This window comes from Dehalogenimonas sp. THU2 (assembly GCF_039749495.1).
Lineage (GTDB): Bacteria > Chloroflexota > Dehalococcoidia > Dehalococcoidales > Dehalococcoidaceae > Dehalogenimonas.
The window spans coordinates 57,672-114,050 of sequence record NZ_JBDLLU010000001.1 but is presented as its reverse complement, the minus strand read 5'-3'; the positions used below and the strand labels follow the sequence as shown (position 1 = coordinate 114,050).

Here is a 56,379-nt window from a genome sequence, read left to right as displayed (position 1 = left end):
GCCCGCCGGGCGGCTTCTATTTGTCTCGACGTGATCCAGGCGGTGGAGGTGGCCTGTAGGCCAAAATCCCCAAAGTCCACATTGTTGCCGGCCTGAGCCTCGCCGTGACGATGACCCTTATGGCTCTTTCGATATTTTACGCGTTTTGGTTGCTGCATGGTCTTCCTCTAATTAATAAGGCCGGAATGGTTAAGCGGCCTCTTCAGTTTTCTCTTCGGTCTTGCGGACGCGGCGCTTGGGTTTTGATTCCTCATCACCGCTGGCTTCGGTGGCGGACGCGGTTGCCGGTTCTTCGGTAACCGTCTTCTTGCGACTGCGCGGTTTGACTGCTTCCACAGGCGTCGTCCCCACCGCCGCTTCGTTTACCGTTTCAACAACTTCTTCTTCAACTCTGGCTTCCGCTTCGGCTTCAGCAGCGGCGGCTTGGGCTCCAGTGATGAAGTCCTCTTCCACTACGGCCTTGGCCTCCGGCAGAATGTCGCCCCGGTAGATCCACACTTTTACACCGATACGACCCAGTGCCGTCTTTGCTTCAGCGAAACCGTAATCGATATCAGCCCGGATGGTATGGAGCGGCACCCGTCCGTTATGCATCTCTTCACGCCGGGCGATTTCCACGCCGCCAAGACGGCCGGCGCACTTAATCTTGATGCCCTGGGCTCCGGACTGACGGGTGCGGAACATAGCCTGCTTCATGGCGCGCCGGTAGGCGATACGCCGTTCCATCTGATCGGCTACCGACCGGGCCACCAGGTAAGCATCCAGTTCCGGTTGACCGATTTCATGAATGTTAAGCTGAATCCGCTTGCCAGCTACGCCTTCGAGGAAGCGCCGCATCTCATCAACCCGTTGCCCACCCCGCCCGATGACGATACCTGGACGGGAAGTGGAAACAGTAACGGTTACCTTGGCGGCCTGCCGCTCTATCTCGACGTTGGAAATACCAGCGTCGCTATATTTTTCCCTGATGGACTGCCTCAGCTTCAGATCCTCCAGGAGGTTCTCTGAGAAGTTCTTGTCGGCATACCACTTTGAGTTCCAGCCCTTGGTGGTACCGATGCGGAAAGCGTACGGATGAACCTTGCGTCCCATTAACCCTCCTGGTCTGCCACGATGACGGTGATATGGCTTGAGCGTTTCAAGATGGGTGACACCCGGCCGCGAGATCGCGGCTTGTGGCGCTTCATCAAGGGCGCTCCGTCAGCGTAGATTTGAACTATTTTAAGATCGGCCGGCTCCATCTGGTAGTTGTTCTCAGCACTCGCAGCCGCCGACTTGACCGTCTTAGCCACCAATACCGCCGTCGGCGACGGCGCGAAGCGAAGAAGGGTTAGTGCCTCAGCCACACCTTTGCCGCGCACCAGATCGACATACAGCCGTACCTTTCTGGCTGAGACACCGGTATTTTTTGATATCGACTTAACTTGCATCTTTCAAAGACCCCTTATTTCTTGGCCTTGACCTCAGACTTACCGCCGTGCCCGCGGAAGGTCCGTGTCGGAGCGAATTCGCCCAGCTTATGACCGACCATGTTTTCAGTCACAAACACCGTCACGTGGCGCCGTCCGTCGTGCACACCGAAGTTGAGACCCACCATCTCCGGTAGAATGGTCGACCAGCGTGCCCAGGTCTTTATCAGGACCTTCTTACCGGCACGGTTGGCCTCTTCTACTTTTTTCATAAGCTTGGGGTGTACTGCCGGCCCCTTTTTAATTGAACGAGACATTTATCTGCTTACCTCCGCCGTTTGACAATGAGCTTATCCGAAGCCTTGGTCGGGCGCGTCTTGTAACCCAGTGCCGGTTTACCCCAGGGTGTCTTGGGTCCGGGCATACCGATGGGTGAGCGGCCCTCGCCGCCGCCGTGCGGATGGTCACGGGGGTTCATGGCCGAGCCTCTGACCTGAGGCCTCATACCCATGTGCCGCGCCCGGCCAGCCTTGCCGATAGAAATCGTCTGGTGCTCTTCGTTACCCACCTGGCCGACGGTGGCGTAGGCTTCAATGCGCACCCGCCGCATTTCCCCGGAGGGCAGGCGAATAAGGGCGTAGTCACCCTCTTTGGCCATGAGCTGTGCCGCGGCACCGGCCGAGCGTACCAGCTTACCACCGCGCCCCGGCTCAAGCTCGATATTATGAATCAATGTACCGCTGGGCATGGAACCTAAAGGCAGGGCGTTACCTACCTTGAGTTCGGCATCCGGCGCAGTCATGATGGCATCCCCGACCTTAAGTCCCTGGGGCGCCAAAATGTAGCGCTTTTCGCCATCGACGTAGAAAATGAGCGCGATACGGGCAGAGCGGTGGGGATCGTATTCGATAGCCGCCACTTTGCCGGGAACGCCCAGTTTATCACGTTTGAAGTCGATAATGCGAATAAGTTTTTTTGCCCCACCGCCCCGGTGACGCACCGTCATCCTGCCCTGGGAGTTGCGGCCGGCGTTGTTCTTGACGCTTTTTATCAGCGCTTTTTCCGGAGTGCTCTTGGTGATATCCGAAAAATCATACCCGGTCTGATGGCGGCGTCCCGCCGATGTAGGTTTATATGCTTTAACTGCCATGCTTAGACCCCTTCGAACAACTCAATCTTGTCGCCGGGCTTTAGAGTAACCAGCGCTTTTTTCCAGTCGGGAGTAAGGAACAGTCCCTTGCCCATGCGCCGCATCTTACCTTTGACCCGGATTATGTTGACCGCGGTCACCTTCACCTTGAAGGCCAATTCCACCGCTGCCTTGATCTGCGGTTTGGTGGCTCCATCGGAAACCTCGAAGACATACTTTCCGGTATCCTGCAGGCGGGCGGTTTTTTCGGTGATCAGCGGCCGGCGTAAAACTTCTAATAAATTCATATATGTCTCCTTAAGCGGTCTCGGAGCCCCAGAGTTTCTGGACAACTTCGAGGGCCTGCTCCGTCATGAGGAGCTTTTCGTATTTCAGCAGATCGACCACATTCAGCTGGTTGGCCGGAGTGGTTTTAACCTTGGGCAGGTTTCGGGCGGCCATGATCACCTTGGCATCGGCGCCGGCGGTGGCGATCATAGCTGAGGTGGTCATCTCTAAAGTGGTTAATATGGCCGCAATTTCCTTGGTGCGGGGAGTATCGAGTTCGATGGCTTCCACAACCTTCAGGCCGCCAGTATTAACTTTATCGGACAACATGCACCGGATGGCCAGCTGACGCATCTTCTTGGGCAACGCTTTGGAATAGTCGCGCGGCTTGGGGCCGAACATAACACCGCCGCCGGGACGCAGACCACTGTTCCTGGATCCGGCACGTGCTTCACCGGTACCTTTCTGGCGGAACAGCTTCCGGGTCGAGCCGGCAACCTCGGAACGCGTCTTGGTGCTGGAGGTGCCCTGCCGGCCATTAGCTTGCTGGGCAACCATCGCCTGGTGCACCACGGCGTCGTTCATCGGTACGCCGAAAACGTCGTCACGCACTGTGATATTCTTGACCACCTGGCCGCTGATGTTATAGACAGGAATTTCCATCTTACTTGTTCTTCTTCGATTTTTTAATCAATATGAGGCCGTTCTTGGATCCGGGAACCGCGCCTCTTACCAGTAGCAGGTTTTTTTCAAGATCCGTCTTCACTACTTTGAGTCCGCTGACGGTCACCTGCTCATTGCCCATGTGACCCGACATCCGCGTCCCCTTGAGCACCCGACCGGGGGTGGTGGTGGAACCGATGGAACCCGGCGCGCGGTGGCGGTCGCTTTGACCATGGGTCTTCGGACCACCGGCGAAACCATGCCGCTTGACCGTGCCGGCGAAACCTCGCCCTTTGCTGATGCCGGTAACATCGATCAGTTCGCCGTCGGCGAACAGACTGGCGTCAACCTTGGCGCCAACCTCCACATCGGACACGTCGTCGAGACGGAACTCGCGCAGGTGCCTGAAATCACCAAGATCCTTAAGGTGACCTTTTTCCGCTTTTGGCAGCTTCTTAGCCTGGCCAAAACCGAGTTGCGCGGCGGTATAGCCGTCATGCTCGGCCGTTTTGACCTGCACTACGGTGCAGGGCCCGACCTGTAGAACCGTTACCGGTTCCATCTTGCCACCGGCGGTATAAACCTGGGTCATGCCCAGCTTCTTGCCGATAATGCCGTTAATCATCTCGCGTCTTCCTAAAGCTTAATATCGATATCGACACCGGCCGGCATATTGAGGCTGGTGAGGGCGTCGATGGTCTTGGATGTCGTTTCCACTATGTCGATCAGGCGTTTGTGGGTGCGTATCTCGAACTGTTCCTGGGAATCCTTGTCAATGAATGACGACCGGATTACGCTGTACTTTTTGATATGGGTCGGCAGCGGTACCGGGCCGGAAATGATCGCGCCGGTGCGTTCCAGCGCTTCGACGATCTGCACGGCGGATTGGTCGAGCACTTTGTGATCGAATCCCTTGAGCTTGATGCGGATTTTTTGTTTGCCCATGTTTTTTCTACTTATCCCCTATTTCGTCACTGCCTCGGTCTCCATGACCGTCTTGGCGATATTAGCGGGCAGTTCCTGGTACTTGTGGAACTCCATGGAAGAGGTGGCGCGCCCCTTGGAGATGCTGCGAATGGTCGTGGCGTAGCCGAAGGTCTCGGCCAAAGGCACGAAGGCATGAATGACCGTGGTGTCGCCGCGTGGCTCGATGGACGAAATATGACCGCGGCGTGAATTGAGGTCGCCGATGATATCCCCCATGTACTCTTCCGGTGTGACCACTTCCATTTTCATGATGGGTTCCAGCAGCACCGGTTTGGCCTTAGCCACCGCCGCTTTGAGCGCCATGGAACCGGCCGTCTTGAAGGCCATTTCATTGGAATCAACATCATGGTAACTGCCGTCGTAGATACTCACCTTGATACCGACCATGGGATAACCAGCGTAGGCGCCGGTGGTGGCCGCGTCTTTGATACCATTGGCGGCTGCGTTCACAAAGTTCTTGGGTACGGTGCCGCCGCGGATATCGTCGGTTACTTCGATGGCTGTGGATTCGAGCAAGGGTTCCACTTTGATCTTGACGTGACCGTACTGACCGCGGCCGCCGGACTGCCGTACAAAGCGCCCTTCGGCGTCGGCCGGTGCGGTGATCGTTTCACGGTAGGCTACGCGGGGCTGCCCGACTTTAGCGGCTACTTTATATTCGGTCAGCATACGGCTGACGAGAACATCCAGGTGAAGTTCACCCATGCCGGCGATGATATTCTGGCCGGTCTCTTCATTATAAGAAACCTTAAAAGTGGGATCTTCGTCGGCTAATTTCTGCAGCGCGTCCACCATCTTGTCCTGGTCGGCGCGTGTTTTGGGTTCAATTGAAATGGAAACGACCGGTTCAGGAAACTGAATATTCTCCAGCAGCACCGGATGGCTCGGGTCGCACAGGGTATCGCCGGTAAAGGTGTTCTTTAGACCCAGGCTGGCAATAATGGAGCCGGTATCGGCTTTATCCACTTCTTCCCGGGCGTTGGCATGCATAACCAATAAGCGGCCGATGCGTTCCCGCCCGTCGCGGGTGCTGTTAAGCACGCCGGCGCTGGCGTTGATAGTGCCGGAATAAACCCGGAAATAAACCAGGCGGCCGACAAATGGGTCGGAAACCACCTTGAAAGCGATGGCAGCGAATGGTGCGTCATCGTTGACCGGGCAACTGACCTCTTCCTGTGTACGTGGATCAATGCCGACAACCGGCGGCGTATCGAGCGGCGAGGGTAGATAATTAATTACAGCGTCCAGTAATACTTTGACGCCTTTCTGCCGGAAAGAACTGCCGCACAGCACCGGTATGGCCTTGTTGCTAAGGGTAACGCGTCTCAATGCCTTGATGATCTGATCCGCCGTCAGCACTTGACCGTCAAGATAGGCGCACATGATCTCATCATCGGCCTCAGCCAATTTTTCAATCATACTGTGCCGGGCGGCCTCATAACGTTCCTTTTCGGTATCGGGGATGGGTATTTCGACCGACTCAGGAGTGGTTTGATCACCGTCCTGGCTATAGGCTGTGCCTTTTATAAGATCAATGATACCGCCAAAGCATTCCCCGCTGCCGATGGGGATGGCTACGGCGATATGATGCGCCTTGAGGCGATCCTCAATCATCTTGAGGCAGCGCCAGAAATCAGCGCCGGTGCGATCCATCTTATTGATAAAACAAATACGAGGCACACCGTAGCGGTTGGCCTGACGCCATACCGTTTCCGACTGCGCTTCCACGCCGGCCACGCCGTCGAAGACGACCACGCCGCCGTCGAGGACCCGAAGGGAACGTTCGACCTCAGCGGTGAAGTCCACGTGTCCGGGAGTGTCGATGATATTAATGCGATAATCCCGCCAGTGACAGGCGGTAGCCGCGGAAGTGATGGTGATGCCGCGTTCACGTTCTTGCTGCATCCAGTCCATCACCGTGTTGCCGTCATCGACGTTGCCGATCTTGTAGGTGCGTCCAGTGTAATAAAGGACGCGCTCGGTCGTTGTCGTCTTACCGGCATCAATATGGGCGATGATGCCGATATTGCGGATTTTATCTAATTGAAATGTTCTATCTTGGCTCATGTTGTTCGTTTCAATATTTCCGGGGAACCGAAAATCTCCTGTTAATTACCAGCGATAGTGAGCGAAGGCACGGTTGGCCTCGGCCATCTTATGTGTTTCTTCACGCTTCTTGACCGCTGATCCAAGCCCCTTGGCGGCATCAGTAAGTTCGGCTGACAGTTTTTCCGCCATGGACTTACCGGTGCGGGCCCGTGATGATTTGGCCAGCCACCGCAGCGCCAGGGAGAAGGCGCGCTCGGGGCGTACTTCCACCGGTACCTGGTAGTTGGCTCCGCCGACGCGGCGAGCCTTGACCTCGATCAGGGGGGTAACATTTTTGACCGCCTGTTCCACCAGGGTAACGGCGTCCTTGCCCTCCTGGGCACCCATTATATCCATGGCACCATACACCACCTGCTCCGCGGTGTTCTGTTTGCCGGAGTACATCAGGCGGTTGATAAGTTTGGCGACTATTACGCTGTTGTATTTCGCGTCAGGTGCCACAGGATTCCTTTTTATGCCGGAACTACGTCTTGCCATAATCCTCTATATGCCTCCCAGTTTGTCGGGGTTCTATTTCTTCTTGACCGGTCCGGCCTTGCCCGCTTTGGCCACTTTGGCGCCGTATTTGGAGCGCCCCTGTTTGCGGTTGGCCACCCCGGCTGTATCCAGAGTGCCGCGGACGATGTGGTAGCGGACACCCGGTAAATCCGGCACGCGGCCGCCGCGGATTAGCACTACTGAATGTTCCTGCAGGTTGTGGCCTTCGCCGGGAATATAAGCCGTGACTTCCATATGGTTGGACAAACGGACGCGGGCGATTTTCCGCAGCGCCGAATTCGGTTTCTTGGGGGTCGTGGTTTTCACCTGGAGACACACGCCGCGTTTTTGCGGAGAACCAGCGCCATAGACGTTGCGGTTCTTGAGCGCATTGAAATTATAATGCAGTGCGGGCGTCTTGGCTTTCTTGGTTAGTTTACGGCGCCCTTTTCTGATCAACTGGTTTACCGTCGGCATGTATGTGCTCCTTAATTATCTTCCGGACAAATATAAAGGATGAGACAAGCTCACCCTTCTACAGGCCCGCGGCAGACTGCTTATTTTACGCATCATCTGCCGTTTGCGTTGTCATACCACAAACAATCGGTTAGTGTATCACTTCCCGGAGGCAGTGTCAATACTTCAATCCTGTCCCCGGCAAACCGGCGACACGCAGGCGCGGTCTGTTGAACGAGAGGGGCGGATCTAAGTCGCGAGTTCAATTATCCTTGATCCATATGAGTATCTGAATGCCGCACGCTGAAAATCTGCCGCCGGATCGAATCAATCCGTTGGCTGTGGCAATTCGATAACGAAGGTGGCGCCCTCACCCGGCTGGCTGGAAACGCCGATACGCCCGCCGTATTGCTCGATAATGCCGTGACAGATAGTCAATCCCAGGCCGGTTCCCTTGCCCTCAGGTTTAGTCGTGAAAAAAGGATCGAAAACATGGTCCTGAATTTCCAACGGTATGCCGGGACCGGTATCGGAGAAGCTGATATTGACCATCCGTCCCACCCGTTCGGTTTTGATGGTGAGTTGACCGCCCCCGTTTTCCTTACTCATAAAGAACTCGGCATTAATTACCATATTAAGGAAGACCTGTTCCAGTTGAAAATAATCGGCCACCACCATCAAACTGTCGTCTGAATCGATTTTGGTGACGATATTATTGCCCCGGTGCTCATACTGCCTCAGCGCCAGCACTTTGTCGATGACTTCGCGCACCGCTACCGGCCGTACGTCCGGTTTATGCTTGCGGGAAATGCCCAGCAGACTCTGAACGATCCCGGCCGCCCGCTGCGCCTCTTCGTGTATCGTTTGAACGTCACGACGATGGTTCTCCGGTAACTCTTCCTGCAGCAACATCTCAGAAAACCCGATGATGCCGGTCAGGGGATTATTGATCTCATGGGCGATCCCTGCCGCCAATTCCCCCACGGAGGCCAAGCGGTCAGCCACCAGCAGTTTTTCCTGCATCCGCTTGCGCTCAGTTACATCCCGCAGGACCATAATGTGACCCTGCTCAAGCGGAATTTCCGATCTTATAGCCGCCACCGAAAGTTCCACCGCCGCGGTCCGGCCGCCGTCTATGTTTATCGAATATTCGCTGATGGAGGGCGCGCTCCCGTCTTTCAACGCCAGCGCCATCTGCCGTTCCAGTCCCGGCCGGTCCGCCTCTGCCAGCAGTTCCTTGGCCGGCCGGTTCCACAGATCCGCCTTACCGTTAGCGCCGATGAGAGTCACCAATGCGTTGTTTACGCTGACAATGGCGCCTCGGCTGTCGGTGGACACGATGCCTTCCTGGATAGAATCGAAGGCGAGGCGCAATTGCTCTCTTGTTTGCATCAGCCGCCGGTTCGCCTGGGACAACCGCTTCATCGGCCGGCGTACCAGTTCAAAAATGAGGAGGGTGGTCACCCCCACAAAAAGTATGCCTTTAGCGGTCTGCCATGACGCCGCTGAGTCCCCCGCCAGCAGTATCACCGCCCGATCGGAGAATATGATCCATAGCGTCGATATTGCCAGATATACCGCGGCGACACGTAACGGAACCCGATTCTCCGATTCATTCGGGAAAGTCATGGCATATAAATATTCTTCATCAATTAATTCGTAATCATATGCCTTTTGTCCATATTCGACAAGCGTCACCTGGTCCATCCTACCACTCTCGGACAATCTGGCTCTCGGAGCCCGGCGGGTTTTCTCCTATTTTCATCATCCTGACCTTTGATAAATGCGCCCTACCCGGTTCGACTATCCCCCCTCTCACCACCACCAACACTATTTGGAACCGGTGATATCTTTGGTAATATATAATTATTACTCTAATCAGGAGGTAACCATGAAAGGCGATCCCAAAGTTATAGAGGTTCTCAATTCCCTGCTGGCCGATGAACTCACCGCCATCAACCAGTACATGGTCCACTCGGAGATGTGCGCTAACTGGAATTATGAAAAGCTTCATAAGGCTATCGAGAAACGCGCCATCACGGAGATGATTCACGCCGAAAAACTCATCGGGCGCATCCTCTTCCTTGAAGGGATCCCCGTGGTCAGTGAATACCGTAAGATCTACATCGGTGCCGACGTGCCCAAGATGTTCGAGAACGACCGCCTCGCCGAGGCAGGCGCCATCAAGAGCTACAATTCAGCCATCGCTCTCTGCGGCGAAGCGGCGGACAACGCCACCCGGGACATGCTTCAGCACATCCTGGATGAAGAGGACTCCCACATCGACGAGATCGAGGGCGTTCAGGACCAGATCGGCCAGATGGGTCTCCAGATTTTCCTTTCCACTAAAACCGAGTAGCCGATTAACGGTCTTTCCGTAATTGTCCGGCATCGAAGGGTGCCCGCTCGGGCGGGCACCCTTTCACGGATTATCAGCGCTGCCCGGCAGTTCTTGACATCCCCCGGCGCTCGTGATAATCTTCTATCAATGATTGCTCATAGCTTCAATGCCTATTATTACTTTACCTGGTGCCTTAAAGGCACATCAGGGAGGTTCGGCGTTTTTGCGTAAGTGCACCTAAAACACATAAAGACCATCAGGCAGTGAATCCTCCCAACCGGGAGGATTTTTTAGTTTAAGGACAGGAAAGGAATCGGATCAGATGATCATCATGAAAAAGGACGCCACCCCGGAGCAGATTCAACACGTTATCGACGAAGTGGCCAGGGCAGGCCTGCGCACGGATGTCTCCCGCGGCCAGCATCTCACCGTGCTGGGCCTGGTCGGTGACGAACGCCGGGTGGATTTTGCCCACCTGGCGGCCCTTCCCGGAGTAAAGGAGGCTAGAATGATAGAGGCGCCCTATAAACTGATCAACAGGGAATACTCCAGCGCTTACGGCGAGACCAGCACGCATATAATCAAGATCGGCCCGGTCGAAATCGGTGGAGAAGAGCCGCTGTTCATCGCCGGCCCCTGCGCCGTGGAAAGCCGGGAAGCGTTGTTTCGCATCGCCGAACAGGTGAAGGCCGCCGGTGCCCATGTGCTCCGCGGCGGTGTCTTCAAGCCGCGCTCCAGCGTCCATTCCTTTCAGGGGCTGGGTTCGGCCGGTAATGACGAGGCCGTGGAAGCCCTGACCTGGCTCAAGGAAGCCGGTGAGGCTTTCGGCATGCCGGTGGTGACCGAGGTCCGCGGCGAGGCCCAGGTAGAGCTGGTCAGCCAGTTCGTCGATATCATCCAGATCGGCTCCCGCAATATGTACGACCAGGACCTGCTCCAGGCCGCCGCCCGTAAAAACCTCCCCGTCATGTTCAAGCGTCACTTCGGCGCCTCGGTGGAGGAGTTCTTGTGCTTCGCCGAGTACATCGCCGCCGAGGGCAACAAGGACATCATCCTGTGCGAGCGCGGCATCGTGCCGGTGGGCAAGGGCAAAAACTTCACCCGGTACCTCCTGGACCTGGCGGCGGTGCCGGTCGTCCAAAAGGAGACCTTTCTACCCATCATCGTCGACCCCAGCCACGCCACCGGCCGCCGGGATCTCATCCGTTCGATGAGCCTGGCTTCTATCGCCGCCGGCGCTTCCGGCCTGATGATAGAGGTCCACGACCGCCCGGAAGAAGCCTTGGTGGACGCCTCCCAGATGATCAGTCCCGCGGAACTTAAAGAGATCATCACCGTGGCAAGACAGTTGCGCCAAATTGCCGTAAAATAGGGCTATGACTTACCAGATAAACGTAAACCTTGGCGAACGCGGTTATCCCGTCTATATGGGTGAAGGCCTTCTGGGAAAATTACCCGAAATGCTGGAACACCACGGTCTGGGCCGGCGGTTCGTCGTCATCACCAACCGCACCGTCGCCCGCCTCTACGGCGCCGGCCTGGTAGAAGCCCTTAAAACGGCGGACCGCGATGTGGAGATGATCGCCATACCCGACGGCGAGGCTTACAAGTCGCTGACCGTCGCCGGCAAGCTTTATGAGAGTCTGTCCCGCCGGCGCGTCGAGCGGAACACCCCCATCCTGGCCCTCGGCGGCGGCGTCATCGGCGACCTGGCCGGCTTCGTGGCCGCCACCTATCAGCGCGGGTTGCCCTTCGTCCAGGTACCCACCACCCTGCTGGCCCAGGTGGACTCCAGCATCGGCGGCAAGGTCGCGGTGAACACCGGCAGGCTCAAGAACATGGCCGGAACCTTCTACCAACCGGTGATGGTAGTGAGCGACACCGCCGCCTTGGGCTCGTTGCCCCCCAAAGAGATCAAAAACGGGCTGGCCGAAGTCATCAAGTGCGCCGTCATCGAGGATACGGAGCTTTTCGCTTTCCTGGAAGAGAGCACGCCGGTACTGCTGGATAAAGACCCCGGGGCGTTGACCTACGCCGTGCACCGCGCTGCGGAGGTAAAAGCCCGTGTGGTTGAAAAAGACGAACGCGACCAGGGACTCCGCCACATCCTCAATTTCGGTCATACCTACGGCCATGCCATCGAGTGCGTCTCGGATTTCAGGATCCCCCACGGCACCGCGGTCGCCCTCGGTATGGCCATGGCCGCCCGGCTGGCCAACCGGCTTGAGCTGCTGAACGGCGCCGATATGGAACGCATTTTACGGCTCATCACCGCCGCCGGTCTGCCGGTGTCGATACCGGTCACCCGCCCCGCCGCCGTCATCGCCGCCATGCAGCATGATAAAAAAGTCACCGAAGGCCGAATGAAGTTCATCCTGCCCACCGGCATCGGCAGCGTCGTCACCAGAGCCGATATCGACCCTCAGATCGTCGCTGAAGTGCTGTCGGCATGAACCCTGCCATCTGCGCCGTCATAACCTCGTCCGATGAGGCGGCGATCGCCGCCGCCGCGCCGCTAGCCGATCTCTATGAGGTCAGGATCGACCTTATCGGCGAGTCCTGGGCCGGGTTGGCCCGGAAGCTGACCAAGCCATGGATGGCCTGCAACCGCCTCGCCACCGAGGGCGGGGCCTGGCGGGGAACGGAGGCCAAACGCAAGCAGGAACTGTTGAGAGCGCTCGACATGGGCGCCTCGATCATCGACCTGGAACTGGCCACCCCCAACCTGGAAAAGATGGTTGAACTGGTCAAAAAAAGAGCCCGCTGCCTGGTCTCTCACCATGATTTTACCGGCACCCCTGCTTCCGGGATGCTGATCGACATTATTAAAAAGGAACTGGCTGCCGGGGCCGATATATGCAAGTTGGTGACCACCGCCACCATATTCGACGACAATCTCCGGCTACTCCGCCTGTACGGGGAGTTCAGCGATCATAACCTTATTTGCTTCGGCATGGGCGAGACCGGACTATTGAGCCGGGTGATGGCGCCACTCGCCGGAGCGGCATTCACCTATGCCGCCCTGCAGACCGGCCGTCCGTCGGCCCCTGGGCAATTGACGGTGGCCCAAATGGCCGAACTCTACCGGATGATCGAACGATGATCACCGCCGATACCAGAGTCATTGCCCTCATCGGCGACCCGGTAGGACACTCGGTGTCCCCGGCGATGCACGACGCCGCGTTCAAGGCGCTGGGGCTGAATTACATTTACCTGGCCTTCCGGGTGCCGGTTGCCGGTCTAGCCCAGGCGATCGAAGGTATCAGAGGCTTGGGACTCGCTGGCGCCAACGTCACTATCCCGCATAAGACGGCGGTACTGCCTCTCCTCGACAGCGTCAATTCCCAGGCAAACCGCATCGGCGCCGTCAATACCATTATGAACCAGAACGGCCGGCTCATCGGCTACAACACCGATGCCTCGGGTTTTCTTGCCGCGCTGAAAGGCGGTTCTTTCGAACCGGAAGGCAAGAAGGCGGTCGTCCTCGGTGCCGGCGGGGTGGCCCGCGCGGCCGTATTCGCCCTGGGGGATGCCGGGGCTTCGGTAGCCATCGTCAATCGCACGGCGGCCGCCGCCCGGAAACTGGCCGGTGAAACCGGCTCCAGCGTATTTGAAATGACCGAAAACGGCTTCCACGCGGCGCTTGAGGGTGTCTCCCTGGTGGTCAACGCCACCAGCGTCGGCATGAGCCCTGACGATGGTTCGACGCCGCTGCCCGCCACCTTTTTGCGACCTGGCATGACAGTCATCGACACCGTTTACCGCCCCCGGCGGACCCGCCTCCTGGCGGAGGCCGAAGCGGCGGGCTGCACCGTCGTCGGCGGGCTGGAGATGCTAGTCGAGCAGGGCGCGCTGGCATTTGAGCTTTGGACCGGTATTCCCGCGCCGCGGCAGGTCATGCGGCAGGCGGCCGCCGAGGCGTTGCTCCCATGAAACGCAATATCGCTCTCATCGGCTTCATGGGCTCCGGCAAATCCAGCGCTGGTAAAAGAATGGCCCGGCGGCTGGGCTATGAATTTGTGGAAATCGACCGGCTTATCGAACAGCAGGCCGGTAAAAGTGTCGCTCAGATATTCGCCGAGCTGGGAGAACCGGGCTTCCGGGATTTGGAAGAGGAGATCATTAATAAGGTAAGCGTATCCGCCCGCGGCGCCGTCATCGCCTGCGGCGGCGGCGTAGTACAGAGGCCGGTCAACATCGACCGCCTGAGAAACTCGTCGCATATCGTTTACCTGGAAACCGATACCGCCAGCCTCCAGGACCGTCTCTCCAACAGCCGGAACCGGCCATTGCTGGAACATCCGGACCGTGACCGGATCATAGCGGATCTTCATACCGCGCGGAGGCCGCTTTACGAGGCGGCGGCGGATATCACGGTCAAGACCGGAGGGCGCCCCTTCGCCGCCGTTATCAATGAGATTATTGAAAAACTGGGGATAGATGAAAGCCAGCATCAGTAAAAGCGTCGTCAGCGGTGCCATCGCCGCCCCGCCCTCCAAGAGCTACACCATTCGCGCCCTTTTCGCTGCGGCATTGGCGGAGGGGGTGAGCCGCATATCCAACCCCCTGGTCGCCGACGACACCGAAGCCGCCGCGGAGGTTCTGGCGCAGCTCGGCGCCGTCATCGAGCGCCAGCCCGGCGTCTGGACCGTCTCCGGCGGGCATCTGAAACCGCCGCGCCAGAATTTGAACTGCCGCCAGTCGGCGGCCACGCTGCGTTTCCTGGCGCCGGTGTGCGCCATGCTGGATGGCGAGAGCCGCATCACCTTCGACCCCGGCCTGGCGCGGCGGCCGATGACCCCGATACTGGAGGTATTCAGTCAGTTAAGCGTAGAGTCGGAACTGACCGATACCTGCCTTGATATCCACGGCGGCGGCAGCCGGTTCCAGACCGGCGTGGTATCGTTGCCCGGCAACATCAGTTCGCAGTTCATTTCCGGCCTGTTGCTGGCCGCGCCCCTCGCCCCAGACGGGTTGAACGTTCGGCTGACCACCCCGGCGGAATCGAGGGACTACCTCCGGATGACGGTCTATTGTTTGCGACGTTTCGGGATCGTTGTCGAGACTGCCGGTAACCTCACCGAATTCCGGGTCCAGCACCAGGCTTACCAGGCTGCGGACTACACCGTCGAAGGTGACTGGTCCAGCGCCTCGTACTTCATCGGCCTGGGGGCCATCGCCGGCGGCTTGACGGTAACCGGGCTTAACGAGAACAGTTTTCAGGCCGACCGTTTCATGTTAAACTGCTTGCGCCGGATGGGCGCCGGAGTGAATATCGCCGGTGATTCGGTGACCGTCAGCCCCTCGCCGCTCCGGGCGGTAGAGATCGACCTCAATGAAGCCATCGATCTCCTCCCCACCGTGGCCTGCCTGGCCGCTGTGGCTGAGGGCGAGAGCGCCATCACTGGGTTGGAACGGGCCAGATTGAAAGAATCGGACCGTGTTTCGGCGGTAGCCGGCAACCTGAAGCGCATGGGTATAGAGGTCGTCGAGGAAGCTGGCCGGATGACCGTAACCGGCGGGACACCGCGCGGCGCGGTCATCGACAGCCATGACGACCACCGCATCGCCATGGCCTTCGCCATGCTGGCGGCAACCTGCGGCGACACAGTCATTGAAGGCGCCGGATGCGTCGCCAAAACCTATCCCGGCTTCTGGCAGGATTTTGAAACCGCCGGCGGAAAGGTGATCATAAGTGAATAACTCCCTGGGAGAGATTTTTCGTATTACCAGCTTCGGTGAGAGCCACGGCGACTGCGTCGGCATCGTTATCGACGGCTGCCCCGCCGGCCTGCCGCTCTTTGTCGAAGACATCCAGCGCGAAGCCGACAAGCGTAAGAGCGGCCGCAGCCGCCCCCTGGCTACCGCCCGTAAAGAGGAAGACCGCGTGGAGATTTTCTCCGGGGTCTTTAACGACCGCACCACCGGCGCGCCCATCTGCCTGGCTATCTGGAACCGCAATATCGACTCCTCGGAATACGAGAAGGTCAAGGACCTCATCCGGCCCGGCCACGCCGATTTCACCGCCTTTGAAAAATACGGCGGGTTTCACGACTGGCGCGGCTCCGGCCGGTTTTCCGGCCGCATCACCGCCGGCTTCGTCATGGCCGGCGCGGTCGCAAAAAAACTGCTTTCGACCATCGGCGTGGAAGTAGTGGCCCATACCGTCGAGATCGGCGGAGTGAAAAGCAATCCTCCCCCAAGCGTCGCCGATATCCGGGCAGCGATGGTTGAAAACGAGGTCTCCTGCGCCGACGCCTCGGCAGCCGCCAGGATGATAGAAGCCATTAAAGAGGCGGGTCGCGACGGGGATTCGGTGGGCGGCATTATCGAGGCGCGGGTGGAAGGCCTGCCGGTGGGTGTCGGCGAGCCGGTATTCGACACCCTGGAAGGCTGCCTCGCCAAGGCCTATTTCGCCATACCGGCCGTCAAGGGCGTGGATTTCGGCGCCGGATTCAACGCCGCCCGGATGAGAGGGTCGGAGGACAACGACGCTTACGATGTCATGGACGGCCGGATCGTCACCACCACCAACAACGCCGGCGGCATTTTAGGCGGCATCAGCAGCGGCATGCCGCTGGTCGCCCGACTGGCGGTGAAGCCGACGCCCTCCATCGCCAAATTACAGCGTAGCGTGGATTTATCCACTAACGAACCCACCACCATCGCCGTCGGCGGCCGGCACGATACCTGCATCGTGCCCCGCGCCGCCGCGGTGGCTGAATCGATGACCGCCGTCGTGCTGGCCGATCTGGCCATCCGCGCCGGTAAGATAGGAAGAGTGCTTAAATGAGCCTGGAAGAACTGCGCCGCCGCGTCGATGAACTCGACGATAACATCGTCGAACTCCTAGCCGAGCGCCTGTCGATCGCGGAAGCCATCGGCCGGGAAAAGGCGGCTGGGGAAGTGCCGCCGCAGGATCTTGGGCGTGAACGGTTGGTCATCGAGCACGTGACCGGCGCCGCCGCCGCCCGGGGCATGACCGCCGACGAGGTGACAGAGCTCTACCGCTCGATCATCAAACTCGCCCGCCAGCGCCAGGCGCGCAGCGTCGCCTTCCAGGGCGAGGCCGGCGCCTATTCGGAACAGGCCGCATTTCAATACTTCGGCTCCCGCGCCGCGGTGAAAGCCTGCGAGTCGCTGGAAGGCGTCTTTAAGGAAGTGGAGAGCGGCACCGTCCAGTTTGGCATCATCCCCATGGAGAACTCCATCGAGGGCAGCATCTCCCGTTCTTACGACCTGATGCTGGAGTCCAGCCTGATGGTCTCCGGAGAGCTGCATCTGCGGGTCAACCACTGCCTCATCGGCAACCCGGACGCCACCCTGGACAGCATCCGGCGCGTCTATTCCCACCCCCAGGCGCTGGGGCAATGCGGCCATTTCCTGCGCCAGATGGGCTTCGAACTCATCCCCACCTACGATACCGCCGGCTCGGTCAAACTCATTAAAGAAAAATGCATCATGGACGGCGCCGCCATCGCCTCGGAACGCGCCGCCGTCATCTACGGCATGAAAATCCTGGCTCGGGATATCCAGGACAACCCCAACAACTTCACCCGTTTCTTCGCCATCGGGCGAAAGGACGCCCCACCCTCCGGCGATGACAAGACCTCGCTGGTATTCGCGGTGAAGCACCGGCCCGGCGCGCTGTATGAATTCCTGCGCATCCTGGCCGAGCATAAGATCAACCTGACCAAGATCGAGAGCCGCCCCACCCGCAAGAAGGCCTGGGAGTACAACTTCTACCTCGATTTCGAGGGTCACCGGCAGGATGAGAATTTCCGGGCGGCGCTGCCTGCTCTGGAAGAGCATGTTTTGTTCATCAAGATCCTGGGCTCGTACCCGAAGGCGAAATAGATTGAAAAAGACAGCCATCATCGGCGGTTACGGCAAGATGGGCGCCTGGTTCGCCCGCCTCCTGAAAAAAGAAGGTCATCAGGTGACCGTCATCGGCCGCGACAAGGACAAGCTGGCCGCTGTCGCCACGGAACTCGGCGTGGCTGCCACCGACCGGCTGAGCAGTATCAGCGACGCCGATATCGTTATCATCTCGGTGCCGGTGGACAATTTCGAGACGGTCTGCCGCGACCTTGCCCCGTTCGTACAGCCTCATCACAAGATATTCGATCTGACCTCGGTCAAGGTGATGCCGGTGGCGGCGATGCACCGCCATTTCAAGGGAGCCCAAATCCTCGGCATCCATCCGGTCTTCGGCCCCGGTGCCGAGAGCCTCAAGGGTCAGAACGTGATCCTGACCCCGACCGATGACGCAGAGGCCGCGTTAGCCGCCAGGGTATCGGAGTGGCTCACCGCTCGCGGCTCCCGCGTCCGCATCACCTCGCCGGAGGAGCATGACCGGCTGATGTCCATCTCCCTGGGGCTGGCGCACTTCATCGCCATCGTCACCGCCGATGCCCTGGTCAGTCTCGACAAATTGACCGAAATGAGCGGCGCCGGCGGCATCACCTATAAGGCCCTCCTGACGCTGGTCGAGAGCGTGTTATCGGAAGACCCGTCGCTCTACGCGTCGCTGCAACTCAACCTGCCCTCTCTGCCGGAAACGGAAGCCCTCTTCAGCGACCGCGCGCGCGACTGGGCGGAGATGGTCAAAGAAGGCCGCCGGGAAGAGTTCGTCAGCCGTATGAGCGCCCTCAAATCCAAACTGGAAGCCGCCAACCCTGATTTCGGCGCCTCCTATCAGAAACTTTACCACCTCGCCAATCGCCGCCAGGAATAACGTTTAAAATGGGGCCCTGTAGACGTGTAGGGTGGGTGTAGTGCAACGAAACCCACGGTCATCCCTGACGTAGTTACGGGACGCACCAGCGTCGCCGGGCATCGGTTCCAAAACTTCCCCGATGCCGCCGAACAACTGAGATAATCTTGACGCTGCGAAAGATGGAGCGTAGACCCCGAACATGAGCAAACTTCCGATAATCGAGGAATGGCCAACCACCCTCACCCCCGCTGACATTTTCCATGCCCTGCGGGACGAGCCCGGTGTTTTCTTTCTCGACAGCGGCATGGCCGGAGGCAGATCAGCCGGTGTTTTCTTTCTCGACAGCGGCATGGCCGGAGGCAGATCAGGCCGGTACTCCTTCGCCGGCAGCCAGCCTTTTCTTACCTTCACCAGCCGCGGGCGGCGCATCACCATCACCCGCAGCGATGCCGTAGAGAACTGCTCCGACGATCCGTTTGACACGCTGGGACGTCTGCTCGATGAATACAAGCTCGACCGGAACGATGCACGAATGCCCTTCACCGGCGGCGCCGTCGGTTACATTTCCTACGACGCCGGACGCCACCTGGAGAAACTGCCCCGGAACGCGACGGATGACCTGAAGCTTTCCGAGTTCCGTTTCGGTTTTTACGATGTCATCTTCGCGTACGATCATCTTGAAAACCGCGGTTATATCGTCAGTACAGGGTTTCCCGCGCTTGATGAAACGGCCAGGATAGATCGCGCCGTCCACCGAATCGGGGAATTCAGGCAGCGGATGTCCGCGACCCGTCCAGTCGATTCTGCGATGGAGGTGCCGTCCGAGGTTGAAGCGCCGCCAGCCGTGAAAAGCAACTTCACCAGGAAATCATATATGGCGGCGGTGGAACGTGCCAGACAATACATCATCGCCGGGGATATCTTCGAGGTCAACCTGTCTCAGCGTTTCGAGGTGGAATTGAAATTCGCGCCGCCTGAACTGTACCAGCGCTTGCGACGCATCAATCCCGCCCCCTTCGCCGCCTTTCTCAATTGCGGGGAGTTTTCGATTATTTCCGCCTCCCCGGAGCGCTTTCTCAAGCTCGATGGCATCGCCGTCGAGACCCGGCCTATCAAGGGCACCCGTAAACGCGGCGGCACGCCGGAAGAAGACCACCGCCTTGCCGCCGAACTCATAGCCAGTGAAAAAGACCGCGCCGAGAACATGATGATCGTTGACCTTGAACGCAACGACCTCGGCCGGGTCTGCCGCTATGGTTCGGTGAAAGTGACCGAACTGGCCGCGCTGGAAACTTTCCCCACCGTTTTTCACCTGACCTCGACGGTCACCGGCGAACTGGCCGAAGGTAAAGACCGGATCGACCTGCTGAAAGCCGCCTTTCCCGGCGGTTCCATCACCGGCGCCCCCAAGGTGCGGTCGATGGAAATCATCGACGAACTGGAACCGGTGCGTCGCGGCATCTACACCGGGGCCATCGGTTGGCTCGGCTTCAACGGCGACCTCGACCTGAACATCGCCATCCGCACCATCGTCGCCAGGGGCAGGAAAACCTGGTTTCAAGTCGGCGGCGCCGTCACCTTCGACTCCGATCCGGAAGCGGAATACCAGGAAACCCTACACAAAGCGCGGGCGCTCTTCCAAGCTTTGGGGGGTGGAAAATTGGGTGTAGGGGCGACTCATGAGTCGCCCGCCCCTCCGTAAGGTCAGCATGAACGATAAACCGGTCATCATCATCGACAACTACGACTCCTTCGTCTACAACCTGGCGCAGTACGTCGGTGAAATGGGCTTTACCCCGCTGGTCTTCCGCAATGACCGGATCACCCTGAAACGCATCGCCGAAATCGCCCCCGGACACCTGATCATCTCCCCGGGTCCGGGGACACCGGACGACGCCGGTATCTCGAACGCCGTTATCCGCCGCTTCGCCGGCAAGATCCCCATCATGGGCGTCTGCCTGGGGCACCAGTGCATCGGCCAGGTCTTCGGCGGGCGCATCACTGCCGCGGCGCAGCCGACCCACGGCAAGAGTTCTCCGGTAAGCCATGACGGCCGGACCATCTTCGCCGGCCTGCACAGCCCCATAGAAGGCGGGCGCTACCACTCGCTGGTCATCGACCCGGACTCCCTGCCGGACTGCATTGAGGTCAGCGCCACCGCCGATGGTGTCATCATGGGGATCCGGCACCGGCGCTTCGTCATCGAGGGGGTGCAGTTCCACCCGGAGTCCATCATGACTGGCGCCGGACACGATATCATCCGCAATTTTCTGTCACTGCGAGAGGCGGTCCAATCTGAGGTCTTGTCTTGCTCGAACTAGCTTATGTCAACGGTATCATTACACCCTTGGTCGAGGCGAAAATCCATGTCGCGGACGCCGGTTTTCGCCTGGGTTACGGCGTGTTCGAGACTATGCGCGGTTACGACGACCGGTTGTTTCGCCTGGACCGGCACTTGGACCGCCTTTACGCCGGTGCGGCCTTCCTCGGTGTGTCGATCGACCGTGGCGAAGCCGAAGCTGCGGCTCTGCGGACGCTGACCGAAAGCCATCTGGCCGATGCCCGGGTTCGTCTTACCGTCACATCCGGTCAGGCGGGTGAATCTACCACGGTGATCACCGTGGAACATTATCGCCCACCGGCGGAAGAGGAATATCGCCTTGGTTTGGCCGCTATCACCTCAACCGTCAGGCGGCATACCGGTTCCCCACTTTGCCGTTACAAAACGCTCAATCAACTGGAGAATTCGCTGGCCCGTACTGAGGCGCAGCGGCAGGGCGTCGCCGAAGCCATCATCCTGAACGAACGGGGCGACGTTACAGAGACCAACCGCGCTAACCTGTTCACCGTTAAGGGTGGAATTTTAAAGACTCCCGGCCTCGACAGCGGCATCCTGCCGGGCATCACCCGAAGCGCGGTACTGGAACTGGCCGCCCGGCTCGGCATTGAGGTGATCGAGGGGCGGTTGTCGCCAGCCGAACTGCTTGAGGCCGATGAGGTTTTCATCTCTTCTAGTCTGATCGAGATCATGCCGCTCACGGTTATCGACGGGATGTCCGTCAGTGACAAAAACATCGGCCCGGTAACCACCCGTCTGCGTAGGGCCTACAGGAGCCTGGTTCGGGTGGAAACGGACGCCGGCGCCACGCCTGTTAGTTTGACTTAAGGGTCGCTTTCAACTGATAATTATTTTTAACGTAGATAATCGACAGGACTGGAGTTGCATGGGTTTTATTAGAGGTCTGGTGCTTGGGGTGGTCGGTATTCTACTTTTCCTGTCGCTCCTGCTCCTCGGTGTTGGGCTAAGTCTCAATTTCACCGTCCTCAACCCCGGCTTTATCAACGGTCAGATCGAACGGCTGGATGTGGCCGATGTCTTCCGGGAGGCAGTCATCGAAAGCGGCACCATTGACGATACACCGCGGGCTATCCGAGTCTTTCTCGATGAAGAACTGCCCGAGTTTTCCGATGAGATGAAAGCGGCGGTATCTGGCGCGGTCGACCGTTTTTACGATTACCTCCACGGCCGCACCGATACTCTTGACCTACAGGTCGCACTGGGTGAAACGGTTTTCGCCCCGGAACTGGTCTATTCGCTGGCCGACCGGATCGACTGGCCCGATCTGGCCGAGGAATTAATACAGGAAAACACAGGCCCAAATATCGATCCGATCTTCGCCTACCTGCTGGATTATATTGATAACGCGACCGTGAAAATGGAGGACTGGTACAAAGATGCCTTGAGAAAGCTATTCCCTCCCATGAAAGAATACCTCCTCGGCACAAGCCAGTCTCTGGATATTTTCATTCCTCTCGACCAGCCTTTGACTACCCTTTATATTACATTACTCGACGTATATAACCGTTACCCACCTCCCGAACTGTCCGGCTTGACCCTGGCTCAGAAACAGGCGGCATTCGATGATTTTTTCTTTTTCCAACTTGTGGCCGGCTGGCCTACCGCTATCGAGATCGATTCCAGCTTCTTCGCCGCGGCGCCGGAAAGCATCAACCAGGGGCTTGACGAACTGAAAGCCGACATCGAAGAACTCAAAAAGAACCTGGGCTATTACTGGTTTGGCTTTTACGGCCTATTCCTGCTCATCGCGCTTCTGATCGGCGCTGCCTACCTGATGCTCCGTGAGCGCCGCAAGCTGCTGCTTTACGCCGGCATCATCTTCTTCATCTTCGGCCTGATCGGTTTCGTCGGAGTCATGGTGACCAACGCCATCGTCGGTACCGGCACTGACTTCGGTGACGTGCCTTCCGCCGTCCAGGTCTGGCTGCCCGGCTTGGTCGAGAGCGCCCTCCGCCCCATCCTCTTCTTCAGCATCTTCGCCGGCGCCGTCGGCATCACCGGCGTCATCCTCTCCCATCTCCACCCCCACTCCCCAAATCCGAAATTCTAATATCTAAATTCTAAACAAATTCCAATACCCAAATACCAAAAGTTCAAAACCCAGCTTCTGTCATCCTACGCAACAGCGGAGGATCCATGACCCCCGTCCCCCTCATTGGACATTTGAATTGGTAGTATTGGTATTATTCACTCCCCCTCTTCCATCCCCCCTTCCCCCTCCGGTTGTGGTAGAATACTAAATCCGGTTTCCAGCGTTATACTCTATAGACACCGGACTAAACAGCAAAATGAGGTTGTAAATAAATGTTCAAATGGTTTGGCAACCTGGTTGATTCCAACGAAAAAGAGGTCAAAAAACTCGATCCCCTGGTCAAAACGGCTAACGACTTCGAACCGGAATTCCTGATACTCTCCGACGAGGAACTCAAGGCCAAAACCGCCGCCTTCCGGGCTAAAGTCACCGCAGATTACGCGGAACTGGCCGATGACATCGAGGGACTCAAGAACCGCCTCGCTGTTACCGTCGGCCCGGAGGAGCGCAACAAGCTCAAGGACAAGATCATCACCCTTCAGAATTCCTGCTTCGAGGAGATCCTGCCGGAAGCCTTCGCCGCGGTGCGGGAATCCGCCCGCCGCACCCTCGGCCTGCGCCACTACAACGTCCAGTTCATGGGCGGCGCCGTGCTGCACGAGGGCAAGATCGCCGAGATGAAGACCGGTGAAGGCAAAACGCTGGTGGCCACCCTGTCCCTCTACCTTAACTCACTCCTGGGCAAGGGCGCCCATCTCGTCACCCAGAACGACTACCTCGCCCGCCGCGACGCCTACTGGATGGGCCCGGTCTATCACGCCCTGGGCGTCACCGTCGCCTCCATCTACCCCATGCAGACGCCGGACGAATACCAGCCCTCGCGCCTGTACGACCCCACTTACGAATCCGGCAAGGACAACGACCCCTGGAAGCATTACCGGCCGGTTTCCCGTAAGGAAGCCTACGCCGCGGACATCACTTACGGCACCTCCGCCGAGTTCGGTTTCGACTACCTCCGCGACAACATGATCCTGGACCTGGACAAGGCCGTCCAGCGCCCCGGCGGTCCCTATTACGCCATCGTGGACGAGGTGGACAACCTCCTGATCGACGAGGCGCGCACCCCCCTCATCATCTCCGCCCCGGACGCTGAGGCTGGCAAGATGTACGCCTCCTTCGCCAAGCTGGTGCCGCGCCTGAAACCCGTCGATGACTACGAGGTCAAGATCAAGGAGCGCCAGGCGGAGCTGACTGAGGACGGCTGGATCAAGGTGGAAGGTCTGCTTAAACGGGAAGGCCTGCTCAAGTCGGACAACCTGTACGACCCTCAGAACTCCTCCCTCTTGCGCCACCTCAGGAACGCCCTCTCGGCCAAGGAGTTCTACCAGCGGGACCGCCAGTACGTCGTGGACCGGGATCCGGACGGGCAGACCGGCATCGTCATCGTCGATGAGTTCACCGGCCGCAAGATGATCGGCCGCCGCTACTCGGAAGGCCTGCACCAGGCCATCGAGGCCAAGGAAGGCGTCAAGATCCGTGAGGAAACCAAGACCTATGCCTCCATCACCATCCAGAACTACTTCCGCATGTACGACAAGCTCTCCGGCATGACCGGCACCGCCCTGACCGAGGCGGAGGAGTTCGCCCGCATCTACAAGCTGGAGGTGGTGGCCATCCCCACCAACCGTCCCAACGTCCGGCAGGACCACACCGATTACATCTACAAGGATGTTTCCTCCAAGTTCAAGGCCGTCATCCGTGAAGTGGATGAGATGCGCACCGCCGGCCGCCCGGTCCTCCTGGGTACCGTGTCCATCGAGAACTCCGATGTCATCTCGGAGATGCTGCGCAAGAAGGGCATCGCCCATGAGGTCTTGAACGCCAAGAAGCATGAGCGGGAAGCCGCCATCGTCGCCGAAGCGGGCAAACCCGGCGCCGTCACCGTCGCCACCAACATGGCCGGCCGAGGCGTGGACATCATCCTGGGCGGCCGGTTGGAAGGTTATGAGCCGCTGGGCGACCTGAAAACCCACCTGACGGCGGAACTGGCCGGTGCGCCGGTGGACCGGGACGCTTTATCCGAATTTGAAAAGGGCGTCGCCCGTGAGGAAGCGGAGATCGTCCGCCTCCAGGGCCGGGTCAACACCCTGCGCCTGGAATACATCCAGCAGATCAAGGAGAACCCGGACGCCTGGTCGGAGACGGCCATCGACGATCCCAACGCCATCCTGGCCGAGATCGCCGCGCTGGAGAAACAGATCAAGGCCCTGGGCGAGCATTACCTCTCGGCCTACGCCGGCTGGGTATCGGACATCGCCAAACAGTTGCCGGAAAGCCCCAAAAAGCTGGAATGCCGCATCGACACCGGCCGCTGCCAGCAGGTCGTAGATAAAGAGCGCAAGCGCTTCACCGCCTGGCTCCAGAATTACGTCACCGTGGTCAAGGCTGGCGGCCTGCACGTCATCGGCACGGAGCGCCACGAGGCCCGCCGCATCGACAACCAGCTCCGCGGCCGCGCCGGCCGCCAGGGCGATCCCGGTTCGTCGCGCTTCTTCGTCTCACTGGAAGACGACATCATGCGCCGTTTCGGCGGTGAGATGGTGCGCGGTCTCATGGACCGCTTCGGCTTCGACGAGAACACCCCCATCGAGAACTCGCTCATCTCCAAGTCGATAGAGAACGCCCAGAAGCGCGTCGAGGGCTACAACTTCGACATCCGCAAGAACCTGGTCGAGTACGACGACGTGGTCAACAAGCACCGGGAGATCATCTACGGCGAGCGCAAGAAGATCCTCTCCGGTGCCGACCTCAAATCCAACATCCTCGACATGATCCGCGGCACCATCGACGGCATCGTGGCAGACCGCCTCGCCGGCCTTGACTACCAGGACTGGGACATCGCCGGCCTGATCGGCGACCTCGGCGCCTTCATGCCCCAGCCGGAGGACTTTACCGCCGATGAAATCTCCCGCCTGTCCTCAGAAGAGGTGGCCGAGCGCCTGAAATGCGCCGCCGAAAACCTTTACGACAAGAAGGAACAGGAGATCACCGCCCCGGTGATGCGCCAGATAGAGCGCCACCTGATGCTCCGGGTCATGGACACCCTGTGGATAGAGCACCTGACCTTCGTCGAGCACCTGCGCCTGGAAGCCGGCTGGCAGACACTGCGGCAGGTCAAAGCCGTGGACGCCTACAAGAACGAGGGCTTCCGCGCCTTCGAGGACCTCCTCGATGGTATCAAGCACGACGTCGTCCACGCCATCTTCAAGGTCCAGGTGGTCAAGCAGACCCCCGGCGCCGCCCCGCAGCGGGTGCAGGCCCGCCAGGCGCCCCTTGCCGTAGCCGCCGCTGCCGCCGCGCCCAAGGCTGCCGCTACCTCGCCGATGCAGGCGGTGGCCGCCCCCGCCAACGTCACCCACGCCGCCAAGGACGCCGAAGGCCACAAGGTCGGCCGCAACGACCTCTGCCCCTGCGGCTCCGGCAAAAAATACAAAAAATGCTGCGGAACGTAACCCGTAGGGGCGAGGCATGCCTCGCCCGCGTAAACGTGATGCCGACAAATATGCTGATATCACAACATGATGACAAACCCGCAGAGGCGACCAGCCGGTCACCATCACCGGTAGCGGCACGGCATGCCGTGCCCGTGATCTCTGTCTCGAGGCATCAAAATGACTGAAAAACCCCCCACCACCGAACTAACCGAATCGTCCGCCCGCGCCATCCACCACCTGCGCGCCGCCATCGAGATGGGTCAGCACTGGTACCTGGCCCTCCTGGAAACCATCGGTATGTGGCAGGCGGACGAGGAATGCGTGGACGGCCGGGCCTACCGCTACCTCATCGATGGCGAAGCCTTCGATTTCCTGCTCCTGGCCGAACGCCTGACCGCCACCGTCCCCGACCTGATTCCGGAACCGGAACGCGTCGCCCTGCTGTTCGACTCCCGCCCGCCTGTCGACGTCTCCACCGACGAGATGCGCCACTTCATGGGCGAAACCCGCTACCAGCAGCACCTCAACTATTTCTATGGCATCACCGTGGAAGAGGCGCTCATCCTGGCGGTGCAGGACGAGGTCCGCAAAGAGGAACGCTCCCTGGTCATCAAGGAGTACGACACCATCGACGAGAGCTTCAAACGCATCTACGACCTGCCGCGCACCGATCTACTGAAACTCTTCCGCCGAGACCGCACCGAACGCGCGTCCCGCTCCCTGAAACTCGGAGAAATGCGGGAGTTCACCTACTGGCTCTTTAAATACCGCTTGAAACACACCGACAAAGCCCGCGTCGCCTCGGACACCAAGAAAGCCCTGACCCGCCTCAAAAAATTCCCCGGCAAAAGCGGCAGCCCTGGCCTGGAACGCCTGCTGGGAGCGTAACCAACAACGTTCGCCCTGAGCTTGTCGAAGGGTTCCTTCATCCACGTTCGCCTTGCCTGTCCCAAGTTGCGCTCGGGAGTTAGCAAAGGGTCTTCACTCTAAAAACACGTTCACCCTGAGCCTGTCGAAGGGTCATCCTTTTCCAATACACGTTCGCCCTGAGCTTGTCGAAGGGTCATCCTCCTCGCCAACGTTCGCCCTGAGCGAAGTCGAAGGGTTCATCCTGAGTTTACCGAAGGATTCACTCAGAGCCAACCAAAACACGTTCGCTCTGAGCCTGTCGAAGGGCTTATCAAGCAGCAATTCAATCTAAATTAAAAACACATTAATCCGACCCCGCCTCCACATTGTGACCACAGTCTAAGACTATGATTATAAACAGAGGGTCAAAGACCCCAAATATAAAAGGAGAATGAAAATGAAAAAGAAAATGAAGATGCTAATGGTTACCTTAGGTCTAGCTGCTATCATGGCTGGATCCTTCGCAACCGTGGCCATGGCCGCCGGGCCAGCCGGTTACGGTAGTGGAAATCAGGATTGTATTCAACAGGCAGATCGCCTCCAGACTTGTGATACCCTCACAGCTGATCAACTACAAGATCGTGTTCAGCTTAGAGACCGCTTGCAGGATTGTGATTCTGTAGTAGATGCAATCCAGGACAGAATTCAGCAAAGGGATCAGTTGAGAGACCCCACGCTCAAATAAGCCTTTCAAGTCGTATTAAGAAGGGGTATGAATCAGGTTCATACCCCTTCTTGTTGTCCTGCCTGTCCTGCTTGTCCCGCTTGTCCCGAGTCAGCACTCGGGGAGTTAGCACCAGGGGAACTTGTCAAAGGGTCATCCTCTCAGAACCACCCTTCCCTCCCCCCGCCACACGTACGCCCTGCTTGTCACGATGAAATCAACGTTCGCCCTGAGCCTGTCGAAGGGTCATCCTCTTCCCCCACGCTCGCCATGAGCCCGTCGAAGGGTCATCCTCTTCCCCCACGCTCGCCCTGAGCCCGTCGAAGGGTCATCCTCTTCCCGCCACATCATCCACCACCAGCCCCAAATAAACTATCCAAACAACTCTTGCATCGCCACCATGCCGGTATTATTATTTGTTTATTGAACCCCGTCCCCAGGACACACCCTCGACGGAAGATCGGAGGAAACCATTATGTCAAGTGGATGCGCAGATTGCGCCATGCGGAAAAAGGCGGAAGCCAATCCTAAATCATTCATGTCACGCCTATGGAAATGGCACACCACCTGGTGCCCCGGCTGGAAAGCCTATCAAAAGTCGCTCAAGGAGCACTCGTAGGGGTAGATCTCAGATGGGTCCTGGGCAACTGGAAAAGCGGCGCCCCGAATTGCGATAATACCTGTGATACCCCCCTTGGAGAAATCTGAAATGGATATTCGAGACTACAACCGGACCGCCTGGACCCGGGAGTCGGCTAAACAAAATATCTGGACCGTACCCGTCACCCCGGAAGCTATCCAGGCAGCGCGCGAAGGCGATTGGAGCATCGTCCTGACTCCGACCCTGCCGGTCCCCCGCGACTGGTTTCCGCCCCTTCAAGGGCTGAAAATCCTTTGTCTCGCCTCGGGTGGCGGACAGCAAGGCCCCATTCTGGCCGCTGCGGGCGCCGATGTAACCGTTTTCGACAATTGTCCCAGCCAGCTCGACGCCGACCGTATGGTCGCGGAGCGCGACGGCTTGAAGATCCAAACGGTCGAGGGTGACATGAAAGACCTGGGTTGCTTCTCCAATGGCGAATTCGACTTGATCGTCCATCCGGTTTCCAATGTCTTCGTCCCGGACGTGCTGCCGGTCTGGCGTGAGGCTTTCCGCGTCCTGCGCAAAGGCGGTTCGCTTCTGGCGGGATTTATGAACCCTGCCGTTTACCTGTTCGACTGGGAACTGGCAGAAAGCACCGGCGAACTGCGTGTCGCCTATTCTCTGCCGTACGCCGACACCACTCACCTGCCTGAATCGATACTGAACAAACGGATTGAGTGCTCGGAGCCCATGGAATTCAGTCATACCCTGGATGAGCAAATCGGCGGGCCATTAGCTGCCGGATTCTTCATCGCCGGCTTCTTCGAGGACCGTGAGCCGGCGGATGATATTAATCCTCTGCCCCGTTACATGGCCACCTGCATGGCCATCCGGGCGGTAAAACCCTGACTCCTGGTTGACCGTCCCTAAAAAATACCATCATCGTGATTGTCCCAAGAACTAACCCATTGACCAGCCCATATAACAGGATTATGATACTTGTGAATAACATCGAATAAACGAAGGGAGGTAAATCATGGCTGATTCAAATCAGGCTGACAAGCTGGAGTCTCCTGCATTAAAAGCAAAATCCCCGGTCCAACGTAATTCGATGGCCACTTGGGTGACATTGGCGGTTTGGCTCACTGTTTCCCTGATTCTCCAGGCTTTATTAATCGATTCTAATGAAAGGATGGATGCCGGAGCTATCTTCGTCGCTGGAGCGGCTCCGATTTTACTGATTTCTGCCATCCACCTCATGACTCTCTCTGGATATTCACGGGGTGTGGTCGTATTCCGCGGTGTAATGGTGATTGTCTGTGCTGCCTTGGCGCTGGGTGAACTAACCAATCTGGATAAGGATAAAACGTGGCAGGTCGCATTGCCTGTGATCGCTTTGATCATCGCGTTCTATTTCTTCCTTTGGCGACAGAGTACGACCAAACCATAGTATCGAGTGCATCTGATTACTTCTCAAAGAGGAAAGGGTTAACCCGCCCCGCTGGTTAACTTGCATGATCACGAGGCCACACCGCTTGTCCTGGTTCCAGTGAGTCACTACGAAGTGAGCCTGCGAAGGGAAGCAATCTTCGTTCGTTCCTACCACCTCTCCCTCGTTTTGTAGGGGCCGATCTGAGATCGGCCCTAGGCGCCGCATCCGCGTCGCCGGGGCGTTCCCCCTTGCCGCCCGCCGCATTTTCTCGAACCCCCGCCCAGGCAATCCCGGCACCCTCGTTCGGTCACCGCGTAGTCTTGACAGGATAAACGAACTATAATACAGTTGTTTAGATTCACCTGGGTTTCAGTCCGTCACAAAGGGAGAACCCCAGACACTATGCCCTTCTGCATTCATTGCGGGAAACATTTACGCTCCGAAACGCTGTACTGCGGGAATTGCGGCAAGGCAACCCAGCTTTGTATAGACACCTATTTGAGCCCGATTGTTGGAAAGCCGCCTGAGCCTTTAAACCCACCCCCCGCCGAACCCTCACCTCCCAAGCAGAAAAATTCCGGTTCCCAATCCTGGGTAGGCGTGATTGTCGGCATCGCCATCTTAGTTTGGGCTTACTGGCCGTCTCCCGGTCCAACTGTTACAGTTGACCCCCTGATCACAGCACCCGTCCCTCCCCCCGTCTCGGTTACAGTGCCCCCGGTCACCTCCGTCCCGTCATCGATAAGCATCAATTCGCCTGCCCCAACACAGGCATCCACCGGATTCGTGTCCCGCTCTTACAAGTGGAATTTCAAAGGTGCGGAATGGACGTGGGAATTCAGTGTGCCCCAGGCGCTGTATGACTACTACAAAAGCCTGCCGAGACCGCCGACAGAGAACTATTCCGTCTATGTCACTCACCCCTATGACGATCCGTATATCGAAGCATTGGTCGCAAAGATCAAGGAAGCCGCCAAAACAAAGGGCTATTCCGAATATGAAACTATAGAATTCGCGACAGCGTTCGTCCAATCGTTGCCCTACACCTCGGACAACGTTACCACCAAATTCGATGAATACCCCCGTTACCCCATCGAAACGCTGATCGACAACGGCGGTGATTGTGAGGATACCTCGATACTGATGGCTTCGTTTATCGACGTGATGAATTTTGGAGTCGTCCTGCTCGGTTTCGACGCGCCCGCCGGTTCCGATTCCGGGCACATGGCGGTGGGCATCAAGGGTGGAGAGAGTGTTTACGGCTCTTATTGGGAATACACGGGCAGCAAGTACTTTTACCTGGAAACCACCGGTGATAACTGGGGTATTGGCGATATTCCTGTCGAATACGAAAACCGCTCGGCGCATATCTATCCCATGGCGCCAGTTCCCATCCTGACTCATGAGTGGACCGGTTCGGGACGGGGCCAGTATGCAGATTTAACGATCTCCGTCTCTAACTTCGGGTCGGCGGAAGCAAAGGGCGTTTATGTCTTCACCGGGTTTGACGCTGGTAACGATATGGTGCGGAATTCCGAAAGATCACCGGTATTTGACCTCGGTATCGGGGAAACAGCCACCATTACCATCACCATCAGAGTGCCCGCCGGTGAGCACACCCGCATCCTCGTTCAGATCGTTTACGGGGGATACGCCGTGGACGAGAGCTTTTCGGATTGGGTTGATACTTAAAAACGGGGTTCGTTCTCTCATCCCCCTCGTTTTGTAGGGGCCGATCTCAGATCGGCCCTAGGCGGCGCATCCGCGTCGTCGGGCAGTTCCCCCCCATATAAACCGTCATCGTGAGCCTACGGCGAAACGATCTCAATACCGCCAAAAGGGCATGACGCATGGCTGAGAATACCCCAACCCTCGTCATTGCGAGCCTACGGCAAAGCAATCTCGGTTCCCTTCCACTCTTTCATCCCCTATAATACCCCCATGACCGCCAAACTGCCGGACGTCCTTGCCCCGGACCTCGCTATCGTCTTCTGTGGCACCGCCGCCGGTTCCAGGTCCGCCGAAATCGGCGCCTACTACGCCGGCCAAGGCAACCTCTTCTGGCAAACCCTCGCCGCCACCGGACTGACCCCCCGGAAACTTAACCCGGAAGAATTCCTCACCCTTCTTGACTACCGGCTCGGTTTGACCGACCTGGTGAAGACTCAATCCGGCTGTGACCGTGACCTGTCGCTTTCCGGTTTCGATATTCCCGGTTTCTGCGACCGGATCAACAGATTCAGGCCAAAAATCATCGCATTCAACGGCAAAGCCGCTGCCAAAGCCTTTTTCGGTCGTTCGGTGGCATACGGCGGGCCGTTATTCGATGACCGGATCGGCGATACCGCCATATTTGTCTTGCCTTCGACTTCGGGGGCGGCGCGACGGTGGTGGGGGGAGGAACGTTGGGAGGACTTGATAAAAATGGTGTCCCATCTCAGCCATGATGACTGGGGTTTATCTAAACGGGATGCGTATCATCGTCTGCGTCGGGGGAAAATAACTTGAGACATTTTTCTAGGGAGTAGGGAGAACTTCTCAAAGACCGAAGCTATTATAAGCCCAAATATCGATATTTGAAGCAGCCCATCAACAATATTCCCTTTCAATATTAAATGCAAGGCAGGCCATGCAGCTGGAACTATCGCAAAAACGATTGCGCCTCTGAAATAATCCCATACTTTCCCCAACATCTGATCTGCATATCTTGCTTCTCGGACACCAAAATAGTACAAGAAAGCACCAACACATCCGGTAATCATCAGGACCACAATTAAGGTGTCATCTCCCCATACCAATTTTATGGTTTGACTTAACAACATCACGATGACACCTATGATGACACGTCGGCGCCATGTTTCAGGAACGCGTACCCAAATGTCTTCGAGGAATGAAGCCATTTTACTCAACATGGCTGATTATACCATCTCATCTTAGGGAGAGTTGCTTTGATATACATGGAGCCATTTTTCACACAACACCTCACCCTTATGACAAACCTCCTTTCTTGTCTGAAATTTTACTATACTTTGCTGGGTATTTTTGATATCATGCTGGTAACGTTGGAGGTTGATAATGTCCACTGAGTCTATGCTGATACGAGGAGTCCCGGAGAACATAAAATTGTGGGTAGCGGAGGAAAGCAAAAAACGCTGCTTAAGCCAGCAGGACTTTCTTCTGTCGGTTGTATGTGAAGCTTATGACAACGGGCGCCAGCGCACTCTTTTCAATGATTCAGTGATCACAGACGATTCCGGCAACCGTTATGGAAGCTCCTTCAGTTTCATTGACTTGTTTGCTGGTATCGGTGGTCTGAGGCTCGGTCTTCAGGAAGCCGGGGGGTTCTGTCTTTTTTCCAGCGAATGGGATATCAACTGCCAAAAGACTTATCGCTCTTGGTTTGGAGAAACTCCTAGAGGGGACATAAACTCAATATGCCCCGCTGATATACCTGATCATGACGTCTTAGCAGCAGGATTCCCGTGCCAGCCATTCTCTATCGCTGGATAAAGGTATCGCGGGAAAACCTGATATTGTCTTCAAATCCCGGAATAAATTGATATTCGTTCATGGATGCTTTTGGCATTCTCATTCCTGCTCATCGGGCAGGGTCACACCCGCAACCAATACAGGTTTTTGGAAAGACAAAAGGGAACAGACTATTGCTCGTGATCTCCGCAACGAACAAATTCTGAAAAGCCAGGGGTGGAGTATTCTGACAGTCTGGGAATGCGAGTTAAACAACCTCGATACCCTCTCCTGTAGACTCAAAACTTTCTTGGGCTGACTTGGAATTATTTTCGTCCCTGAAACCGCGATCACCTCAGTACGTCCCCACCCCCCCCAAATAATTATTTCCCAAACCCGCCAAAATCCCATTGACAACCCACGAGTAACCGTGTGGTATCATATGTTCTCCCCGGTCAGACACCAGCCTTCGCTATGCCCGTTCGCCTCACTCCGCTGCAGGCCTTAGGATGGATCACCGGGAAACTAACCGAAAGGACCGCCTTGAACAACCGTCACTTTGGATCTACCTGGTCGGACGCCATGAGCCACCTGCCGCTGGCTGGGCACAGAAAAACGGATTCGTTTCCTTCGTTTCCGCGAAGCACACGAATCTATCAGTCCTGTCTAAAGCTGAAGGCTGAAGGCTGATTGCTGATAGCTGCCCAAAGGAATTGTTTCAATTGTTTTCCCCTCCGAAAACAACCCGATACCAGGACCCGCGCAACGCCGGTACTGAGCATATCGCCATGTGTCCCACGAGATTGTCACCCGAAAATATCATCGAGGCTGATACAACCGCCCGTCAACCACATCTTAAATACTGAATACTTATAACTGACAGCTGACGGCTGATAGCTGATAGCTTGGCTAAAGGAATTGTTCCAATTGTCCGAATTGTTTCAGCGAAGCAATCCCACGTTTGGACCGTCGGATCTCAATCGTGAAAAATCGGGATTGTTTCCCAATGATGACATCGCAAGAAAAACAATCCCCCCCTCGCAGCCTCGTTTGGTCATTGAAATTTGAAACTTGGATATTGTCTGTAATTTGGAGCTTGGAATTTGGAGCTTCTCCGCCACTCCTATCTCCGGAGCGGGTTCTTCGTTATAATAAGTGCACCGGCAAAAAAACCGGACGCCGGTAAACTTCGATACCGCCAATCTACCGGCCAGAGGGGGTTTTTCCCAGGTGCAAGATGAGCGAGAGATAGTAGCGCGGGCTCAAGCGCGGGATACGGAGGCGTTCGGCCTGCTGTATGAGAAGTATTTCGACAAGATCTACCGGTATATCTGCATCAAGATCGGCAGCCGGACGGAGGCGGAGGACTTGACCCAGCAGGTGTTCATCAACGCCCTGGGATCCATCGGCTCCTATAAGGTTCGTGAAGTGCCTTTCAGCGCCTGGCTCTACCGCATCGCTCATAACCTGATAGTCGATTGTTTGCGACGAAGGACGCGGCGGCCGACGGTGGAGCTCGACGAGACGATGCCGCTGGCTGCTGACGACGACCCTGCCGCCGAGGTCGAAATTAAAATGGAAAGCAAGGAACTTATCGCGGCGACCAAGAAACTGACCGCGGCGCAGCAGGAGGTCCTGGCCCTGCGCTTCGGGGCGGAACTGCCTATCGCCGAGGTCGCCCGCCTGACCGGCCGGACCGAAGGTGCTGTCAAGGCGATGCAGCACAGTGCTGTGGCCGCCCTGCGGCGGATAATGTGTGAACAGATATGAACGACTCAAATAACAACGAAAATATGAATATCGACGACATCTTCGACGAGTGCCTGGAGGCTGTTTTAATCGGCGCCGCCACTATCGAAGCCTGCCTCGAACGCCACCCGGCCCACGCCGAAGAGCTGCAGGGGCTGCTTTCGACGTCGCTGGCCATCGCCCGATCGCCGGAACTGGATCCCACCCCCGGCGCCCGGATGCGCATCCGCGTCGCCCTGAACGAGAAGATGGCGGAGTGGGCCAAACCCAAACCGAAGCCCTTCTGGCGTCTCGGTTGGGCCAACGCCGTGGCTACCTTCGTCCTCGGCCTCAGCCTCACCGGCGGCGGGCTGGCCTATGCCGCCTCCGGCAGTATGCCCGGCCAGACGCTGTACGACCTTAAATTGGGCATGGAACAGGCTCTGGTCGCCATAACTCCCGGCGATGATGCCAGGATAGAGCTGTACGCCGCTTTGAACGACCGTCGCGTCGATGAGATCGTCTATCTGGCCAGTATAGGCGACTCCCTGACTATCGTCGAGGTCACCGGCCGGTTGCAGGATAACTTCACCGCCGCCGCCGCCTTGAAGGGTTTTCAGTTCGACGCCACGGCCGGTATACTGGCTGCGCCGCCTTCGTTCGAAGCGACGGTGCCCGGCATCGCTACCACGCCGGACGCTACCGATATCAGGACGGAGACTAAAAACCTCTCCACCTCTGACACCAACCTGGAGAATTATAAAACCAGTCAGTTGAACAACCTGGCTAGCAACGTCCCGACCGGAGCCTCACCGGCGGTGCAGGCCGCCATGGACCAGGCGGCCGCCATCATCCGCGCCGGCTACGACGCTTTGCTGAATCAAACCGAATAACCGCCCCGGCGGTTCGTCCCACCTGCATGATGGCAAACGGAGACGGGCGGCTTACACCGCCCGTCTCGACTTATTCGATAATGACTGGAAATTACACGGTCACCGGCTCCGGTTCGGCCACCCTCACCCGGCTCGCCGTCGAGGTCAGGAATCCTACGATCTCGTCGCAGGCGTTCAGGTGCGGCGGCATGAGGTGGGCCAGTTCCGCCCCGGCTGCCTGCTGCTTCAGCTTGTAGAGCTTGAAGGCTCCGTGCGGCAGGATGGTCACTTCCAGCGGCCGCAGCCCGGTGAAGTCCTCCAGCTCGGCATATGGCTTGTCCAGTTCCTTGAGTTCGGCATGGACCCGCGCGGCTGCCTCAGCCGCGGCGATGTGCTCGCCCTTCTTAAGTTCCACGTATACCCGCAGTTGGGGCTTCCCGCCGTGGACCTCTTTACGGGCCGTCCAGTTCTCATAGTGGACGCCGGAGTTCTCCAGAGCTTTCCAGATGACCTTCTCCGAGAGGCGGGTGAACCCGGCGATATCGATCTGGTCGTCGACACGGGACAGGAAGCGCATCTGCGGGATGTCGATATTCAGCTTGTCGTTCCGCAGGGCGGTGATCTGAACCAGGTGTCCCAGTCTATATCGGGCGAAAGCGCCGCCGTGGAAGTTGGTGATGACGAGTTCGTAATTGCCCGGCTTCAGCTCATCCATGAGATAGGTCGGCGGCTGATAGGACGGATCCTGCCAGCATTTGACCGCTTCAGCTTCGGGAATGAATTCGAAGAAGTTCATGTGGGGGATGAAGCTCATGCCCTCGTAGTCCCAGGTCTGCATGGCGATGATCGGAGCCTCGGTGCAGCCGTGGAAGTTCAGCGGGTAGCAACCCCACATATCCTTGATCTTGTCGCGGAAGATGTCGCCGTCGATGCCGTAGGTGATGAGACCCTTGAGCTTCCAGAGATCCCGAGGCAGCATCGGCCGGTTTGCCAGTTTGGCCGCCATCTTACCCTTGAGGAGACGGGCCAGGGTGCGCGGTTTTTTAACCAGCTTCTTGATATCGACCTTGCCGCCGGAGTTCTTGAACTTCTCCCCGATGGCCACCGTCACCGATGACATCGACAGGCAGTAGTCCATACCCCGGTCCAGTCCCATCTTGAAACCCATGTTGATGCGGTCCTCGAAGGAAATCTGCTCAGCTTCAGCCACGGGCGGCAGGAAGTCGAACATCTCGTGGGGGAAGACCCGGGTCATGGTGCCGGTGGCGTAAGGGGGAGGCGCCATACCGTAGAGGACGCGGTCGCCGGGGCGGATCTTCACATCGCGGCGTTTCTTGGCGCCGGAGAAGAATGACAGGGCAAAGACCAGGGCTTCGGTCTCGTCCATCATCCGGGCAGTCACCGGGGCCCAGCGGAAGGAGTATTCGGCGCTCTTGCCGGAGGTGTACTGCCACATGATCGGCTTGCGCGGCAGGACTTCCCAGCGGCGTTTCAGGAGGTAAGGGGCGTAATCCTCGTAACTGGTCAGCGGCACCATGCGCCGGAATTCCTCGACGGTGGTCGGATTGGCGCCCTTGAGGATACCGCGGCCCAACTGGCAGTTCTTGAGCAGTTCCATCTGCTCCAGGAGCAAGCGTTTCTGAATGCCCATGAACTCGCTCAGGCTGAGATCGATAAAGCCGCAGCAGCGGTCCCACATCTCGTCGTAATTGCCCTGGGCGAAGAGTTCGGCTAACTGGCTCATTTGGTTTGGACCTCCGATAATTTATTTCTTTTTAAGCCTTTGAGGAAGGCGGAGAGACTGTTTTTGGTGGGTACCAGCATGGGGGTGACCTTCTGGTACGCCGTGTAACCGGGGAACATGCGGGGAAATATCCAGCGGTCCTGGAGATAAACCAGTCCGGCGGACAGTACCGTCCAGATGATGCCGGCTTCCAGCGCCAGTATGGAACGGGAAGCCAGCGTCAATCCGCCCATCGAGAGAGCGAAGAATAACAGCCATGGATGGCGCACCAGGCGGTATAAGCCGCCGGTGACCAGTTGGCCGCTCGAGCCGGGTTCGACGTAAGTTTTGCCGAAGGGCAACGCGACGTAGAGGGAGTAAACCATCATGTACACCGAGACGAAGAGGAGGACCCAGCCCATCGGCGCCAGCCACAGCGGTAGGGGTAATTCCGGTCCGGTCACCGCGGTCATCACTGCTGCGACTACAAGCATACCGGTGCCCAGGAGCCATAAGACGGGCTTGATCACCAGCACCCCCTTCATGGACGCAAAGTCCAGGAGGTGCATCAGGAGGAAACCGGCGGCGCCAAGTAATATGTAATTCATAGTATCTGGAAATACTATGACAGGCGTTTGAGACGATTGGAAGGTATATAGTACTAGAACAATGTTCTAGTCAAAGCTGGCTACGAATAAAAAAATAATCTCCCCGTTTTGGGGAGATTAACCGGAACCCTATTCTTTTGGCCGTTACAGCAGGAAAGCTACTTCCACTTGATCTTGACTTCGCGGCCTTCTTCCGGGATATCCTTGTCCAGGCCGGCCATCTTGCTGGTGAGTTCCTTGAGATCGAGCGGTCCGTCCTTGCCCAGTTCCAACCCATAGCCGATGAAGAAATCGACAAAACTCTTCAGGAGTTTTTTCGTGTCTTCCTGAAAGCCTGCCATCTCTTCCTTCAGGGCGTAACGGTAGCTTTCCTTGTTGAGCATCTTGGCGAATTCCGCCCGGAGTTGCTCCAACTCTTCCTTACCCACGCCGGCGGCCGGCTTAGCCGTTTCCTTGAAATGGCTGTCGATCACGAAGTTGATGAAATCGGCCTGGGAAAGGTCGCCACGGTTGTCGTCGATCTTCTTTACCAGCTCAGCCGGTAAGATCAACATGCGCTTTTCGGTCATAAAGCTCCTGTCTTTGACGCGTCTTCGCCGTCGTCTTTGAGATCAAGGGTGTCGAGGATTTCGTCGATATGACGCAAAAGGACAAGACCCTTCTTGGTCACGCGGTAAGCAACCGAGGGATTGCCCAGTTTCACTGTGTCGATGAGCTCCCGCTCGATCATGAAATTGAGGTACTTCTGCAACTGGAAATAGCTCATGTTGACGGAATACATGATCTCCGTTTTACCGGCTTCACCGAGCCGCAACATGTCGGCGATAATTTCAATGCTGGACCGTCGTCGGTCTAATCTCATCTTGAACCCTTACTTACGTAAGCAATTATTTTAGAGCTAGTACTATTATACTACACAAGTCAATAGTATTGGTGTATTATTTAAACCAATTTTACGGTATCCTAAAGGGTCAATAATTGGAGGCGCTATGAAGGCAGATGAACTCTTGCGAGCAATGGTCAAAGCAGGGGCCTCAGACATGCACCTTAAGGTTCCGAATCCGCCGGTTTTCCGAGTCGACGGCGTACTGAAGCGGCAGCCCAACTACGGCTGTGTAACTTCGGGTGACATGGAACGGTTATTCAGAGAAATGACCACTCCCGTCCAGCAGGAGATTTTTCTCCGGACTAAGGAGCTTGATTTTGCCTTATCGATACCCGACGTCTCACGCTTCAGAGTAAACATCATGTACCAGCGCGGTACCATTTCTATCGTAGCAAGGCAGGTGCCTTTTCATATCATGACCATCGACATGCTGAATCTGCCAAGTATATTCAAGAGCCTGATCATGAAGCCGCGAGGTTTGATCCTTGTCACCGGACCAACTGGCTCAGGAAAATCCACTACCATGGCTGCCATGCTGCAACATCTGAACGAAAACCGTTACTCCAGCGTGATTACCATCGAAGACCCTATCGAGTATGTCTTCCAGGATAACAAGTGCATCATCGCCCAGCGTGAACTCGGAGGAGACACCACGACGTACCCCATTGCCCTTAGACACGCTTTGCGTCATGATCCTGATGTCATCGTCGTCGGTGAGATACGGGACGTTGAAACCATCACCACCGCCATCGCCGCGGCGGAAACCGGCCATCTGGTTCTGGGGACATTGCATACCATCAACGCCGTGCAGACCGTCGATCGTGTTATCGACATGTACCCTCCGGGACAACAGCACCAGATACGGATGCAGTTGTCCCAGGTTCTGGAAGCGATCATCTCCCAAACCCTTATAATCCGGGCCAATGGCCGCGGCCGGGTGGGATGTTTCGAGATGCTGCTGGCAACCACAGCGGTCAGGAACCTCATCCGCGAGGGAAAGACTTTCGAGCTTCACTCCATAATGCAACTGAACCGCCAGATGGGCATGCAGACGCTGGATCAGAACCTGGCGGAACTGGCAGCCAATGGTATTATCAGTAAAGAAGAATCCTTGATGAAAAGCGACAACCCCGACCGCCTGGAGCGGTTGATCGAGGACACCAAACGCAGTGTCAAGGGACCGGACCCGTTCAAGCGTTGATAGAGATATCACACAGTTCCCATTTTCCGATTAGGGGCCTCTAATCCGGTGGGTGGTGCATTATGGTACCATCGTCAGTGGCTTACGATTGAATTCCGTTGACATCTTACGTAGTGTCAGACATAATGGGTGCCATCGAACGTATACCTGCCGGAGTCGGTAAATTTTGAACGCTTGGGCCATCATCCCGCTGGTTGCCAGCTTTGTTTACGTTATTCTGTTGTTCCTTGTACTTCAGGACACAGAACGCAAGGCCAATCGCTTTTTCGCCTATTTTCTGAGCGTGGCTGCCTTCTGGAGCTTCGGTTCCTTCATGCTCGTTTTCAACCCGTCAGCGTCCCCATCCCAGCTGCAGTTCTGGAATGAGTTGGTTGTCACTGCAATCGCCTGGGTGAGCATAGCTTATTACCACTTCGTTCGCGTATATAATAATAAACCGGGTGGTATCTGGATATACCTGGGGTATGTGTTTACCTTTGCTATCCTGGTCCTGACATTGAGCGGTCAGGTCGTTACTAACGTCAGGCTGGTGAATGGCTATCTTTTTCATGACATACGGCCCTGGGACATTTTCATTGGGTCGGTAATCGCACCCTTTGTCATCGCTGGAATGTATATGCTGATCCGGCGTTATCAGAAATCAGTCGATCCCACCGATCGCAACCGGACGATATACCTTATCATCGGTTCCGGAGCGTTGATCCTGCTCAGTTACATCACTCCGTTCACCCCCGCTCTGGCCGGATTGACCACCGATCACATAGGAAACATCGTCAATGCTGCGTTGATCGCCTATGCGATTTCGCGGTTCCATCTATTGGATATAAAGCTGGTAGCCCGCCGCGGCCTCTCGCTGATCGCCCTGATCGTCATCCTGGCTGGCGCTTACACCCTCATGGTTGTCTTCCTCCGTGAGTTATTCCCTGGTCTTCCGGAAACCACAATCGTGGTATTTTCCGGAGTGGTGATCACGCTGATAGCGATATCGGCAAAACCTTTCACCCGATTTGTCACCGTATCTGTCGACCGGCTGTTTTATCGTGACAATTATACTCATCGTCAGGAACTGTTGAACTTCTCCGACAAGATGAGTCATATATTAAACCTGGATGAGTTGTCTCAAGCTCTGCTGCCACCATTATCGAAAGCTGTAGGTGTCACTCACGCTGCACTGCTGTTCCAGGATAATCCGGCTGCTGATTTTACGGTTCAATATGTCTATCCGGAAAACCAGGAATTAAGATCAGGTTTCCGTTTGCCGGCGGATAACCCCATCATCGAATGGATGGATCGTCAGGGCAAGGCTCTGGCTCCGTCTCAGGTCAATTCCATGCCGGAGTTCAAAGGCCTGTGGCAATCTGAGAAAGACCAGCTCGCTAATGCAGATCTCGCCCAATTGCACCCCATCAAGAGCCGGGACAAGCTTATCGGTTTGATTGCCGTTGGTAAAAAACATCGGGGAGGGGTGTATACCACCGAAGACCTGGAACTTATCGACCGGATCGCTTCGCAAGCCGGGGTCATTATCGAAAACGCCCAGCTCTATGTGCAAGCGACGACCCGTGCAAATACCGATGAACTGACCGGACTTTATAATCACCGCCACTTCCACGAACGAATTGAACAGGAGATCGGCCGCGGCAGCCGTTTCGGCATAACCTTCTCCCTGATCATTCTGGATCTCGATCTGTTCAAGGTTTACAACGATATCTACGGACACCTGGCCGGGGACCAGCTACTCCGCAAGGTCGGTCAACTGCTGCAAAGCTCAGTCCGAAATATCGACCTGCCCTTCCGGTATGGCGGTGAGGAATTCGCCATTTTGCTGCCGGAAACCCGCACGGACGATGCCTACAGGGTTGCCGAACGCCTTAGAAAGACGATAGAAGCTAAATCCAGTTTCCGCGAAATGCCGGTAACGGCCAGCCTCGGTGTGTCGACCTGGCCCGGTGACGGGTTGATGAAAGAAGAGATCATTCACCGCGCTGATACCGCCTTATACCGGGCGAAGCGCTCAGGGCGTAACCGGACGTGCATCCCTTCAGATACCGCCGGTGCCGAAATGCCCAGCCTTAACAGCGAACCGGAGCCTCAGCCCCAGGCGCTGTCGATCATCTATGCTCTGGCCGCTACCGTGGACGCGAAAGACCATTACACCTACGGGCATTCCCGCAAGGTCAGCGAATACGCGGTCTTGATAGCTGATGCGTTGAAACTCCCTGAAGAAACAGTGCATTTTATCCGGGCGGCTGGTCTTCTCCACGATATTGGCAAGATCGGTGTGCCTGATTCGATTCTGACCAAACCGTCAGCACTGGAACCTAAGGAATGGGAGCCGATCCGAACCCACCCGGAATTGGGCGTGGAAATTTTAAAGCATGTCGTCGATCTATCGAAATGCCTCCCGGCTATCCTGCACCATCATGAACATTGGGACGGCAGCGGGTACCCGAAGCAACTGAAAGGCGAGGCTATTCCGCTCGAAGCACGTATTCTATCAATCGCGGACGCTTACGATGCTATCACTTCGCCCAGGCCGTACCGGACCCAACTCAGCCTGGATGACGCGCTCAAGGAACTCAACCGTTGTGCCGGCACCCAGTTCGATCCAAAACTGGTGGCGATCTTTTGCAAACTCATGCAGCCGGGTGAAAATACCCGCGCTGAAATTGAGCGGCGCGCAGAACCGAGACTCACCGCCTCGGACGAGTAGCTAAAGGCAAGATTCTTTTACCGCGGGGAAGGCCTAAAAGCCCGAGCCGTGGAGCGTCACTTCATGATGATACAACTATGCAGCCGAAGGGCGGCCGGTGACGAACTCCAGGCTGAAATCGATCGCCGGGGCCGAATGAGTTAATGCGCCCACAGAGATAACATCTACTCCGGCTTCAGCCACATCGCGAACGTTTTCGAGGGTTATTCCACCGGAGGCTTCCAGGCTGATAGACGGAGGAACCATTTTCACCGCCTGTCTGATGTCGTCTACGCTCATATTGTCCAGCATGATGATATCCGGACCAGCTGCGATGGCCTGTTTTAGTTGATCCATATTCTGGACCTCGATCTCCACTTTCATCCCCTTGGCTCCGGCCTTGGCCTTGGCAATGCCCTCAGCGATGCTGATGCCCTTAGCCGTCATGGCGACCAGGTGGTTATCCTTGATAATGATACCGCTGGCCAGGTCCGGGCGATGATTCATACCACCGGCGGCATACACGGCATATTTTTCGATAAGCCGGAGACCGGGTAACGTTTTCCGGGTGTCGCTGATTTTAACATCCAGGCCCTTGACTCGTTCGACATAGCGAGCGGTAAGGGTGGCTACGCCTGAAAGATGACTGAGAAAATTGAGCATAACTCGTTCGGCCTTTAAAATGCTGACAACCCTGCCGGTAATCATGATTACAGGATCGCCCGCGTTCGCACGAGTCCCGTCCGGGATGTTAATCTTGACTTGCAGGCTAGAATCGATTTTCATACACGCGATGCGGGCAATCTCGCCACCACACACTAAGGCTGGTTCTTTAATTATGATGGCAGCGTTGCCTCCCATGTTCGGAGGGATGAGCAGTTCGGTGGTCCGGTCACCCCGGGCGACATCCTCCTCCAAAGCAATATCTATTGTGTTTTCAATTTGGTTTTGAGTTCCCATAACGTGAATCCTTCCTGTCGTTAAGCGCTAATAACAATATGCCGAAGCCACCGGTGAGAAGTTTCCGGAAAATCGGTGCGATAGTGACTGCCGCGGCTCTCTGTCCTGTACAATGCCGCTTCTACTAAAAGCCGCCCGGTGATTATCAGATTGCCGATCTCATATTCAGGCCGTCCCCCCGGCTCTGCGCCGGATATAATCGTGGACCATGACGCTAATTTCGTGGCGGCGGCTTCCAGACCAGGACCGTTTCGCTCTATTCCGCCCTCGTGCCAGAGTAACTCCTGTATCTCCTGCCTGTCGGGTAATGATAGTACCTTATGCGGCTTGATGTCGGCAAGTTTACGCCGCTCTGACGGCGTCATAATCACATTTTCACCCCGCCCTATACTCCGTTCGATGATCCGGCGGGAAAACACCAGCACCTCGAGCAAAGAATTGGACGCCAGCCTGTTGGCGCCATGGACACCGGTGCAGGAAACCTCTCCGGCGGCATAGAGCCCGAGCAGGGAAGTCGCCCCCCAGGTATCGACCCTTACCCCCCCGATCATATAATGTGCCGCGGGAGCTACGGGAATGAGGTCGCGGGTAATGTCGAATCCAGCCTCAAGGCAATGCCGGTAGATCTGGGGGAAACGGGTCATGACCGTTGTTGCCGGCAGATGAGTGACATCCAGATAAACATGGTCGGCGCCACTTTTTTTCATCTCGGAAACGATCGCCCGGGAGACGATATCCCTGGGTGCCAATTCCGCTTGTGGCGTGTATTCGGTCAGGAAACGGCGACCATCGGTCGCTCTTAGAAGTCCGCCCTCACCCCGCATTGACTCGGAAATAAGGAAAGGCGGCGCACCGGGGATCTTGAGCACGGTGGGATGAAATTGGAAGAATTCCATGTCGATGATATCGGCGCCGGCCCGGTATGCCAGGGACACACCGTCACCGGTGGCCACTTCTGGATTGGTGGTTAGGCTGAAGAGGTGTCCGGCACCGCCGGTGGCCAGGATGAGGTGGCGACAGCTATGGGCGTCACGTTGTCCGGTTTCGGTGTGCAGAGTGCCCAGCCCCACTACGCGCCCGCCCTCGACGATTATCCCGGTAGCCAGGCAATGCTCACTCACCGGAATGCCTGCCGAGCGGATCTGTGCGGATAGGGTCTCTTCAATGTAACGGCCGGTGGCGTCACCGCCGGCATGCAGAATCCGGGGTACCGAGTGAGCCGCCTCGAGAGTCAGCGCGATTTCCCCTTCCACGGTATCGAAAGGGACCCCGAATTCGATGAGATCCTTGATACCCAGAGCGGCTTCCTCGGCCAGAATGCGCACCGCCGCTTCATTGCAAAGGCCCGCACCGGCGCTTATGGTGTCTTTGAAATGCAGTTCCGGAGAATCCCCGGTCCCCACCGCGGCGGCGATGCCGCCTTGAGCGAAACGGGTATTACATTCCTCGATGCTTCCCTTGGTGACGATGAGCACTGAACCATGGCGGCGGGCAAGCAGGGCGCTGTAAAGGCCGGCAATGCCTGATCCGACGATGATATAGTCGTATGCCGCCAATTGTCCTCCGTCTGCTTCCCGCTTCGGGTTTCATGAATGGAATGTTCAGAACATCCCAGGGTTAACGGTGATTAGCTTTGAACGGTGACCTCATCTTCCTGTTTCATCGCTACCCCGCCTCGCACCAGCCTGAGCAGCGCACCGGACTCCGTCTTGACAACGATGCTTTTCTCATCCAGGGCCTCGATAACGCCGTAAATACCGCCGATGGTAATCACCCGATCGCCGCGTTTAAGGTCCGAAAGCATGGATTGTTGCTGCTTCTGGCGTTTTTGCTGGGGCCGGATTATCAGAAAATAAAAGGCCGCAAACATCAGAATCATGAAACCGACCAGGGTAAAAGTATCGCCTTGCATAATCAACTCCTTAGCTGTCAGCGTCCGTCAACTCCCCCCGGAGCGACCAGGGGCCGGTGGCGGTAATACTGATAGTTACTAATTGCCCTTTCAAGTCACGCGTACTCTTGAAGAAGACCAGTTTACCATGTCTATCACGCCCTCGCCACTTGCCTTTGACGTATTCTTCCACGAGCACTTCAACGTTTGAACCGAGAGTAAAGGCATTGATTTCCGCGGCAATACCGGTTTGCAATTCTTCCAGCCGGGCCAGTCGCCGCTCTTTCTCAATCTTCAGCACGTCATCTTCAAATTTCTCGGCGGCTTCGGTGCCGGGCCGGGGCGAATACACCGCCCCGTGCACCGCGTTGAATCTCAGGTCCGCGATCAGTTTAAGGGTGTTTTCGAATTGGGGCGCGGTCTCACCGGGGAAACCGACGATGATATCGGTAGTCAGAGCTATCCCGGGTACGGATTGCCTGATATCGTCGACCAACGCACGATACTCGGCGATGGTGTAACCGCGTCTCATGCGCGAAAGTACCTCATTGTCACCGGCTTGAGCCGGCAGATTGAGTGTCGGACAAACACTGGCCAGCCGCCCCATGGTGTCGATCAGGCGGCGGCTCATATCCTTCGGGTGGTTGGTAAGGAAACGCAGGCGGTACAGCCCTTCGACACCATCGAGAGCGACGAGAAGGTCGGCCAGATCCGGCTGATCTGGGAGATCGTGGCCGTAGGCATTGACGTTCTGCCCAAGCAGCGTTACTTCCCGGGAGCCACGACTCACCAGGGTTTTCACCTCAGCCACGATCTCTTGGAGGGGACGGGACCTCTCGCGGCCCCGGCGGTAAGGCACGATGCAATAAGAGCAAAAATTGTCACAGCCCTGGATGATGGGGACATGAGTCGCCACCTCCGGTTTGTTAGGCAGGATATCCCCAGGCAAATCGTCGATGAATGACGGCAGGGCGCCGGCGGGGAAAAAATAGTCCACCATGGGAAAAGTGCGTTTCATCTCCAGCGGGTCTTCACTCACCATGCAACCGGTGAGAGCGACACGAAGAGAAGGACGCCCCGCCTTCAGCTTTTTAAGTATCGCCAGGCGATTGGTGATCCGTTCCTCGGCACTCTGACGTACGGCGCAACTTACCAGCAGCACCAGGTCCGCCTCCTCCGGCACATCGACGGGTAGATAGCCTTTTTGTTCGAACAGGCCCTCCAACCGCTCAGCTTCGGCTTGATTCATCTGGCAGCCGATAGTGAATATATGATAATTGGGCATAATTCTCCTGAGATTCGACAGGCTTCTTCGGTTGGCGGCGTACATACGGGATCGAGGGTTAACGATATTATACGTTTCGAAAACGCAAGGCACAACCAAAGCGGACGGTCACCCCGAAGTAAAACTCACTCGGACAAAAGTACTGCCGCCCCCGGTTGGGGCGGCAGTGGCGAATGGGGAAATTTTATAGTTTAGGATTAAGGCCGGGAGATGAAGCTGGCAAAGTCAACTGCTGTTTTTTTCGGCTCAGTTGTCTTAGACTTGACGACAGGATCAGATACCGAATTAAGCGCCTCGGATCGGATTTCTTCCTGGGTGTTCTCGACGGAGGTTAGCTGTTCCTCGGTTTGAGGCGGCATCGGGAACTCATTAACGGGTACGGGCGCGGGCGCTTCTTCAAGTTCAAGTACTGTGTTTTCCGCTGATTCATCAGCCATCAACAGGTTGTCCGAAAGGCTTGCCGCCTCGGCCTGACGGCCATGAATGAAGTCATCCACCAGGTCAAGGGCTTTCTCCTCGGCCTGCAGTATCACCGCCTGCCGCATCTGCTCAGCGAGTCTGGCTCCTTCCTCCCGGACCGTATCCTGAAGATCGAGCACGATACCCTGGAGTTTGCGTCGGTATTCATGCATCGCCAGTGCGCTGGCGCGTTGAGCCTGGGATCTGGCCTGAATAGCTATCTGGTCGATCATCGGCAGGGCGGTTTTGATGGCCATTTCGATATCGCCGGTTTGGTTGGATTCGCTGTTGGTTTTATCGCTCATGATATGTTCTCCGATCGGATGCCATTCGTCCTTCTAATGATAATCCGGTCGCGACAACTGCGCAATTACCCATTAGTACCATTCATGATAGTAAATAGTACGGGTTGTGTGAGCTTATCATAGACCACCGACACAACGGAAAACTGGGGGAAACTGGCGGAGGGAGGGAGATTCGAACTCCCGACCCCGGTTACCCGAGGTAAGCACTTAGCAGGCGCCCGCACTAGACCACTATGCGATCCCTCCATCCGAGGCCCGGCCGTATAATATACCATACGCGGCAAACGCTCTCAAATAGGGGTCAGGGCAGTCTCTCAGTCTTCAGACGAATCGGCTTGATGTTCTTCTTCGGCCTGTCTTTGCCTGGTGTCCATCCTGTGTTTGCCCAGCCAGGCCAGAAAACCACCGATGACACCCAAACCTATCGCTACGCCGAACATCACCGATCCCTGGCTGAAAATAACAGCGGCATACATCGTGGCTATGCCCGCCAAAATCAGACCCAATCCTATGAAACGTATTATCATACTCTGGCTCCTATGACTACCAATACCCGCGGCAGCTGCCCTTATGATATACTAAACTGAATCTGATTCACAGGAGAACTCAACTGGAAACTATCGACCTGGCCCGGCGTATCGCCGATATAGCCTCAGAAAAGCAAGCCGAAGATATCATCGTCACCGATGTCCGCGGTTTATCCAGCATCACGGATTACCAGGTGGTCGCATCCGCCGATAACCAGCGACTGGCGCGGGCGGTGTTCGATGACGTGATCGAAAAATTGAAGAAAGACGGTATCCGGCCACTCTTTTCCGAAGGCGCCGGTCCGGACTCGGATTGGCTGATCGTGGACTATGGTGCGGTGATGCTACATATCTTCGTTCCGGAAAAGCGTGCCCTTTTCGATTTCGATCGGCTTTGGCCCGAAGCCAAGACGGTGCTGGCGCTGCAATAACGTCTCTGGCAAACAATCAGGCATTGAGGCCGCTGTCGTCGATGATAGCGGCCTGACTTTTTCGGCTACTCCATCACTCTTCGTCTCATGACCATCGCCGCTATGAGGAAAAGAACCACGGTGGTGATGACCACGACCAGGAGTGAACCCAGCGTGGCCGCCGAAAATTCACCGGTGACCAGGGCTCGCATCAGGTTAACCGCTGGGGTTAGCGGCAGGAACGGGCTGATGTCGCCTACCACCGATGGCAGATTATCCAGGGGGAAAAAGGCTCCGGAGAAGAAGGTCATGGGGGCGATGAACAGGGTGAAGTAATAGTTGAAGCTGTACACTGAAGACGCCACCGAGACGAAGATGATGGCCAAACAGGAGAACAACAGGCCGATAAGGAAAGCGGCGAAGGGTATCAGAAGCGCCCACCAGGACTCTAGAAGTCCGAAAAACAGCGACACGGTCAGGATGATGGTGGCGGTAATGATGGAACGGGTGGCGCCCCAGAGAATCTCCCCGCCGACGATGTCCTCGATATTAAGGGGTGTTGCCATTATAGCGTCGTAAGTCTTGCGGTATTCCATGCGGAAATAAGCGCCGTAGGTACACTCGAAGGTGGCGGTGGTCATGGAGTAGCTGGCCAGGATGCCGGGGACGATATAGTTGATATAGTCCTGCCCCTCGATGACGCCGATATAAGCCCCGAATCCCAACCCGATAGCCCCAAGCAACAACACCGGCTCGATCATGAACGCCGGGGCTAACGACCACCACAAACGGATGAAGACGTCGCGGTTGCGCTGCCACATGCGGACGGCCCGGAAAGAAGGCAGGTGGATCATTCCACCAACCCCCGTCCGGTAAGGCGGATAAAGACATCTTCCAGAGTACCCAGCCGCTGCCAGACGTTGAAGCCGATTTTATCGAGATCGGCGCAAAGTGTTTCCGGGTCGCTGTGGAAGACCTGCACGAGACCTTCCACCTGGTCGAACTGGAGTCCGCGGCTGTTCAAATCGGCGAGCAGTTCTGAGCGGCGGGATTCATCAGGCAGTATTTCAACCACCCTTGGTCCGACGTGCTGCACGACGAGGTTTTTGGGGGTATCGAGTGCAAGAATATGGCCCTGGTGCATGATGGCCACCCGGTCGCACAGGACGGCCGCTTCATCCATGTTCTGGGTCGTCAGGAGCAGGGTGACGCCGCCGCCTTTCAGCTCCTTGAGCTTCTGCCACACCAGGTATTTGGACTGAGGATCCAGCCCCACCGAAGGCTCGTCCAATATGATGATGCGCGGTTTGTTCATCAGGCTACGGGCGAGCAGGAGCCGGCGCTTCATGCCGCCGGACAGAGTCTTGATCTTTCCCAGGGCTTTGTGTTCCAGCTTGAACAATGCCAGGACTTCCCGGGAGCGGCGGAGAGCTTCTTCGCGGGGGATCTCGAAGTACCGGGCGAAGACGGTCAGGTTTTCGATGACCGAAAGCTCCGGGTCCAGGTTGTCGCCCTGCGGCACCACGCCGTAGAGCGATTTGATGCGCCGCGGTTCGGTTGCCAGATCCATGCCCATCACCTTGATGCCGCCTCCGGTGATCGGGGAAGTGGTGGTGAGCATTTTGACCAGAGTGGTCTTACCGGCTCCGTTGGGTCCGAGCAGCCCGAAGCATTCGCCTTCAATGATATCCAACGACACTTCATCGACAGCGGTCAGGTCTTTGAAGCGCTTGGTCAGGTTGCGGATCTCGATGGCTGCGGACATTTGGGTAATGATAGCACCGCAGTCAGACATGGGCAAATGGGGGAGGTCAGCTCATCGTGCCCTGGCGCAGGCTGTTGAGGAGGTACTGGATCTCCGTGGCTGACACGCCGTAGCGGTGCAGGGCGTGGCGGGTAATCTCCAGGCTGGCCTCGAACTGGGGCCGGACCAGTTCATTGACGCCGATGTTCTTGAGGACATCGGCGTCGCGGTCGCGCTCCACCCTGGCGACGATGTCGATCCTGGGGTTCAAAGTGCGGGCGTTTTTGACCGTAAGTTCAACATCGAGGAAACCAGGGAAAGTGCAGACCAGGAGTTTGGCTTTTTCCACCTGGGCGCAGGCCAGTATCTCCGGATTGGAGGCATCTCCGTAGATGCAGGGGATACCATGCCGTCGCAACTGGGCGATCTTCTTGGGGTCGAGTTCGATGACCAGGTATGATAGGTTGCGCCGGGTAAGCACCTTGGTCAATGCCTCCGCTGAACGTCCGTGCCCGCAGATTACAGCGTGCCCGGACATGATCAAAGTAGATCTGGCGCTGGAAATCTCGCCTCTCAGGTTGAGCAATTTTTGTCCGAAGCTTGCGCGCTCCAGACGGCGGTAGAGTGAATTGCCCAGGCTGATGATGAACGGCGTCAACACCATGGTAGTAATGGCTGCCCCCAGCGTCAGGGCGTATGTGGTTTCCCGCAATATCCCGGCAGCCACACCGACACCGGCCAGTACGAAGCTGAACTCACCGATCTGGGTCAGTCCAAAGCCGGTAAAGAGCGCGGTTCGGGCGCTGTAGCCGAAGACCAAGGGAACAGCGGCGCAGATGATGAACTTGAGAAAGACGATGAAAAGCACCACTGCGATGACCAACCACAGGTTGCCAACGATGAACGAAAGATCGGCGAGGGTGCCGAGGGACACAAAGAACAACGCGCCGAAGGCGTCGCGAAAAGGCACGATATCCGCCAGGGCCTGCCGCGCAAAGACCGATTGCCCGATAAGCAGACCGGCGATGAAGGCCCCGACCGCCGCCGAGACGCCGAAGAACTGAGCCGCGATAGCCGCGGCCAGCGACAGGGACACCACGGTGATTAGGAACAGTTCCCGGGACCTCGCCCGGGCGACGCGTTCCAGGACGCGGGGCAACAGCCACAGGCCCAGACCGGCCATGACGACGATGAATCCCAGCGCCTTCCCACCCGCGTCCAGGAGAGCTGGTCCGATATCCGCGCCCTCTTTGCCCAGCGTCGGCAGGATGATCATCAACGGTACCAGCGACAGGTCCTGTACCAGCAGAATACCAGTCATGATGCGCCCGTGGGTGGTATCCAGTTCTCCGCGCTCCATCAGCAGCTTGAGGACGATGAGAGTCGAACTCAGCGACATCAGGAAACCGAAGAAAATCGATTCGGGCGTAGCCCAACCCAGAACCTTGCCCAGGCCGAAACCGGCAGCGGCGGTCAGCAATATCTGGGAGATGCCGCCCAGTATGGCTACCGCGCCGATGCGCCGCAGTTCGGAAAGGGAGAATTCCAGACCCAGCGTGAACAAAAGCAGGATGACACCGATGCCGGCCAAAGCCTCGATGGCCTCGGTTTCCTGCACCAATCCGAGTCCGTGGGGGCTGACCAGCATACCGGCCAGCAGGTAGCCCAGGAGGACCGGGAGTTTGAACCGGTGCGCCACCACGCCGCCGATGACAGCGGCGATGAGCACGATGATGAGTTCAAAACCCAGACTCAGGTCTTCCAAGCGCCGCTCCGGTCTATCTAAGGATTCCCAATTTTAACATAAGGACAGCTACCACAGTAACCTGGCTGGCATCGCAGCCCATAGCTTGTGTATACTAGGGTGTTATGTCTAAAGTACGTGTCGGGATACTTAACGTCACCGGTTACGCCGGGGTGGAACTGGCGAGGCTGCTCGCCGGGCATCCTGACGTCGAGTTGGCTTCCGTCACCGGCCGCTCCGCCGCCGGGCAGCCGCTGGGAAAAATCTTCCCCCATTTGGAATCTCTCGGTTTGACCATCGAAGAAGAATTGGGTGAGGTGGACTTCGTTTTCTCGGCCTTACCGCACCACGAGAGTTCAGCTCAGTTATTACCGTTCATCGAAAGAGGCGTCAGGGTCATCGACATTAGCGCCGACTTTCGGCTTACAAACCCATCCCTGTACGAGGAATGGTACGGTTTCCCGCACCCGGCGCCCGAACTCCTGTCAGACGCCGTTTACGGTCTTCCGGAGCTTTACAGGGAATCGATCAAAACCGCCAAGATCATCGCCAACCCCGGATGTTACCCGACTGCCTCGATATTGGCGCTGGCCCCAGCCCTCAAAGCGGGCATCGTCGCCGGCAAGATCGTCATTGACGCCAAGAGCGGTCTGTCCGGGGCCGGCCGCAGCCTCAACTTCCGGAGCCACTACTGCGAGGCCAACGAGGACGTCACAGCCTATGCGCTGGGCAACCACCGACATCAGCCCGAAATCCAGCAGGAGCTGACCGCCCTCGACAACAAGATCGGCGACATCACCTTCACACCCCACCTGGTACCGATGGCCCGCGGTATCCTGGCCACCTGCTACGCGCCACTCAGGGAGAACGCGCTGGCCGAGGAGATAACCTCCCTCTATGCCGAGTTCTACCGCGACAAGCCTTTCGTCCGGGTGATGAGCGAGCCGCCGCACACCAAATACGCCACCGGCACCAACCTGGGTCTGATCCACCCTATGATCGACCGGCGAAGTGGCTTTTTGATCGTGGTGTCGGTCATCGACAACCTTATCAAGGGTGCCGCCGGTCAGGCAGTCCAGAACATGAACCTGATGCTGGGGTTCCCTGAGACCGCAGGACTCCCGCTTTTTGCCCAGTATCCCTAGCCCGAGAGTCCGGGCTGGGAATTGTTTATTCACGATGCTTTTATCTGGAAACAATCCCGATTTTTCACGATTGGGATCCGGCGGTCCACACGTGGGATTGCTCCGCTGAAACAATCAGTACAATTAAAACAATTCCATGGGCGGTGTCAGTTACCAGTAATCAGCCGTCAGTTATCAGCTTTCAGTTTTTAAGATGCGGTTGACGGGCGAGGTTTTTTCGACCTCGATGATATTTTCAAGTGACAATCTCCCGGAATACATGGCGATGTATCCCCAAGTATCATCGTTGCGCCTGTCCTGATATCGGGTTGTTTTCTGAGGGGGAAACAATTGAAACAATTTCTTTGGGCAGCTATCAGCAATCAGCCGTCAACCTTCAGTTTTAGACCGGACTGAATGATTCGTATGCTTCGCGAAAACCAAGGAAACGAATACACTTTTCCTGTATGCAGCCAGCGGCAGACAGTTTACGGCGCCGGATCCGGCGGATTCAAAGCGATGGTGGTTCAAGGCAGTCCTTCCTGTTAGTTTTCCCCCCGTTGACCATTATCAGATCTATCGCTGAACGATGCGAACAGGCGCAGGGAAGGCTAGTATCTGACGGGGGAGCACACATGATACCACACGGTCACTCATGGGTTGTCAATGAGATTTTGGCGGGTTTGGAAAATATATTTTTAGCTATCAGCTGTCAGCCTTTTTGGGGGGGGGAGTAAGTGCTATTTAGGGATAGGAGCCGTATCGGTGTATCATTTTTTTCAGGAGGTGCGACATGTACGGATATAAACGACAGGTCCATGGGACATTCGACGCGGTGGTGCAAAAGACCCGCGAGGAACTCAAAAAAGAAGGTTTCGGCATTATGACCGAGATAGACGTCAGGGAAACGCTCAAGAAGAAGCTCGACGTTGATTATGACAACTACGTTATCCTGGGCGCCTGCAACCCGCCGTTCGCTTACAAGGCGCTCCAGGCGGAGAAGGAGATCGGGCTGCTGCTGCCCTGCAACGTCATCGTTTACGAAGACGGCGGGCAGGTTTTTGTTTCAGCTATCCTGGCCACCGAGGCCATGAAGGCGGTGGACAACGAGAACCTTGGAGGCATCGCCGTGGTGGTGGAGGATAAACTGAAGAAGGTCGTCGACAGCATCTAACTCCGGGTGTGTCGTCCGTTGCTCATCGCTTGAGGCTTAATGTATAATTACGTTCGCTTTTGCGCGCCAGCGTAGCTCAGTTGGTAGAGCAGCGGTTTCGTAAACCGCAGGTCTGGGGTTCGAGCCCCCACGCTGGCTCCATCTGAAATCAAGCCGTTTCGGCAGCCGCCAATTGACCGTCCATCTCCTGCCGCCGGCAGGTTTCCAGGCGGCGGCACCTCTCCTGTTCGTCCTGGATATCAGGCCAGGCGGTCTTAAACGCCTGAAATACAGCAGGATCGAACTGTGAGCCGATGTTCTGTTCTATCAGCTTGAATGCTTCTTGCGGGGTGAAATCAGTCTTACGATATCCCCGTTTTGAGGTAACGGAATCGAAAACGTCGGCGACGGCCGCTATCCGGCCCGACAACGGTATCTCCTCTCCCTTCAGGCCGAACGGGTAGCCGGTGCCGTTCCATTTCTCGTGGTGGCTGATGGCGATGGCTGATCCCAGTCTCATGACCTCGGCGTCGGCGCCGTCCAAAATCCGGGCGCCGATGACGGTGTGCTGCTTCATGATCACCCATTCCTCGTCGTCGAGCTTGCCCGGTTTCAACAGGATGTTGTCCGGAATGCCGATCTTACCGATGTCATGCATCGTAGAAGCATACAGGATGGTTTCAACGTAGTCGTCCGGCAAACCCATCCTCTCAGCGATGTAAGCGGTATACCGGCTCATCCTTTGAATGTGAGTGCCGGTATCTTCATCCTTGAATTCGGCGGCGCGTGACAGCCGCATGATGGTGTCGATAGAAGCGGATTTAAGCTTGACGAGTGCCTGGGTGATCTCCCTGGTCCGTACGGCTATTTTCGATTCCAGGGTTTCCTTGGATTCACGGTTCTCCAGCACCAGGCGCCGTTTTTCCAATGCCCTCCCGGCGCAGAAGGTAACAATTCCCGGATTCAACGGACGGGTAAGATAATCATAAGCGCCCAGCCTGAGGCACTCGACCGGAACGGCGGCATCTCCGCCGCCGGTTACCATGATGACATCGGTATCAGAACTTTTAGCTTTGATCTCCTGAAGGACCTGAAGACCCAGCCCGTAAGGCAGGTTTATATCGAGCAGGACCAGAGCGATGTCCTGACGCTCGATGGCTTCCATAGCCGCCACACCGTCAACGGCCAACAGGCACCGGTGACCCTCCGCCGCCAGCCGGGAGAAGAGGAGGCTTTGCGCCTGCTCATCGAGACCGACCAGCAAAATGGTGTCCCGATGGATCATCGCGGCCATTTTTATTGGGTTAGGCAACAGCATCTATTCTCCCGCCTGGCCGTGACCAACTGCGCGCAAGTAAATTGCGCTATGCTCAAGATAGTAAGCATTGTTCGCGAGTTTAGCAATCACCCAAAAGTACCAGGCGGACTATTACAAAAGTACGCTAGGCGGCGATCACCGAATAGCCAATGAACAACGCATAAAGAACCAGAAAGACTATGCCGGTGGGACGCACAAGCAGGTGGTGCTTCGGCCCGGTAAACATGGCGGCA

General features: G+C 56.9%; 57 protein-coding genes, 2 tRNA genes and 1 pseudogene (2 of these 60 running past the window's edge). 31 read left to right on the top strand and 29 right to left on the bottom strand.

The features are described from left to right. From rplP to ABFB09_RS00500, 13 genes are all read right to left on the bottom strand, one after another. A protein-coding gene (rplP, locus tag ABFB09_RS00560; RefSeq protein ID WP_346999107.1) for a 50S ribosomal protein L16 crosses the window boundary here: on the bottom strand, window positions 1-158 show its 5' end (the start). 280 nt of this gene lie to the left of the window's left edge; only the first 158 of its 438 coding nucleotides appear in the window; the start codon lies at window positions 156-158; its stop codon lies off the left edge, out of view. A 31-nt stretch (window positions 159-189) separates the two neighbouring features. After that, window positions 190-1,092 carry a 30S ribosomal protein S3 gene (rpsC, locus tag ABFB09_RS00555; RefSeq protein ID WP_346999106.1) on the bottom strand — a complete coding sequence of 301 codons (903 nt, stop codon included), beginning with the start codon at window positions 1,090-1,092 and terminating at the stop codon, window positions 190-192. Continuing rightward, window positions 1,092-1,430 (bottom strand): 50S ribosomal protein L22, encoded by a 339-nt coding sequence (rplV, locus tag ABFB09_RS00550; protein ID WP_346999104.1) that lies wholly within the window; start codon window positions 1,428-1,430, stop codon window positions 1,092-1,094. Before rplV ends, rpsC begins: the two co-directional genes overlap by 1 nt. 14 nt (window positions 1,431-1,444) lie before the next feature. Further along, window positions 1,445-1,726, bottom strand: a complete 282-nt coding sequence (gene rpsS, locus ABFB09_RS00545) for a 30S ribosomal protein S19 (protein WP_346999102.1) — start codon at window positions 1,724-1,726, stop codon at window positions 1,445-1,447. A gap of 8 nt (window positions 1,727-1,734) precedes the next feature. Continuing rightward, window positions 1,735-2,559, bottom strand: coding sequence for a 50S ribosomal protein L2 (gene rplB, locus ABFB09_RS00540; protein ID WP_346999101.1), 825 nt, complete (start codon window positions 2,557-2,559; stop codon window positions 1,735-1,737). Between the two features lie 2 nt (window positions 2,560-2,561). Continuing rightward, window positions 2,562-2,846 (bottom strand): 50S ribosomal protein L23, encoded by a 285-nt coding sequence (gene rplW / locus ABFB09_RS00535; RefSeq protein ID WP_346999100.1) that lies wholly within the window; start codon window positions 2,844-2,846, stop codon window positions 2,562-2,564. A gap of 10 nt (window positions 2,847-2,856) precedes the next feature. After that, the gene (gene rplD / locus ABFB09_RS00530; protein WP_346999098.1) at window positions 2,857-3,489 is read right to left on the bottom strand and encodes a 50S ribosomal protein L4; all 633 of its coding nucleotides are present in this window, start codon (window positions 3,487-3,489) and stop codon (window positions 2,857-2,859) included. Window position 3,490: 1 nt separating this feature from the next. Beyond that, window positions 3,491-4,114 carry a 50S ribosomal protein L3 gene (rplC, locus tag ABFB09_RS00525; RefSeq protein WP_346999096.1) on the bottom strand — a complete coding sequence of 208 codons (624 nt, stop codon included), beginning with the start codon at window positions 4,112-4,114 and terminating at the stop codon, window positions 3,491-3,493. A gap of 11 nt (window positions 4,115-4,125) precedes the next feature. Beyond that, on the bottom strand, window positions 4,126-4,434 hold the full coding sequence (gene rpsJ, locus ABFB09_RS00520; RefSeq protein ID WP_346999094.1) for a 30S ribosomal protein S10: 309 nt from the start codon (window positions 4,432-4,434) through the stop codon (window positions 4,126-4,128). An 18-nt stretch (window positions 4,435-4,452) separates the two neighbouring features. Next, entirely contained in the window at window positions 4,453-6,543 is a 2,091-nt protein-coding gene (gene fusA, locus ABFB09_RS00515; protein ID WP_346999093.1) for an elongation factor G, read from the bottom strand. A gap of 45 nt (window positions 6,544-6,588) precedes the next feature. Then, the gene (gene rpsG, locus ABFB09_RS00510; RefSeq protein WP_346999092.1) at window positions 6,589-7,062 is read right to left on the bottom strand and encodes a 30S ribosomal protein S7; all 474 of its coding nucleotides are present in this window, start codon (window positions 7,060-7,062) and stop codon (window positions 6,589-6,591) included. Window positions 7,063-7,095: 33 nt separating this feature from the next. Further along, window positions 7,096-7,539 (bottom strand): 30S ribosomal protein S12, encoded by a 444-nt coding sequence (gene rpsL, locus ABFB09_RS00505; RefSeq protein WP_346999090.1) that lies wholly within the window; start codon window positions 7,537-7,539, stop codon window positions 7,096-7,098. A 306-nt stretch (window positions 7,540-7,845) separates the two neighbouring features. Then, window positions 7,846-9,216: an ATP-binding protein gene (locus ABFB09_RS00500; protein ID WP_346999088.1), complete on the bottom strand. Its 1,371-nt coding sequence runs from the start codon at window positions 9,214-9,216 to the stop codon at window positions 7,846-7,848. A gap of 193 nt (window positions 9,217-9,409) precedes the next feature. Here ABFB09_RS00500 and bfr point away from each other — a divergent pair, with 193 nt between their 5' ends. From bfr to ABFB09_RS00375, 25 genes and pseudogenes are all read left to right on the top strand, one after another. Further along, window positions 9,410-9,877, top strand: coding sequence for a bacterioferritin (bfr, locus tag ABFB09_RS00495; RefSeq protein ID WP_346999087.1), 468 nt, complete (start codon window positions 9,410-9,412; stop codon window positions 9,875-9,877). Window positions 9,878-10,181: 304 nt separating this feature from the next. Next, entirely contained in the window at window positions 10,182-11,231 is a 1,050-nt protein-coding gene (gene aroF, locus ABFB09_RS00490) for a 3-deoxy-7-phosphoheptulonate synthase (RefSeq protein WP_346999085.1), read from the top strand. A gap of 4 nt (window positions 11,232-11,235) precedes the next feature. Continuing rightward, window positions 11,236-12,312 (top strand): 3-dehydroquinate synthase, encoded by a 1,077-nt coding sequence (aroB, locus tag ABFB09_RS00485; protein WP_346999084.1) that lies wholly within the window; start codon window positions 11,236-11,238, stop codon window positions 12,310-12,312. Beyond that, window positions 12,309-12,962 (top strand): type I 3-dehydroquinate dehydratase, encoded by a 654-nt coding sequence (locus ABFB09_RS00480; protein WP_346999082.1) that lies wholly within the window; start codon window positions 12,309-12,311, stop codon window positions 12,960-12,962. The genes aroB and ABFB09_RS00480 overlap by 4 nt, the downstream gene beginning before the upstream one ends. Further along, window positions 12,959-13,792 (top strand): shikimate dehydrogenase, encoded by an 834-nt coding sequence (locus tag ABFB09_RS00475; RefSeq protein WP_346999081.1) that lies wholly within the window; start codon window positions 12,959-12,961, stop codon window positions 13,790-13,792. The genes ABFB09_RS00480 and ABFB09_RS00475 overlap by 4 nt, the downstream gene beginning before the upstream one ends. After that, window positions 13,789-14,319, top strand: a complete 531-nt coding sequence (locus tag ABFB09_RS00470; RefSeq protein WP_346999080.1) for a shikimate kinase — start codon at window positions 13,789-13,791, stop codon at window positions 14,317-14,319. The genes ABFB09_RS00475 and ABFB09_RS00470 overlap by 4 nt, the downstream gene beginning before the upstream one ends. Further along, on the top strand, window positions 14,300-15,562 hold the full coding sequence (aroA, locus tag ABFB09_RS00465) for a 3-phosphoshikimate 1-carboxyvinyltransferase (protein WP_346999079.1): 1,263 nt from the start codon (window positions 14,300-14,302) through the stop codon (window positions 15,560-15,562). The genes ABFB09_RS00470 and aroA overlap by 20 nt, the downstream gene beginning before the upstream one ends. Then, the gene (gene aroC / locus ABFB09_RS00460) at window positions 15,555-16,652 is read left to right on the top strand and encodes a chorismate synthase (protein WP_346999078.1); all 1,098 of its coding nucleotides are present in this window, start codon (window positions 15,555-15,557) and stop codon (window positions 16,650-16,652) included. Before aroA ends, aroC begins: the two co-directional genes overlap by 8 nt. Continuing rightward, a complete protein-coding gene (pheA, locus tag ABFB09_RS00455; RefSeq protein ID WP_346999077.1) occupies window positions 16,649-17,716 on the top strand; it encodes a prephenate dehydratase in 1,068 nt (355 codons plus the stop codon). Before aroC ends, pheA begins: the two co-directional genes overlap by 4 nt. A gap of 1 nt (window position 17,717) precedes the next feature. Next, window positions 17,718-18,596 carry a prephenate dehydrogenase gene (locus ABFB09_RS00450; protein WP_346999075.1) on the top strand — a complete coding sequence of 293 codons (879 nt, stop codon included), beginning with the start codon at window positions 17,718-17,720 and terminating at the stop codon, window positions 18,594-18,596. Window positions 18,597-18,777: 181 nt separating this feature from the next. After that, the gene (gene pabB, locus ABFB09_RS00445) at window positions 18,778-20,280 is read left to right on the top strand and encodes an aminodeoxychorismate synthase component I (RefSeq protein ID WP_346999074.1); all 1,503 of its coding nucleotides are present in this window, start codon (window positions 18,778-18,780) and stop codon (window positions 20,278-20,280) included. Continuing rightward, the gene (locus tag ABFB09_RS00440) at window positions 20,258-20,899 is read left to right on the top strand and encodes an aminodeoxychorismate/anthranilate synthase component II (protein ID WP_346999073.1); all 642 of its coding nucleotides are present in this window, start codon (window positions 20,258-20,260) and stop codon (window positions 20,897-20,899) included. The genes pabB and ABFB09_RS00440 overlap by 23 nt, the downstream gene beginning before the upstream one ends. Continuing rightward, window positions 20,887-21,744: an aminotransferase class IV gene (locus ABFB09_RS00435; RefSeq protein ID WP_346999072.1), complete on the top strand. Its 858-nt coding sequence runs from the start codon at window positions 20,887-20,889 to the stop codon at window positions 21,742-21,744. Before ABFB09_RS00440 ends, ABFB09_RS00435 begins: the two co-directional genes overlap by 13 nt. 58 nt (window positions 21,745-21,802) lie before the next feature. After that, window positions 21,803-22,987 (top strand): hypothetical protein, encoded by a 1,185-nt coding sequence (locus ABFB09_RS00430; protein WP_346999071.1) that lies wholly within the window; start codon window positions 21,803-21,805, stop codon window positions 22,985-22,987. A 254-nt stretch (window positions 22,988-23,241) separates the two neighbouring features. Further along, the gene (gene secA, locus ABFB09_RS00425) at window positions 23,242-26,481 is read left to right on the top strand and encodes a preprotein translocase subunit SecA (RefSeq protein ID WP_346999070.1); all 3,240 of its coding nucleotides are present in this window, start codon (window positions 23,242-23,244) and stop codon (window positions 26,479-26,481) included. Between the two features lie 159 nt (window positions 26,482-26,640). Next, window positions 26,641-27,351: a hypothetical protein gene (locus tag ABFB09_RS00420; RefSeq protein WP_346999069.1), complete on the top strand. Its 711-nt coding sequence runs from the start codon at window positions 26,641-26,643 to the stop codon at window positions 27,349-27,351. A gap of 418 nt (window positions 27,352-27,769) precedes the next feature. Beyond that, window positions 27,770-28,057: a hypothetical protein gene (locus ABFB09_RS00415; RefSeq protein ID WP_346999068.1), complete on the top strand. Its 288-nt coding sequence runs from the start codon at window positions 27,770-27,772 to the stop codon at window positions 28,055-28,057. 454 nt (window positions 28,058-28,511) lie between these two features. Further along, the gene (locus ABFB09_RS00410) at window positions 28,512-28,655 is read left to right on the top strand and encodes a hypothetical protein (RefSeq protein ID WP_346999066.1); all 144 of its coding nucleotides are present in this window, start codon (window positions 28,512-28,514) and stop codon (window positions 28,653-28,655) included. A gap of 90 nt (window positions 28,656-28,745) precedes the next feature. Then, window positions 28,746-29,525: a class I SAM-dependent methyltransferase gene (locus ABFB09_RS00405; protein ID WP_346999064.1), complete on the top strand. Its 780-nt coding sequence runs from the start codon at window positions 28,746-28,748 to the stop codon at window positions 29,523-29,525. Between the two features lie 127 nt (window positions 29,526-29,652). Continuing rightward, window positions 29,653-30,066 carry a hypothetical protein gene (locus tag ABFB09_RS00400; RefSeq protein ID WP_346999062.1) on the top strand — a complete coding sequence of 138 codons (414 nt, stop codon included), beginning with the start codon at window positions 29,653-29,655 and terminating at the stop codon, window positions 30,064-30,066. A 582-nt stretch (window positions 30,067-30,648) separates the two neighbouring features. Beyond that, on the top strand, window positions 30,649-31,740 hold the full coding sequence (locus tag ABFB09_RS00395; RefSeq protein ID WP_346999060.1) for a hypothetical protein: 1,092 nt from the start codon (window positions 30,649-30,651) through the stop codon (window positions 31,738-31,740). 249 nt (window positions 31,741-31,989) lie between these two features. Further along, a complete protein-coding gene (locus ABFB09_RS00390) occupies window positions 31,990-32,556 on the top strand; it encodes a mismatch-specific DNA-glycosylase (protein ID WP_346999058.1) in 567 nt (188 codons plus the stop codon). A gap of 729 nt (window positions 32,557-33,285) precedes the next feature. Further along, window positions 33,286-33,555: pseudogene (locus ABFB09_RS00385) on the top strand (DNA cytosine methyltransferase); the annotation flags it as partial. Between the two features lie 1,116 nt (window positions 33,556-34,671). Beyond that, window positions 34,672-35,286: an ECF subfamily RNA polymerase sigma factor, BldN family gene (locus ABFB09_RS00380; protein WP_346999056.1), complete on the top strand. Its 615-nt coding sequence runs from the start codon at window positions 34,672-34,674 to the stop codon at window positions 35,284-35,286. Then, complete coding sequence (locus ABFB09_RS00375; protein ID WP_346999054.1) at window positions 35,283-36,137, top strand: DUF5667 domain-containing protein; 855 nt, start codon at window positions 35,283-35,285, stop codon at window positions 36,135-36,137. Before ABFB09_RS00380 ends, ABFB09_RS00375 begins: the two co-directional genes overlap by 4 nt. Window positions 36,138-36,228: 91 nt before the next feature. Here ABFB09_RS00375 and ABFB09_RS00370 read toward each other — a convergent pair whose 3' ends face one another. From ABFB09_RS00370 to ABFB09_RS00355, 4 genes are all read right to left on the bottom strand, one after another. Further along, on the bottom strand, window positions 36,229-37,860 hold the full coding sequence (locus ABFB09_RS00370) for a GH3 auxin-responsive promoter family protein (RefSeq protein WP_346999052.1): 1,632 nt from the start codon (window positions 37,858-37,860) through the stop codon (window positions 36,229-36,231). Beyond that, on the bottom strand, window positions 37,857-38,447 hold the full coding sequence (locus ABFB09_RS00365) for a methyltransferase (protein WP_346999050.1): 591 nt from the start codon (window positions 38,445-38,447) through the stop codon (window positions 37,857-37,859). The genes ABFB09_RS00370 and ABFB09_RS00365 overlap by 4 nt, the downstream gene beginning before the upstream one ends. Window positions 38,448-38,605: 158 nt before the next feature. Further along, window positions 38,606-39,016 (bottom strand): hypothetical protein, encoded by a 411-nt coding sequence (locus ABFB09_RS00360; protein WP_346999049.1) that lies wholly within the window; start codon window positions 39,014-39,016, stop codon window positions 38,606-38,608. After that, a complete protein-coding gene (locus ABFB09_RS00355; RefSeq protein ID WP_346999048.1) occupies window positions 39,013-39,309 on the bottom strand; it encodes a winged helix-turn-helix domain-containing protein in 297 nt (98 codons plus the stop codon). Before ABFB09_RS00355 ends, ABFB09_RS00360 begins: the two co-directional genes overlap by 4 nt. Window positions 39,310-39,436: 127 nt before the next feature. On the opposite strand from ABFB09_RS00355, the gene ABFB09_RS00350 reads away from it, so the two are divergent. Together ABFB09_RS00350 and ABFB09_RS00345 are read left to right on the top strand one after the other, a co-directional pair. After that, entirely contained in the window at window positions 39,437-40,534 is a 1,098-nt protein-coding gene (locus tag ABFB09_RS00350; protein WP_346999047.1) for a type IV pilus twitching motility protein PilT, read from the top strand. 166 nt (window positions 40,535-40,700) lie between these two features. Then, window positions 40,701-43,247, top strand: a complete 2,547-nt coding sequence (locus tag ABFB09_RS00345; RefSeq protein WP_346999046.1) for a diguanylate cyclase — start codon at window positions 40,701-40,703, stop codon at window positions 43,245-43,247. A gap of 75 nt (window positions 43,248-43,322) precedes the next feature. Here ABFB09_RS00345 and nadC read toward each other — a convergent pair whose 3' ends face one another. The 7 genes from nadC to ABFB09_RS00310 all read right to left on the bottom strand — a co-directional run bounded on the left by nadC (window position 43,323) and on the right by ABFB09_RS00310 (window position 48,653). Then, window positions 43,323-44,186, bottom strand: coding sequence for a carboxylating nicotinate-nucleotide diphosphorylase (gene nadC / locus ABFB09_RS00340; protein ID WP_346999045.1), 864 nt, complete (start codon window positions 44,184-44,186; stop codon window positions 43,323-43,325). 20 nt (window positions 44,187-44,206) lie between these two features. Further along, entirely contained in the window at window positions 44,207-45,742 is a 1,536-nt protein-coding gene (nadB, locus tag ABFB09_RS00335; RefSeq protein WP_346999044.1) for an L-aspartate oxidase, read from the bottom strand. 71 nt (window positions 45,743-45,813) lie between these two features. Next, window positions 45,814-46,098: a preprotein translocase subunit YajC gene (gene yajC / locus ABFB09_RS00330; protein ID WP_346999043.1), complete on the bottom strand. Its 285-nt coding sequence runs from the start codon at window positions 46,096-46,098 to the stop codon at window positions 45,814-45,816. Window positions 46,099-46,108: 10 nt separating this feature from the next. Then, window positions 46,109-47,362, bottom strand: coding sequence for a tRNA (N6-isopentenyl adenosine(37)-C2)-methylthiotransferase MiaB (gene miaB, locus ABFB09_RS00325; protein ID WP_346999042.1), 1,254 nt, complete (start codon window positions 47,360-47,362; stop codon window positions 46,109-46,111). A gap of 197 nt (window positions 47,363-47,559) precedes the next feature. Beyond that, window positions 47,560-48,126, bottom strand: coding sequence for a hypothetical protein (locus ABFB09_RS00320; RefSeq protein ID WP_346999041.1), 567 nt, complete (start codon window positions 48,124-48,126; stop codon window positions 47,560-47,562). Between the two features lie 154 nt (window positions 48,127-48,280). Beyond that, window positions 48,281-48,372 (bottom strand) — tRNA-Ser (locus tag ABFB09_RS00315). Window positions 48,373-48,440: 68 nt separating this feature from the next. After that, window positions 48,441-48,653, bottom strand: coding sequence for a hypothetical protein (locus ABFB09_RS00310; protein ID WP_346999040.1), 213 nt, complete (start codon window positions 48,651-48,653; stop codon window positions 48,441-48,443). 56 nt (window positions 48,654-48,709) lie between these two features. On the opposite strand from ABFB09_RS00310, the gene rsfS reads away from it, so the two are divergent. Next, a complete protein-coding gene (rsfS, locus tag ABFB09_RS00305) occupies window positions 48,710-49,084 on the top strand; it encodes a ribosome silencing factor (RefSeq protein WP_346999238.1) in 375 nt (124 codons plus the stop codon). Window positions 49,085-49,149: 65 nt separating this feature from the next. Here the strand turns inward: rsfS and ABFB09_RS00300 are convergent, their stop codons facing one another. From ABFB09_RS00300 to ABFB09_RS00290, 3 genes are read right to left on the bottom strand one after another with little or no spacing between them, the layout of a single operon-like run. Further along, window positions 49,150-49,917, bottom strand: a complete 768-nt coding sequence (locus ABFB09_RS00300; RefSeq protein WP_346999039.1) for an ABC transporter permease — start codon at window positions 49,915-49,917, stop codon at window positions 49,150-49,152. Next, on the bottom strand, window positions 49,914-50,828 hold the full coding sequence (locus ABFB09_RS00295; protein WP_346999037.1) for an ABC transporter ATP-binding protein: 915 nt from the start codon (window positions 50,826-50,828) through the stop codon (window positions 49,914-49,916). Before ABFB09_RS00295 ends, ABFB09_RS00300 begins: the two co-directional genes overlap by 4 nt. 46 nt (window positions 50,829-50,874) lie before the next feature. Continuing rightward, window positions 50,875-52,572 (bottom strand): cation:proton antiporter, encoded by a 1,698-nt coding sequence (locus ABFB09_RS00290; RefSeq protein ID WP_346999035.1) that lies wholly within the window; start codon window positions 52,570-52,572, stop codon window positions 50,875-50,877. Window positions 52,573-52,676: 104 nt separating this feature from the next. Between ABFB09_RS00290 and argC the strand changes: the two genes are divergently transcribed. The 3 genes from argC to ABFB09_RS00275 all read left to right on the top strand — a co-directional run bounded on the left by argC (window position 52,677) and on the right by ABFB09_RS00275 (window position 54,990). Then, window positions 52,677-53,696, top strand: a complete 1,020-nt coding sequence (argC, locus tag ABFB09_RS00285) for an N-acetyl-gamma-glutamyl-phosphate reductase (RefSeq protein WP_346999033.1) — start codon at window positions 52,677-52,679, stop codon at window positions 53,694-53,696. A 772-nt stretch (window positions 53,697-54,468) separates the two neighbouring features. Beyond that, on the top strand, window positions 54,469-54,849 hold the full coding sequence (locus tag ABFB09_RS00280) for a DUF302 domain-containing protein (RefSeq protein ID WP_346999032.1): 381 nt from the start codon (window positions 54,469-54,471) through the stop codon (window positions 54,847-54,849). A gap of 65 nt (window positions 54,850-54,914) precedes the next feature. Next, window positions 54,915-54,990, top strand: a tRNA-Thr gene (locus ABFB09_RS00275). Between the two features lie 7 nt (window positions 54,991-54,997). Here ABFB09_RS00275 and ABFB09_RS00270 read toward each other — a convergent pair. Both ABFB09_RS00270 and ABFB09_RS00265 read right to left on the bottom strand, forming a co-directional pair. Continuing rightward, window positions 54,998-56,146, bottom strand: coding sequence for an HD domain-containing phosphohydrolase (locus tag ABFB09_RS00270; protein ID WP_346999031.1), 1,149 nt, complete (start codon window positions 56,144-56,146; stop codon window positions 54,998-55,000). 124 nt (window positions 56,147-56,270) lie between these two features. Next, on the bottom strand, window positions 56,271-56,379 hold the end of the coding sequence (locus ABFB09_RS00265) for a calcium/sodium antiporter (protein WP_346999029.1). 887 nt of this gene lie beyond the right edge of the window; the window shows 109 of its 996 coding nt (coding positions 888-996); the start codon falls outside the window, past its right edge; the stop codon is at window positions 56,271-56,273.

What these genes read in the sequence shown, in the direction of transcription:
- ABFB09_RS00470 (WP_346999080.1), top strand. Translation starts at nt 13,789, where the DNA reads ATGAAACGCAATATCGCTCTCATCGGCTTCATGGGCTCCGGCAAATCC.
- ABFB09_RS00320 (WP_346999041.1), bottom strand. Translation starts at nt 48,126, where the DNA reads ATGAGCGATAAAACCAACAGCGAATCCAACCAAACCGGCGATATCGAA.
- aroA (WP_346999079.1), top strand. Translation starts at nt 14,300, where the DNA reads ATGAAAGCCAGCATCAGTAAAAGCGTCGTCAGCGGTGCCATCGCCGCC.
- rpsG (WP_346999092.1), bottom strand. Translation starts at nt 7,062, where the DNA reads ATGGCAAGACGTAGTTCCGGCATAAAAAGGAATCCTGTGGCACCTGAC.
- rplW (WP_346999100.1), bottom strand. Translation starts at nt 2,846, where the DNA reads ATGAATTTATTAGAAGTTTTACGCCGGCCGCTGATCACCGAAAAAACC.
- rpsL (WP_346999090.1), bottom strand. Translation starts at nt 7,539, where the DNA reads ATGCCGACGGTAAACCAGTTGATCAGAAAAGGGCGCCGTAAACTAACC.
- ABFB09_RS00355 (WP_346999048.1), bottom strand. Translation starts at nt 39,309, where the DNA reads ATGAGATTAGACCGACGACGGTCCAGCATTGAAATTATCGCCGACATG.
- aroF (WP_346999085.1), top strand. Translation starts at nt 10,182, where the DNA reads ATGATCATCATGAAAAAGGACGCCACCCCGGAGCAGATTCAACACGTT.
- ABFB09_RS00405 (WP_346999064.1), top strand. Translation starts at nt 28,746, where the DNA reads ATGGATATTCGAGACTACAACCGGACCGCCTGGACCCGGGAGTCGGCT.
- ABFB09_RS00375 (WP_346999054.1), top strand. Translation starts at nt 35,283, where the DNA reads ATGAACGACTCAAATAACAACGAAAATATGAATATCGACGACATCTTC.
- ABFB09_RS00440 (WP_346999073.1), top strand. Translation starts at nt 20,258, where the DNA reads ATGAGTCGCCCGCCCCTCCGTAAGGTCAGCATGAACGATAAACCGGTC.
- ABFB09_RS00365 (WP_346999050.1), bottom strand. Translation starts at nt 38,447, where the DNA reads ATGAATTACATATTACTTGGCGCCGCCGGTTTCCTCCTGATGCACCTC.
- ABFB09_RS00310 (WP_346999040.1), bottom strand. Translation starts at nt 48,653, where the DNA reads ATGATAATACGTTTCATAGGATTGGGTCTGATTTTGGCGGGCATAGCC.
- ABFB09_RS00420 (WP_346999069.1), top strand. Translation starts at nt 26,641, where the DNA reads ATGACTGAAAAACCCCCCACCACCGAACTAACCGAATCGTCCGCCCGC.
- rplC (WP_346999096.1), bottom strand. Translation starts at nt 4,114, where the DNA reads ATGATTAACGGCATTATCGGCAAGAAGCTGGGCATGACCCAGGTTTAT.
- rplB (WP_346999101.1), bottom strand. Translation starts at nt 2,559, where the DNA reads ATGGCAGTTAAAGCATATAAACCTACATCGGCGGGACGCCGCCATCAG.
- ABFB09_RS00350 (WP_346999047.1), top strand. Translation starts at nt 39,437, where the DNA reads ATGAAGGCAGATGAACTCTTGCGAGCAATGGTCAAAGCAGGGGCCTCA.
- ABFB09_RS00370 (WP_346999052.1), bottom strand. Translation starts at nt 37,860, where the DNA reads ATGAGCCAGTTAGCCGAACTCTTCGCCCAGGGCAATTACGACGAGATG.
- ABFB09_RS00475 (WP_346999081.1), top strand. Translation starts at nt 12,959, where the DNA reads ATGATCACCGCCGATACCAGAGTCATTGCCCTCATCGGCGACCCGGTA.
- rpsS (WP_346999102.1), bottom strand. Translation starts at nt 1,726, where the DNA reads ATGTCTCGTTCAATTAAAAAGGGGCCGGCAGTACACCCCAAGCTTATG.
- nadC (WP_346999045.1), bottom strand. Translation starts at nt 44,186, where the DNA reads ATGGGAACTCAAAACCAAATTGAAAACACAATAGATATTGCTTTGGAG.
- rplD (WP_346999098.1), bottom strand. Translation starts at nt 3,489, where the DNA reads ATGGAAATTCCTGTCTATAACATCAGCGGCCAGGTGGTCAAGAATATC.
- ABFB09_RS00360 (WP_346999049.1), bottom strand. Translation starts at nt 39,016, where the DNA reads ATGACCGAAAAGCGCATGTTGATCTTACCGGCTGAGCTGGTAAAGAAG.
- yajC (WP_346999043.1), bottom strand. Translation starts at nt 46,098, where the DNA reads ATGCAAGGCGATACTTTTACCCTGGTCGGTTTCATGATTCTGATGTTT.
- fusA (WP_346999093.1), bottom strand. Translation starts at nt 6,543, where the DNA reads ATGAGCCAAGATAGAACATTTCAATTAGATAAAATCCGCAATATCGGC.
- pheA (WP_346999077.1), top strand. Translation starts at nt 16,649, where the DNA reads ATGAGCCTGGAAGAACTGCGCCGCCGCGTCGATGAACTCGACGATAAC.
- argC (WP_346999033.1), top strand. Translation starts at nt 52,677, where the DNA reads ATGTCTAAAGTACGTGTCGGGATACTTAACGTCACCGGTTACGCCGGG.
- ABFB09_RS00280 (WP_346999032.1), top strand. Translation starts at nt 54,469, where the DNA reads ATGTACGGATATAAACGACAGGTCCATGGGACATTCGACGCGGTGGTG.
- ABFB09_RS00390 (WP_346999058.1), top strand. Translation starts at nt 31,990, where the DNA reads ATGACCGCCAAACTGCCGGACGTCCTTGCCCCGGACCTCGCTATCGTC.
- rpsJ (WP_346999094.1), bottom strand. Translation starts at nt 4,434, where the DNA reads ATGGGCAAACAAAAAATCCGCATCAAGCTCAAGGGATTCGATCACAAA.
- bfr (WP_346999087.1), top strand. Translation starts at nt 9,410, where the DNA reads ATGAAAGGCGATCCCAAAGTTATAGAGGTTCTCAATTCCCTGCTGGCC.
- miaB (WP_346999042.1), bottom strand. Translation starts at nt 47,362, where the DNA reads ATGCCCAATTATCATATATTCACTATCGGCTGCCAGATGAATCAAGCC.
- ABFB09_RS00400 (WP_346999062.1), top strand. Translation starts at nt 29,653, where the DNA reads ATGGCTGATTCAAATCAGGCTGACAAGCTGGAGTCTCCTGCATTAAAA.
- ABFB09_RS00415 (WP_346999068.1), top strand. Translation starts at nt 27,770, where the DNA reads ATGAAAAAGAAAATGAAGATGCTAATGGTTACCTTAGGTCTAGCTGCT.
- ABFB09_RS00270 (WP_346999031.1), bottom strand. Translation starts at nt 56,146, where the DNA reads ATGCTGTTGCCTAACCCAATAAAAATGGCCGCGATGATCCATCGGGAC.
- ABFB09_RS00480 (WP_346999082.1), top strand. Translation starts at nt 12,309, where the DNA reads ATGAACCCTGCCATCTGCGCCGTCATAACCTCGTCCGATGAGGCGGCG.
- pabB (WP_346999074.1), top strand. Translation starts at nt 18,778, where the DNA reads ATGAGCAAACTTCCGATAATCGAGGAATGGCCAACCACCCTCACCCCC.
- ABFB09_RS00300 (WP_346999039.1), bottom strand. Translation starts at nt 49,917, where the DNA reads ATGATCCACCTGCCTTCTTTCCGGGCCGTCCGCATGTGGCAGCGCAAC.
- rplV (WP_346999104.1), bottom strand. Translation starts at nt 1,430, where the DNA reads ATGCAAGTTAAGTCGATATCAAAAAATACCGGTGTCTCAGCCAGAAAG.
- ABFB09_RS00410 (WP_346999066.1), top strand. Translation starts at nt 28,512, where the DNA reads ATGTCAAGTGGATGCGCAGATTGCGCCATGCGGAAAAAGGCGGAAGCC.
- rpsC (WP_346999106.1), bottom strand. Translation starts at nt 1,092, where the DNA reads ATGGGACGCAAGGTTCATCCGTACGCTTTCCGCATCGGTACCACCAAG.
- ABFB09_RS00295 (WP_346999037.1), bottom strand. Translation starts at nt 50,828, where the DNA reads ATGTCCGCAGCCATCGAGATCCGCAACCTGACCAAGCGCTTCAAAGAC.
- aroB (WP_346999084.1), top strand. Translation starts at nt 11,236, where the DNA reads ATGACTTACCAGATAAACGTAAACCTTGGCGAACGCGGTTATCCCGTC.
- ABFB09_RS00430 (WP_346999071.1), top strand. Translation starts at nt 21,803, where the DNA reads ATGGGTTTTATTAGAGGTCTGGTGCTTGGGGTGGTCGGTATTCTACTT.
- secA (WP_346999070.1), top strand. Translation starts at nt 23,242, where the DNA reads ATGTTCAAATGGTTTGGCAACCTGGTTGATTCCAACGAAAAAGAGGTC.